The 54,038-nt window shown below is 71.6% G+C and carries 42 protein-coding genes and 4 pseudogenes (1 of these 46 running past the window's edge); 24 read left to right on the top strand and 22 right to left on the bottom strand.

Annotated features, from left to right (window positions below; translation table 11 throughout):
- Window positions 1-1,522, bottom strand: a 1,522-nt coding sequence (locus HPT28_RS10230; RefSeq protein WP_219090687.1) for an ATP-binding protein, incomplete at its 3' end; no start/stop codon positions are given.
- Between the two features lie 221 nt (window positions 1,523-1,743).
- On the opposite strand from HPT28_RS10230, the gene HPT28_RS10225 reads away from it, so the two are divergent.
- Complete coding sequence (locus tag HPT28_RS10225; RefSeq protein WP_219090686.1) at window positions 1,744-2,001, top strand: hypothetical protein; 258 nt, start codon at window positions 1,744-1,746, stop codon at window positions 1,999-2,001.
- Between the two features lie 73 nt (window positions 2,002-2,074).
- Here the strand turns inward: HPT28_RS10225 and HPT28_RS10220 are convergent.
- From HPT28_RS10220 to HPT28_RS10205, 4 genes and pseudogenes are all read right to left on the bottom strand, one after another.
- A pseudogene (locus tag HPT28_RS10220) lies at window positions 2,075-4,143 on the bottom strand (thioredoxin domain-containing protein).
- Between the two features lie 94 nt (window positions 4,144-4,237).
- The gene (locus tag HPT28_RS10215) at window positions 4,238-9,169 is read right to left on the bottom strand and encodes a DUF3320 domain-containing protein (RefSeq protein WP_219090685.1); all 4,932 of its coding nucleotides are present in this window, start codon (window positions 9,167-9,169) and stop codon (window positions 4,238-4,240) included.
- Between the two features lie 366 nt (window positions 9,170-9,535).
- A complete protein-coding gene (locus HPT28_RS10210) occupies window positions 9,536-9,853 on the bottom strand; it encodes a helix-turn-helix domain-containing protein (RefSeq protein WP_219090684.1) in 318 nt (105 codons plus the stop codon).
- The gene (locus tag HPT28_RS10205) at window positions 9,850-10,212 is read right to left on the bottom strand and encodes a type II toxin-antitoxin system RelE/ParE family toxin (protein WP_219090683.1); all 363 of its coding nucleotides are present in this window, start codon (window positions 10,210-10,212) and stop codon (window positions 9,850-9,852) included. The genes HPT28_RS10210 and HPT28_RS10205 overlap by 4 nt, the downstream gene beginning before the upstream one ends.
- A gap of 419 nt (window positions 10,213-10,631) precedes the next feature.
- On the opposite strand from HPT28_RS10205, the gene HPT28_RS26755 reads away from it, so the two are divergent.
- From HPT28_RS26755 to HPT28_RS10190, 4 genes and pseudogenes are all read left to right on the top strand, one after another.
- Window positions 10,632-11,498, top strand: a complete 867-nt coding sequence (locus HPT28_RS26755; RefSeq protein ID WP_257578355.1) for a hypothetical protein — start codon at window positions 10,632-10,634, stop codon at window positions 11,496-11,498.
- Window positions 11,461-12,087 carry a hypothetical protein gene (locus HPT28_RS26750; RefSeq protein WP_257578353.1) on the top strand — a complete coding sequence of 209 codons (627 nt, stop codon included), beginning with the start codon at window positions 11,461-11,463 and terminating at the stop codon, window positions 12,085-12,087. Before HPT28_RS26755 ends, HPT28_RS26750 begins: the two co-directional genes overlap by 38 nt.
- Window positions 12,088-12,360: 273 nt before the next feature.
- Window positions 12,361-13,169 (top strand): annotated as a pseudogene (locus HPT28_RS10195) (transposase); the annotation flags it as partial.
- Window positions 13,170-13,340: 171 nt separating this feature from the next.
- Window positions 13,341-13,553, top strand: a complete 213-nt coding sequence (locus tag HPT28_RS10190) for a hypothetical protein (protein WP_219090682.1) — start codon at window positions 13,341-13,343, stop codon at window positions 13,551-13,553.
- Window positions 13,554-13,634: 81 nt separating this feature from the next.
- Here HPT28_RS10190 and HPT28_RS10185 read toward each other — a convergent pair whose 3' ends face one another.
- Both HPT28_RS10185 and HPT28_RS10180 read right to left on the bottom strand, forming a co-directional pair.
- Window positions 13,635-14,765 carry a hypothetical protein gene (locus HPT28_RS10185; RefSeq protein WP_219090681.1) on the bottom strand — a complete coding sequence of 377 codons (1,131 nt, stop codon included), beginning with the start codon at window positions 14,763-14,765 and terminating at the stop codon, window positions 13,635-13,637.
- Between the two features lie 152 nt (window positions 14,766-14,917).
- Window positions 14,918-16,405, bottom strand: coding sequence for a hypothetical protein (locus tag HPT28_RS10180; RefSeq protein WP_219090680.1), 1,488 nt, complete (start codon window positions 16,403-16,405; stop codon window positions 14,918-14,920).
- A gap of 942 nt (window positions 16,406-17,347) precedes the next feature.
- On the opposite strand from HPT28_RS10180, the gene HPT28_RS10170 reads away from it, so the two are divergent.
- Both HPT28_RS10170 and HPT28_RS10165 read left to right on the top strand, forming a co-directional pair.
- A complete protein-coding gene (locus tag HPT28_RS10170; protein ID WP_219090679.1) occupies window positions 17,348-17,620 on the top strand; it encodes a hypothetical protein in 273 nt (90 codons plus the stop codon).
- A complete protein-coding gene (locus tag HPT28_RS10165) occupies window positions 17,617-18,024 on the top strand; it encodes a type II toxin-antitoxin system VapC family toxin (protein WP_219090678.1) in 408 nt (135 codons plus the stop codon). Before HPT28_RS10170 ends, HPT28_RS10165 begins: the two co-directional genes overlap by 4 nt.
- Before the next feature lie 33 nt (window positions 18,025-18,057).
- Here the strand turns inward: HPT28_RS10165 and HPT28_RS27395 are convergent.
- Window positions 18,058-18,213 (bottom strand): annotated as a pseudogene (locus HPT28_RS27395) (DUF255 domain-containing protein); the annotation flags it as partial.
- 193 nt (window positions 18,214-18,406) lie between these two features.
- On the opposite strand from HPT28_RS27395, the pseudogene HPT28_RS26745 reads away from it, so the two are divergent.
- Window positions 18,407-18,487: pseudogene (locus HPT28_RS26745) on the top strand (Uma2 family endonuclease); the annotation flags it as partial.
- Window positions 18,488-18,749: 262 nt separating this feature from the next.
- Here HPT28_RS26745 and HPT28_RS10155 read toward each other — a convergent pair.
- Window positions 18,750-19,202, bottom strand: coding sequence for a Pycsar system effector family protein (locus HPT28_RS10155; protein WP_219090676.1), 453 nt, complete (start codon window positions 19,200-19,202; stop codon window positions 18,750-18,752).
- A gap of 285 nt (window positions 19,203-19,487) precedes the next feature.
- Between HPT28_RS10155 and HPT28_RS10150 the strand changes: the two genes are divergently transcribed.
- The 3 genes from HPT28_RS10150 to HPT28_RS10140 all read left to right on the top strand — a co-directional run bounded on the left by HPT28_RS10150 (window position 19,488) and on the right by HPT28_RS10140 (window position 21,984).
- Entirely contained in the window at window positions 19,488-20,102 is a 615-nt protein-coding gene (locus HPT28_RS10150) for an RNA polymerase sigma factor (RefSeq protein ID WP_219090675.1), read from the top strand.
- Window positions 20,103-20,138: 36 nt separating this feature from the next.
- On the top strand, window positions 20,139-20,888 hold the full coding sequence (locus HPT28_RS10145; protein WP_308119149.1) for a Crp/Fnr family transcriptional regulator: 750 nt from the start codon (window positions 20,139-20,141) through the stop codon (window positions 20,886-20,888).
- 64 nt (window positions 20,889-20,952) lie between these two features.
- Window positions 20,953-21,984, top strand: coding sequence for a hypothetical protein (locus HPT28_RS10140; RefSeq protein WP_219090673.1), 1,032 nt, complete (start codon window positions 20,953-20,955; stop codon window positions 21,982-21,984).
- 98 nt (window positions 21,985-22,082) lie between these two features.
- Here the strand turns inward: HPT28_RS10140 and HPT28_RS10135 are convergent, their stop codons facing one another.
- The 6 genes from HPT28_RS10135 to HPT28_RS10110 form a co-directional block, all read right to left on the bottom strand.
- Window positions 22,083-23,522: a dynamin family protein gene (locus HPT28_RS10135; protein ID WP_219090672.1), complete on the bottom strand. Its 1,440-nt coding sequence runs from the start codon at window positions 23,520-23,522 to the stop codon at window positions 22,083-22,085.
- Window positions 23,523-23,611: 89 nt separating this feature from the next.
- Complete coding sequence (locus tag HPT28_RS10130; RefSeq protein WP_219090671.1) at window positions 23,612-25,531, bottom strand: dynamin family protein; 1,920 nt, start codon at window positions 25,529-25,531, stop codon at window positions 23,612-23,614.
- Window positions 25,528-26,685 carry a hypothetical protein gene (locus tag HPT28_RS10125; protein WP_219090670.1) on the bottom strand — a complete coding sequence of 386 codons (1,158 nt, stop codon included), beginning with the start codon at window positions 26,683-26,685 and terminating at the stop codon, window positions 25,528-25,530. Before HPT28_RS10125 ends, HPT28_RS10130 begins: the two co-directional genes overlap by 4 nt.
- Window positions 26,682-27,749 (bottom strand): hypothetical protein, encoded by a 1,068-nt coding sequence (locus HPT28_RS10120; protein ID WP_219090669.1) that lies wholly within the window; start codon window positions 27,747-27,749, stop codon window positions 26,682-26,684. Before HPT28_RS10120 ends, HPT28_RS10125 begins: the two co-directional genes overlap by 4 nt.
- A gap of 62 nt (window positions 27,750-27,811) precedes the next feature.
- Complete coding sequence (locus HPT28_RS10115; protein ID WP_219090668.1) at window positions 27,812-28,708, bottom strand: GTPase domain-containing protein; 897 nt, start codon at window positions 28,706-28,708, stop codon at window positions 27,812-27,814.
- Between the two features lie 17 nt (window positions 28,709-28,725).
- Window positions 28,726-29,805 carry an Hsp70 family protein gene (locus tag HPT28_RS10110; protein WP_219090667.1) on the bottom strand — a complete coding sequence of 360 codons (1,080 nt, stop codon included), beginning with the start codon at window positions 29,803-29,805 and terminating at the stop codon, window positions 28,726-28,728.
- Between the two features lie 568 nt (window positions 29,806-30,373).
- Here HPT28_RS10110 and HPT28_RS10105 point away from each other — a divergent pair.
- Window positions 30,374-30,946 (top strand): DsbA family protein, encoded by a 573-nt coding sequence (locus tag HPT28_RS10105; protein ID WP_219090666.1) that lies wholly within the window; start codon window positions 30,374-30,376, stop codon window positions 30,944-30,946.
- A gap of 30 nt (window positions 30,947-30,976) precedes the next feature.
- Here HPT28_RS10105 and HPT28_RS10100 read toward each other — a convergent pair whose 3' ends face one another.
- Window positions 30,977-31,459 carry a MarR family winged helix-turn-helix transcriptional regulator gene (locus tag HPT28_RS10100; protein ID WP_219090665.1) on the bottom strand — a complete coding sequence of 161 codons (483 nt, stop codon included), beginning with the start codon at window positions 31,457-31,459 and terminating at the stop codon, window positions 30,977-30,979.
- A gap of 412 nt (window positions 31,460-31,871) precedes the next feature.
- On the opposite strand from HPT28_RS10100, the gene HPT28_RS10095 reads away from it, so the two are divergent.
- On the top strand, window positions 31,872-32,918 hold the full coding sequence (locus HPT28_RS10095) for a transcriptional regulator (protein WP_219090664.1): 1,047 nt from the start codon (window positions 31,872-31,874) through the stop codon (window positions 32,916-32,918).
- Here the strand turns inward: HPT28_RS10095 and HPT28_RS10090 are convergent.
- The 3 genes from HPT28_RS10090 to HPT28_RS10080 all read right to left on the bottom strand — a co-directional run bounded on the left by HPT28_RS10090 (window position 32,912) and on the right by HPT28_RS10080 (window position 35,272).
- Complete coding sequence (locus HPT28_RS10090; RefSeq protein ID WP_219090663.1) at window positions 32,912-34,057, bottom strand: FAD-dependent monooxygenase; 1,146 nt, start codon at window positions 34,055-34,057, stop codon at window positions 32,912-32,914. The two genes, HPT28_RS10095 and HPT28_RS10090, sit on opposite strands and share 7 nt — an antisense overlap.
- Entirely contained in the window at window positions 34,054-34,674 is a 621-nt protein-coding gene (locus HPT28_RS10085; protein WP_219090662.1) for a hypothetical protein, read from the bottom strand. The genes HPT28_RS10090 and HPT28_RS10085 overlap by 4 nt, the downstream gene beginning before the upstream one ends.
- A 118-nt stretch (window positions 34,675-34,792) precedes the next feature.
- Entirely contained in the window at window positions 34,793-35,272 is a 480-nt protein-coding gene (locus tag HPT28_RS10080; protein WP_219090661.1) for a carboxymuconolactone decarboxylase family protein, read from the bottom strand.
- Between the two features lie 411 nt (window positions 35,273-35,683).
- Here HPT28_RS10080 and HPT28_RS10075 point away from each other — a divergent pair, with 411 nt between their 5' ends.
- The 10 genes from HPT28_RS10075 to HPT28_RS10030 all read left to right on the top strand — a co-directional run bounded on the left by HPT28_RS10075 (window position 35,684) and on the right by HPT28_RS10030 (window position 50,232).
- Window positions 35,684-36,769 (top strand): AMP-binding protein, encoded by a 1,086-nt coding sequence (locus HPT28_RS10075; protein WP_219090660.1) that lies wholly within the window; start codon window positions 35,684-35,686, stop codon window positions 36,767-36,769.
- Window positions 36,769-38,142 (top strand): aldehyde dehydrogenase family protein, encoded by a 1,374-nt coding sequence (locus HPT28_RS10070; RefSeq protein ID WP_219090659.1) that lies wholly within the window; start codon window positions 36,769-36,771, stop codon window positions 38,140-38,142. The genes HPT28_RS10075 and HPT28_RS10070 overlap by 1 nt, the downstream gene beginning before the upstream one ends.
- Window positions 38,143-38,193: 51 nt before the next feature.
- Window positions 38,194-39,588 (top strand): 3-deoxy-7-phosphoheptulonate synthase, encoded by a 1,395-nt coding sequence (locus HPT28_RS10065; RefSeq protein WP_219090658.1) that lies wholly within the window; start codon window positions 38,194-38,196, stop codon window positions 39,586-39,588.
- Between the two features lie 53 nt (window positions 39,589-39,641).
- Complete coding sequence (pabB, locus tag HPT28_RS10060; RefSeq protein WP_219090657.1) at window positions 39,642-41,816, top strand: aminodeoxychorismate synthase component I; 2,175 nt, start codon at window positions 39,642-39,644, stop codon at window positions 41,814-41,816.
- A gap of 50 nt (window positions 41,817-41,866) precedes the next feature.
- The gene (locus HPT28_RS10055; RefSeq protein ID WP_219090656.1) at window positions 41,867-43,357 is read left to right on the top strand and encodes an AMP-binding protein; all 1,491 of its coding nucleotides are present in this window, start codon (window positions 41,867-41,869) and stop codon (window positions 43,355-43,357) included.
- Between the two features lie 85 nt (window positions 43,358-43,442).
- Window positions 43,443-45,035: a class I adenylate-forming enzyme family protein gene (locus tag HPT28_RS10050; RefSeq protein WP_219090655.1), complete on the top strand. Its 1,593-nt coding sequence runs from the start codon at window positions 43,443-43,445 to the stop codon at window positions 45,033-45,035.
- Between the two features lie 32 nt (window positions 45,036-45,067).
- Entirely contained in the window at window positions 45,068-46,300 is a 1,233-nt protein-coding gene (locus HPT28_RS10045; protein WP_219090654.1) for an FAD-dependent monooxygenase, read from the top strand.
- Between the two features lie 3 nt (window positions 46,301-46,303).
- The gene (locus tag HPT28_RS10040) at window positions 46,304-47,113 is read left to right on the top strand and encodes an aminotransferase class IV (RefSeq protein ID WP_219090653.1); all 810 of its coding nucleotides are present in this window, start codon (window positions 46,304-46,306) and stop codon (window positions 47,111-47,113) included.
- A 170-nt stretch (window positions 47,114-47,283) separates the two neighbouring features.
- On the top strand, window positions 47,284-48,813 hold the full coding sequence (locus tag HPT28_RS10035) for an FAD-binding oxidoreductase (RefSeq protein WP_219090652.1): 1,530 nt from the start codon (window positions 47,284-47,286) through the stop codon (window positions 48,811-48,813).
- 207 nt (window positions 48,814-49,020) lie between these two features.
- Window positions 49,021-50,232 carry a pyridoxal phosphate-dependent aminotransferase gene (locus tag HPT28_RS10030; protein ID WP_219090651.1) on the top strand — a complete coding sequence of 404 codons (1,212 nt, stop codon included), beginning with the start codon at window positions 49,021-49,023 and terminating at the stop codon, window positions 50,230-50,232.
- 88 nt (window positions 50,233-50,320) lie between these two features.
- Here HPT28_RS10030 and HPT28_RS10025 read toward each other — a convergent pair whose 3' ends face one another.
- Both HPT28_RS10025 and HPT28_RS10020 read right to left on the bottom strand, forming a co-directional pair.
- Entirely contained in the window at window positions 50,321-50,740 is a 420-nt protein-coding gene (locus HPT28_RS10025) for a hypothetical protein (RefSeq protein WP_219090650.1), read from the bottom strand.
- A 233-nt stretch (window positions 50,741-50,973) separates the two neighbouring features.
- Window positions 50,974-52,800: a phosphoenolpyruvate carboxykinase (GTP) gene (locus HPT28_RS10020; protein ID WP_219090649.1), complete on the bottom strand. Its 1,827-nt coding sequence runs from the start codon at window positions 52,798-52,800 to the stop codon at window positions 50,974-50,976.
- Window positions 52,801-53,280: 480 nt separating this feature from the next.
- On the opposite strand from HPT28_RS10020, the gene HPT28_RS10015 reads away from it, so the two are divergent.
- Window positions 53,281-53,919 carry a hemolysin III family protein gene (locus HPT28_RS10015; protein WP_219090689.1) on the top strand — a complete coding sequence of 213 codons (639 nt, stop codon included), beginning with the start codon at window positions 53,281-53,283 and terminating at the stop codon, window positions 53,917-53,919.
- 64 nt (window positions 53,920-53,983) lie between these two features.
- Here the strand turns inward: HPT28_RS10015 and HPT28_RS10010 are convergent, their stop codons facing one another.
- Window positions 53,984-54,038, bottom strand: partial view of an alanine racemase gene (locus HPT28_RS10010; protein ID WP_219090648.1) — the final stretch only. It continues 1,226 nt past the right edge of the window; the window shows 55 of its 1,281 coding nt (coding positions 1,227-1,281); its start codon lies off the right edge, out of view; it ends in the stop codon at window positions 53,984-53,986.

The following is a 54,038-nucleotide window of genomic DNA, read 5'->3' as shown; positions in this document are numbered from 1 at the left end:
CGGCCGCGGCGCCGAGGCTGGCCCGCCCGGCGAGGGCGAGGCGGCGCAGCAGCCGGCGGGCGGCCTCGGACTGGTCGGCGTAGCGCAGCGTCAGCGCCCGCTGCACCGGGTCCGGTGCGCCGGCCGGACCGTGGACGGCGAGCTGCTCGGCGAGGGTGCCCGCGGCCCGTTCCCCGGCGAGCGCGGAACCGGTGAGCCGCAGGGCGAGGGGCAGCCCGCCGCACAGGGCGGCCAGCTCGTCGTAGCCGGTGGCGTCGTAGGGCGCCGGAGCCTCGGTCTCACCGCCGGCGGCCGCGCGCAGCAGTTCCTCGGCCCCGGCGGCGTCCAGCGGGCCCAGCTCCAGGTGGTGCACCCACGCGCCCAGCCCTTCCGGCAGCTCCAGCGGCGCGGTGGCGGTGACGAGGACCAGGCTGTCGGAGCGCTCGGGCACCAGCGTGGCGACCTGGTCCGCGTCCGTCGCGTCGTCCAGCACGACGGCGACGGGCTGCCCGGCCAGGTGCTGGTGGTACAGCTCGGTGAGCCGCCGCAGCTGTTGGTCCTGCGCCGGGTGCTCGCGCCCCGACGCCCCGCGGAACAGGAGCTGCTCGCGGGGCGCGCCGAGCCGGTTGAGCAGGTGCAGCAGTGCGTCCCGGGTGCCCAGCGGCGTCTCCCCGGCCCCGTCGCCGCGCAGGTCGACCAGGCAGGCCCCGCGGAACTGGTCGTTCAGCTCGTGGGCGGCCCGCAGTGCGAGCGCGGTGCGCCCCGACCCGGGCGGCCCGTGCAGGACGACGACGGTGGGGCGCGTCTCGGTGGCCGCCCGCGCCTGGCGCACCCACTGGGCGACGCGCTCCAGCTCGGCCTTCCGCCCGGCGAACGGCCGCACCGGGTCGGGGAGCTGGGTGAAGGACTGCGCCAGGACGGTGCGCCGCCGGGCCGCCGCGCTGCGGTCGCTGCCGCGCAGCCGCGGCTGACCCTCGCCGGTGCGCCGCGCGGACCGGGCCGCCCGGGCCCGCGGGACGCTGACCCGCTGCTGCTCCAGGTACGGCCGGATGCCCCGCACCTCCAGCGCCGTCAGCCAGGCCAGCCGCAACTGCTCGACGCCGCCGGGCTGGTGCCGCGCGCCCGCCCCGGACTGGGCTGCCCACAGATGGGCGGTGAGGATCTGGGCGAGCGCGCCGCCGAACCCGGCGATCCCCACCACCAGGGCGGCGCCCATCGCTTCCCCCGAGCCGTACTCCCGGTCCCACAGCATGATGGCCACCGCCGCGACCAGGACCGCCCCGAGGACGGGACCGAGCGCCCGGCCGGAGAAGCGCTCGGCGAGCCGCCCCGGCCCGGCGGTGTCGAGCGCGCGGGCGAAGGCGGCGTACTCCTCGCTCGCCCGCCCGGCGATGTCGTCCAGCGCCGCGCGCGCCCGTGCCAGCAGCACGTCGCCGTCGGCCGTGCCGCCGGTGCGGCGTACCTCCTCCTCGACGGCACGGGCCAGCACGCGCTCCGCCTCGGCGCGGTGACCCGCGCTCAGTTCCGTCACTGCCCCCGACATGTGTGCCTCTCTGTTGCGGTCTTCTGACCAAGTCTCCCCGCTCGGTGGCTGATTCGACACCCCGGACGCCGCGCGGGGGCGGGCGGAAGGCGTCCGGCGGCGGCTCGGCACGTACCGCTCGGACGCCGTCAAAGGGCCTCTGGCCAGGGAGGATTGTCGGTGGGCGCGACTAGAATGGATACCAGTTCGACAGGGTCCGTTCCCGCGCCAGGAGGGTGCCGATGGCCGCTGCCACGCTGACGAGGAAGTCCCCGAGCCCCTACCGGAAGAAGCCGCTGCCGGCCGGGCAGCCGCGCGAGTGGTACATCGCGCACAACCGACGGCTGAAGGCCATGCGCCTGGCCATCGCCCTGCTCGACACGGGCGTCTACCACCCGGCCGCGGCCGACAACCGCCGCATACGAGCGCTCGCCGCGCGCATCGGCGTGCACGCCCCGTCCACCACCACCTGCCGGATGGTCCGCGCCCTCATCTCCTGAGGTCCGTGCACCGGTTGACGGGTGCGGCCCGCGTCCGGACGGTCGGCGTCCGGGCGCGGGCCGCCCCGCTCGCTCAGGCGCGGAGCTGCTCGCCGAGCACCTCCGGGTCCGTGGCGGGCAGGCCGCACACGAAGTGACGGCACACGTACGCCGCGGGCCGCCCCTCCACCAGGCCGCGCCCGCCCAGCAGGGCCGGGCTCCCGGCGTCCGGCGGGCCGAAGGCCACGGCCGCTCCCGGCGCCGGGGCGACGAGGGCGGCCCGGTGCAGGGCGCGGGCCGCCGGGTCGTCCTCCTCGCCCACGACCGCGACCTCCCGGGGGCCGTCGAGCGCCGCCTCCGCCACGGCCAGGCCCCAGCCGATGAAGCGTGGCGCCCGGCTGCCCAGCGCCTTCACCACGCCGAGCGCCCGCTCCGCGGCCTCCCGGTACCGGGAGGCGCCGGTGTAGGCCGCGTGCGTCAGCAAGGCGCCGGCCGCGGCCGTCCAGCCCGAGGGCGTGGCGCCGTCCGTCGGGTCCTGGGGGCGGCGGATGAGGGCCTCGGCGTCGTCCGCGGTGTCGAACATGGCCCCGTCCTCGGCGGTGAACCGCGTCAGCACGGTGTCCAGCAGCAGCCCGGCCAGTTCCAGCCAGGAGCCGTCGCCCGTCACCGCGTACAGCGCGTGCAGGCCCTCGGCGCAGCACGCGTAGTCCTCCAGCACGCCCTCGCTGGCGCCCACCGTCCCGTCGATCGAGGTGCGGGCGAGGCGCAGCTCGCCGCCGCGCTGCGTGGTGTGGACGCTGACGAGCAGGTCCGCGGCCGCCGCCGCGGCCTCGACGAGGTCCGGCCGCTCGAAGTACGCCCCGGCCTCCGCCAGCGCGGCGACGGCCAGCCCGTTCCAGGCCGCCACCACCTTGTCGTCCCGCCCCGGGCGGGGCCGTTCCGCGCGCGCCGCGAGCAGGCGCTCCCGCAGGGAGGCCACCCGCCCGGCGTCCACGGGCTCTCCGGTGTCGGGGAGCTGGAGGACGGAGGCGCCCTCCTCGAACGTCCCCTCCTCGGTGACGCCGTAGTACCGCGCGGCCAGGGCGGCGTCCTCTTCGCCGAGCACGGTGCGCAGCTCCTCCGGCGTCCAGACGTAGTAGGCGCCCTCGCGGTGCGGGCCGTCCGGATCGGCGGGATCGGCGCTGTCGGCGTCCAGGGCGGAGGCGAACCCGCCCTGCCGGGTGCCCAGTTCGCGGACCATGAAGTCCGCCGTCTCCAACGCCACCCGGCGGGCCCGCTCCGAGCCGGTGGACCGCCACAGGTGCGCGTAGACGCGGCACAGGAGCGCGTTGTCGTAGAGCATCTTCTCGAAGTGGGGCACCACCCACTCCGCGTCCACGCTGTAGCGCGCGAACCCGCCGCCGAGCTGGTCGTAGATACCGCCGCGGGCCATCGCCTCGCAGGTGGTCGACACCATCTCCAGCGCGCCCTCGGCGCCGGTGCGGGCGTGGTGCCGCAGCAGGAATTCCAGCACCATCGACGGCGGGAACTTCGGCGCCCCGCCGAAACCGCCCTGCCGGGCGTCGAAGTCCCGGGTCAGCCCGAGGAGCGCGTCCGCCAGGTCGGCCGCGCCGGGCCGCTCGGGCGCCTTCTCGCCGTAGCCGATCGTGCGTCCGGCGAGCTGGGACGTGATGCGCCCGGCCACCTCCGCGACCTCGCCGCGCCGCCCGGACCAGGCGTCCTTCACACCCTCCAGCACCTGGCCGAAGGAGGGCATCCCGCCGCGGGGGCTGGGCGGGAAGTAGGTGCCGAAGTAGAAGGGCTCGGCGTCCGGGGTGAGGAACACCGTCATCGGCCAGCCGCCCTGGCCCGTGGCCGCCTGCACCGCCTCCATGTAGACGGCGTCCACGTCGGGCCGCTCCTCACGGTCCACCTTGACGCTCACGAAGTGCTCGTTGAGGTAGGCGGCGGTGGCCTCGTCCTCGAACGACTCGTGCGCCATGACGTGACACCAGTGGATTCACAGAAACATAAGTGGCAGGACGAATACCCCACGCTCAAGAGGATGGGTACGTCCCGCCGCTTTGCTTCCGCCATCGCCTCCTCTCCCCATGGCCACCAATCCACCGGATTGGAGGCGTGCTGGAGTAGGTAGGGCGACTGGGAGTCAGCCAGTCGATTCATACCGCCATCGTCGCACGGCACGGACCCCCGCCCAAGTCCAGCAGGGCCGGGACACACGAGCACGACCTACGTACCTACCCCTTGCCCCACAGACTCAGGCTGCCCCTCCAGGCCGCTCCCCTGCATCGGTCGGCACTGCACTGATGCGGGGCGGTCCGCCGCGTAGCGCGCCTCGCAGGTGCAGCTCGGCGATATCCGCCTTCAGGCAGTCGCGTATGTCCCGGCCCGTCCTCTTCCATCCGAAAAATTCGCTGGTCTGCTTGATCAGCTCGTCTTCCGACATGCCGGGGCATTCCGCTGCCAGCTCGTACAGTGCCAGTCGCCGCTCCGCAGGGGCGATCTGGATCACCGTGCGTGGCTTTTCGTCGACCTTCGGGCGGCGGGCCCGCAGCTCGGCCCGATCGACTACGTCGTAGAACGTGCCGTCGAGGGCGATCGTGCCCGACCGGGCGAGGGCGGCGGCCACGGCCCGGACGTTGTCCCGGATGCGGCTGCCTGCCCGCGCCACGCCCCAGGCCTCGCGGGCTCTCTGGACCAGCAGATCCTCGTGGATCGGGCCCTCCGACTCGATGATCTGCTGCAACGCTTTCCGCAAGGCCGGTCGAGCTTCCACCGTGTGCAGCTCGTATGTCGCTCGCACATCGACCGCACGCGAGCGGTAAGGGGCTGCCCAGTCCCGCTCCGTCGCCGTATCGACGGGTACGCGCTCGTACTCGACCTCCGTCGACGTCCCGGTGGCGAGGGCCGGGACCGTCTGCGTAGGCCCCGGTGATTCCGGCACTCCCTGCCCCCGCATCTTCACCCGCCTTGCCGATAGCGGACCCAGCGCGACGGCCTGCTCAACCGCCTCCTTCAGTCGCAGTTCCGCCGCTGCCCGACCTCGGTACCAGTCTGTGCCCCAGATGCGGTACAGGCGCCAGCCCAGCCCATTCAGAACCTGTTCCCGCAGCCTGTCCCGGTCGCGAGCGGCCTTGGAGGAGTGGTACATCGCGCCGTCGCACTCGATGCCCAGGGCGTACGCGCCGGGCAGCTCGGGGTGGCGTATGCCGAGGTCGATGCGGTAGCCCGCGACGCCGACCTGGGGCTGAACCCTATAGCCCCAGTCCCGGAGCACCGCGAGAACCGACTCCTCGAAGGGGCTGTCGGGCTCGGCATCGGCTTGTATGACGTCGCGCGTGAGGGCAGCCGGACCGTTCTCCGCGTACTCCAGGTACCGCTTGAGATACTGGACACTCTCGTTGGGGCTGTCCTTCAGCTGCGTGCCGTGGAAGGAGGCCACGACCTCCATACGGTGGCGGGCGCGGGTGACCGCGACGTTGAGGCGACGCCAGCCGCCCGGCTTGTTGATCGGGCCGAAATTGAGGCCGAGAGTGCCGCGCTCGTCGGGGCCGTACCCGGCGGACATGATCATGACGTCTCGTTCGTCGCCCTGCACCGATTCGAGGTTCTTCACGAAGAAGCCGTCGAGCCGGTCCTCCGTGAAGCGGTGGTCCAAGTCCGGCCGCTGGATCCGCGCCTGCTGCACGGCCAGGTCAATCGTCGACGCCTGCGACTGGGAGAGAGCCACCACACCGAGGGTGAGCTCGGGTCGGGTGTCAAAGTGGTGGATGACGCGCTGGGCGACATACTCCGCCTCCCGTTGGTTATCACGGCGGCCGCCCCTGTCATACACGCCGTCGACGGGGAAGAAGGCGACGCCGACGTCGTTGCCAGCCTCGAGGGCTCCGGGAAAGACAACCATCGAGTTGTCGTAGAACTCCCGGTTGCTGAAGGTGATCAGGTTCTCGTGGCGGCTGCGGTAGTGCCAGCGCAGCGGCAACTCCCGCATGGCGCCAGCCTTGCAGGCGTGCAGCAGCGACTCGAAGGAGTCCGGGACGTCCTCCGCGTACTCGTCGGAGTCGTCCTCGACCGTGGCGTCGAAGAACGAGGTAGGCGGCAGCTGCTTGTCGTCTCCTGCGACGACGAGACTGCGGCCCCGGTAAACGCAGTTGACTGCGTCACTGGGCCGGACCTGGGACGCCTCGTCGAAGATGACGACATCGAAGTGAAAGTCAGCCGGGAGGAACTGGCTGACCGTGAGCGGACTCATCATGAAGCAGGGCTTGATGGCCCGCACTACGTCCCGGGCCTCGTGGAGAAGGACGCGTACCGGCTTGTGGCGGATCTTCTTCTCCGCCTCCTTCTTGATGACGGCTCCGGCTCCGGCGGTGTGATTGCGCGGGCGCCGCTTGTTGCAGGCTTCGATCACCGTACGGCCCGCCGCCTCGATCAGCTTTCGGTCGGCCTCCTTGAACTCGGCCACGCGTGCGTCGAGGTCCTCTGAGCGGGTGGTTCGGAGCCTGGTATCGGTGGCGAGAACGCTGTCGACCCAGGAGCGCAGGAGCGCCTGTTCGACCACGTCAGGAAGCCGCTGCGGATCGAGGCCCCGCTCGGCAGCTCCTGCCACGAGCATCTCTGCTCCATGGCGGGCCAGGGTCGAGAGGCAGTCGTGGTACGCCTGCCACTCCTCTGGCCCGTGCGGGTCACCGAGCAGGGCGTCGAGTACCTGCTGGGCCTGGTCGAAATCACCCAGCAGGGAGGGTGATAGCTGAGCACTCCGTGTCGCGTCGAACAGGTCGAGCAGGGCGGTCGCAGAGGCGGCCCAGCGATCTGCACGGCGTTCGGTGATGGCACACCAGTCGCTGAGCGCGCGGCGTACGTTCGCGGCCAGCCGGGCGGGCAGCGGGTCCGGGTCCGCGCCGTCGGCCAGCTGGTCAGCCAACAGGTCGAGATCCTTGGCGCCAGGGGTCAGCCGGGCGACGCTGTCGGCCGTGCACAGAGCTCCGTCGAGTGCCGCCAGATCCTCCTCGGTACGCGGGGTGTACTGGGCCAGCAGGTCGGTATGTGTCTCGACCAGGTGCCTCACCGCGGCAGCCGCCTGCTGCCAGGCGAGAGCCTGGTGGAGGCGGTCCGGAACCTTCTTGTCCCAGGTCCCGGAGCGTGTGAGGGCCGTCACGGCCTCACGGTCTGCCTTGTACTGGGCCGAGAACCGGACGAACAGGCCGCTGTACTCTTCAAATCGGTCCACCAGTTCGGGCAGTTCCTCTGAGACCAGGACCTGTTCGCCGAAGAATTCCTCGGCGGCTGCCCGGGCCTCCGCCTCCACCTCCAGAGCCTCGCGCAGGTCCTCCGCCGCGTCGTGCGCTCTGCGGAGTACATGGGCCGCGAACCAGGTGCGGGGCGGACGGTGCGTGGCCTGCGTCAGGTCGGCGAGCTCACACCCCGCGAACGCGGCCTCTGAGGATTCCCCGTACGGGAGGCCGAAGAGGCTGGCGAGCTGGGTCGCAGGCCGGGAGACATCCTCCGGCTCCGGTAGTGCGGCGCCCTGCGGCGCTTCCAGTTCGGGGAGGCGGGACCGGATAGAGCGTACAGCCAGCTGGAGCATCCGGGCGGATTCCGGCTCCTGCTCCGTAAGGGCGAAGGGGCGACGTGTGCACGCGCTCCGCAGGGCATCCAGCGCGTCAGCGGCCTCGGACAGCACCTGCTGCGGCGAGGTCCCGGTCAGCCCCCGCCAGGCGAAGGACTCCCCGTCGGCCACGGGGCGCCATGCACGGCTGATCCCCCGAGCGGCCGTGACTGCTTCCTGCAGTGCACTGGCGCTCAGGTCACGGACGGTCTTCGCGTTCCGCGCGGGCAGCGGCAGTCCCGGCGTATGCGCCTGCTCCAGCTGGACCAGGCGACCCATGACGTCGTGCACCGTGCGAAGCAGGGGTTCCCGGGCCTCATTCATGGCAGCGGCGTAGGCTGACAGCTCCTCGCGCAACCTGCGTGCCTGCTCCAATTCGTGCTCGGCGGCTCCGGTGACCTGGGCCTCAGTGGTGAGGACCCGGTTCAGTTCCGCGGCGACAGCCTTCTTGCTCGTGTCTCCGCTGTGGAGGGCCATGACGAAGTCGCCTAGTCCGACACCACGGAGCCGGTTCCGTACGACGTCGAGCGCCGCAGCCTTCTCGCTGACGAACAGCACCGTGCGCCCCGCGTGCATCAGAGAGGCGATCATGTTGGTGATCGTCTGGCTCTTGCCTGTACCGGGCGGCCCACTCATCACGAAGGACCGTTTAGCGAGGGCTGCCGCGACGCACTGGCGCTGTGAAGCGTCAGCGTCCAGGACGAGCGGCGTCTGTTCTGGTGACTGGATGTCGTCGATGCGGTCCTGGTCCGAGGGTTCGAAGCCGATAACGTCGTCCGGCAGTCCAGAGTCCGGGCCGAGGGCGATGGCCCTGATCAGCTCATTTCGGAGGATGCGGTCCTCGTTCTGCCGGAGGTCCTGGTACATGGCTTCATGGTGGGAGGCGAACAAACCGAGGACCGCCCGATCCTCGACGGCCCAGCCCCTCTGCCTAGCCGCCACCGATCGTGCCGCGGCGATGACCCCTGCCACGTCGGAGACGTCCACGTTCGCGACGGGACTCCAGTCGACGCCGAGCCGTTCGAGCTTCACGGCCAGGGCGGGGTTGTGCATGGCGTCCTGGTTGTCGGCCGGACGCAGTCGGTAGCGCCGGTCGCTGTCTCTGCGCAATTCGACCGGTACGAGAAGCAGCGGTGCCGAGCTAGTCTCATACGCGTCCTCCTCCCGCCAGTCGAGCATGCCGACGCCCAGCCACAGAATCCATAGGCCGTAGTCGTTGAACATCTGAGCGGACTTCTGGCGAAGCCGGTACAAGGAGGAATCGAGTGCCCGCTGCGTAGCCTTCTGCGTCACCAAGCCAGGTGCTGTGGGCCCTTCGGAGAGGAGCACCCCGCCCTGGCTCTCCGTGTCCTCGGCGACCGGGGCGAAACCCCATCCCCGCGCGAGGCCCCTCAGCAGTTCCGTGACCGCAGGGGATGTCAGCTCAAGCGTTGCCATCTTGGTGTGGCGAAAATTGAGAAGTCGATTACGGCCGCCCATGTCGATCAGCGAGGTGCGCCAGCCGTCGAGAACAGCCTCCAGCCGGTCGCGCCCAGGATCGCCCCTTGAAGCGGACGAGACGGTCTGATGCTGATGGGGCATGCGCGAGGACCTCCTCATCAGAATAGAGAGGGGAACCCGTGCGATGAGCTCCCTGAGCCCATCTACTTACCAGGCTACACTTCGCTGTACGCTCAAGATCGACAAGAAGTTGCTCACTTGTTGTGCTCGGGTCGACACTCATGAGAGCCAAGCGGCGCAACGCCTCACCAGGGCCCCCGAGGACGGGAGGTGAACCGCCGCCTTTTGGCGTCCTCGGCTTCGATGGGAGTAGCAGCCCCTTCGCTGACTGCGTCACCCGAACCGATCCGTTTTCGCCCCATCGCCACTCTGGGGATCGGCCTCGTGACCCCGAGCGTTGTCGGCGGGGGCACTGACTCCGGTGCCGTCCAAGCACCGAGGCATGGCTCAAGCGATGGCGGCGATGTCACCATCATCGAAGTAGATGGCCTGGTGCAGACGTCCGCCGAGCGCAGCGGCGAACCGCGCAAGAACGTCCTGTCCGGAGATGTGCCCACGCTCGATCTGCGACACACGGCCCTTGGTGACACCCATACGCTCGGCCACATCCTGCTGCGTCAGCCCACGGGCCCGCCGCAGCTCCGCCAGACGGCGCCCGGTCATCTCCGCGAGGAGTTCCTCCTTGCCTTCCCGTACAGCCTCCTCGCCGCCAGCACGGGCGACGTACTCAGCACGGATGTCCTGCCAACGGGCGTAATTGCTCATGGTCGTCCACCTTCTTCCCGAGCTCGTTCCTTCACATACGTCTCGTAGCGCTGCTCGGCCAGAGGGATCGCTTCCCGGTACCACTCGTTCCACCGACCCGACTTGTCTCCTGCGACCAGCAGGATGCTGCAGCGCCACGGATCGAAGGCGAACAGGATCCGAACCGTCCCCGGTCGCAGCTCCTTCAGGTTCGCCATCGACGAGCCGTGAATGGTGTCGACCAGCGGACGTCCCAGCCCGGGCCCCCCTTCGGCCAGTGCGTCCAGCGCCTGCACCACCCGGGAGAACGCGGACCCGTCCAAGCCGTCGATCCACTCACGAACCTCGTCAACGAGGAAGATCTCCCACTCGCCATCCACAGGACGAGTATAGCTATCGCTATACTGAGTGGCGACTGCAGGCCGGGCCAGCCCTGCGGGGCGACCTCCCCGCAGGGCTGGCCCAAGGTCACACGGCTCTGGCCAGCCACTTACCCGGAACGGGCGCAGGCTCCCGCGCCTGTGTGGTCACATGGCACCAGTGATCATCAGGCTAAGTGGCACGACGATTGGCCCACCTGGACACGACAACAGCGAGTTCGGCAACTATCCCACGCCGGTCACTCCCTGTGTGCATTTGTTATACAGATCACTGAGCATCCCCTCGTCACCACACCGGAAGGCCCTCGCACCCCGGACGCTCCAACGAACGAGCAACCCGGAATCCACAGCAGCGCGGGGTGCGCGCCTCTGCGGTGATCAGACCACTGCGAGCGGGATCGAGCCGGAGGAAGACACCTATGACCGATTCCAAGGCGGGCAACGGTGCGGAAGAGCCTCTGGGGCGAGCCTCCTACCTGATCGAGGGACGGCGGGTGCTGGTCTCCGACCTGGTGGACGCCGGGCTGCTGACCGCCGGAACGCAGCTCACATTTCGGCGTAAGCAGTCCGGAGAGGCACACCTCGCGAAGGTGACCGGGGACGGAAGGATCGAGCTGAGCGACGGCCGGCAGTTCAAGTCCCCCTCCACGGCGGCTGCCGCTGCCACGGGGCGGGGACCCTTCGACGGATGGACCGCCTGGGCACTTGCCGACGGCACCCTGCTGGACGTTCTGAGACAGAGCCTCCTGGACACGGTGGCGGAGCAGTCCGCGTCCGGCAGCTCGGCAGTGGACGTCTCCGGCGCACGGCACGCCCGGTTGAAAGACGCCCGGAGGCAAGCGGATGCAGGTTCTCCGATCACCCTCACTGTCCGAGACCTGCTGGGCTGGTGGGGGGCTTCCCGACGCGGCTACCTGATCAGCGAGCAGATAGCCAGTGAACTGACCAACCACGGCCTGTCCACCGTTCCAGACTTCGCAGCCGTAGGCATCGACGACCGCGTCACCTTGACCGGGCCATCAGCGGATTCCGAGGACGCGGAGTCGGAAACGGCCGAACCGGAGGCGACAGCGGGGCAGGCGGGGCCGAGGACGACCGGCGCACCAGCGCCCGCCACCACCTCCGGCGACGAGAAGGAGGACAAGGGCGAGCCGGTCCAGGGGGCAGACGGTCGGCAACCTGCCCTCGGCGCCCAGAGGAGTGGTATCGGTGACCTCCTCGGCGAACTTCGAGGAAGCGTTCACCAAGATGCAGCTCAACGAGTACTCACAGCTGCCGGTGCTTGACGGAACTCGGAACCTCCAGGGGGCTGTCACCTGGGAATCCATTGCCCAGGCTCGTCACAAGGACAGCCAGGCTCCCTTTTCCCAAGCCATCGTCAAAGCGCACGATGTCAGCTATGCCGATCACCTGATCGACGTCCTGCCCTACCTGGAGCAGTACGGCTTCCTCTTGGTGAGGGACCAGACGAAGCAGATCGCTGGAATCATCACCATCGCGGACGTGGCCGCCGAGTACGGCGCCACGGCCCGGCCGTTCCTCCTCATCGGCGACCTCGACCGGCAGCTGCGCCGGGTCATCTCGGAAGGCCTCGACCTTCAGGAGGTGATCACGCTCTGCGATCCGGACAAGCTCCGCAACATCACCTCCTTCGGCCAGCTGTCGTATGGGGACTATCAGCGGGTCCTCAGCAATCCGCAGCAATGGGACAAGCTGGGCTGGCCGCTGGACCGCAAGTCCTTCGTGGCCCGCCTCGACGAGGTGCGCGAGGTCCGCAACGAGTTGATGCACTTCAACGACAAGGACAAGGCCGGCGATGACGCGATACCGAAGCTCCGCAACATGATCGAGCTGCTGCGCCGATACGGAAGCTGAGACGAGGCGCGCGGCCACCCCTGGGCGGTCGCGCGCCTCCGCCGTCCCCCCCGTTACCTTTCTCGTGGCACCGCAATGGGGTGCCTGGCCCCCGGGCCCGGTATGGCTGTTTGCCCCCTGTCGAAGGGATGACCTGGGGGGGCCGCCGGGTCTCGGGGCACCGCTTGACCGCTGATGAGGGGCCTGACGACCGCCCGGCCCGGCACCCGGCGCAACGCCGGACCGCTTCAGGGCGGGATGTCTGCGTAACGTGGTTGCCGGCGTGTGGTGCCGCTCACCGGCTACGACAACGACCTGGCAGGCGAGGTCAACCGCACCACCAACCGGCTGTGCGGCCTGCTCTCCCAGATCCACCCCTCCCTGGAGCGTGTCCTGGGCAAGCGGCTGGCCTACCCCTACGTCCAGGCTCTCCTGGCCAGGCATGGTTCCCCCGCGAAGATCAGGAAGCTGGGGCGTGCCCGCTGCAAGGCCCTGCTCAAGGCGCACAGCTCGCGCAAGGCCGCCCACCTCACCGCCGAGATCTTCGAGGCGCTGGACGAGCAGACCCTCGTGGTCCCGGGCACCGAGACCTCCGCACTGATCGTGCCCGGGCTGGCCGCGCAGCTCGCCGCCGCCCACATCCAGCGAAAGGCCACTGAGCAGGAGATCGCCGCCCTGCTGGAGCCCCTCCCTCTTTTCCACCTCCTAACGTCCCTGCCCGGTATGGGCGTCAGGACCACAGCAGCCGTCATCGTCGCGATCGGCGACGGCACCACTTTCCCCACCGCCGGGTACCTCGCCTCCTACGCTGGCTCGCTCCCGCTACGAAATCCTCGGGCACCTCCATACGCGGCGAGCACGCACCCCACCGCGGCAACCGGCTCCTCAAACGTGCCCTGTTCCAGGCCGCGTTCGCCGCGATCGGCCGCAAGAGTGATCCGTCCTCCCGGACCTACTATGACCGGCAACGCGCACGCGGCAAGACCCACACCCAGGCGATCCTGCGTCTGGCCCGCCAGCGCGTGAACGTCATCCACGCGATGATCCGCACCGGCGCCCTCTACGAACCGCGCACCCCCGACGACGTCGACCTCGCCGCCTGACGACTTCACCGCCCTGTCCTCCAGGCCTCATCCTGCCCTCGCACCGGCACGGCCCCTCCGGCCTGCCGGCCACCGGGCTCCCCATCAGCCACCCGATCCGCCGGGAACATCCCGCTTCGCGGGACGTTCCCGAAAACCATCATCACCCCCCACAAGCCGACCCCACCGGGGTTGACGAAACAGATAGGGGCACCCCTCCTGCTGCGGTCGCTGCTCGGTTGGCGGCGCACGCTCGGTTTCCGCGCTGGGCGGGTCGGGCCGGGGCTGGCCGCCCGTCCCGGCGAGGCTGGCCACGAGGGCGACCGCGAGCACCACGGCCAACGCCGCAACCGCGCCGTAGACCTCGGCGAACAGCACCGCCCCGTGCCCTGGCCAGTTATGTAATAGCCGCCGGGAGCACGGCTCCGACACTTCCCGCCGACGCCCGGCCGGGTGCTGGGGAGACCCAGGACGGGGCCTTTGCTCTCACCGGGTGCGCGTGAACTCCCCGCGTACTACGCGATCGGTGAGTGGAGGTCCTTCGAAGGAGCCGTAGCCGGTGGCTGCCCAGAGGCTCATCCCCGACGGCACCTCGAAGTACGGGATGGTCCGCCCTCGATGCCGGACTGTCAGCACGCTCGGCGCAGTCCCCCGACGCACCAGCTCACCGCATTCCGCACAGGCGGCGACGCGTACCGGCTCGCGGTCCGGCACCGGCTGCCAGGCCACCCGGTCGGTGCCTCGTCCGTGCAGCGGCTGAAAGAAGCACAGCGGCGCGAGCTCCTCGCCGCGCAACGCGGCACGCCCCTCCGCGAGAACGGCCAGGACGCCGATGAGGTCCCCCCGGTCCCGCGCGTCGTCCAGCACTCTGCCGGCCGCTTCGTAGGCGTCGAGCGCGAGGCGCAGCCGTTCTCCGTCGCCGGTCATCCGGCGTCCGCGCAGTTCCCGGCCGTAGGCGAGCAATTCCTTGCGTGCGTCCGCGCGCAAGGCCGCTTCGTTCGCCTCGGCATGGTTGAGCAGCACCTGGCGCGGCGCGACGAACGGCGACTGCCTGGCCAGCCGGTGCCGGGAGCGGCGGAAGACGGCGAGCAAGGCGAGCGATCCGACGAGGGCCGCCAGGCCGCCGGCGATTCCGGCTACCACCATGGCGCCGCCGCCCTGGGCGTCCTGGTCCTCCGTGCCGGTCTCCTCCGCGCGCGCCGCACGCTCCCGCTCCACACCGCGCCGATGGGTGTCCACGGCGTCTCCGGAAGCCAGCAGGTCGATGGCGTAGGCGAGTTGCCGGGCCATCGGTGCTTCGGCGACGGAGTCGTCGTAGCGGATCGCCGACGCCGCCGCGGAGGCGGGTGTCTGTTCCCCGTCCGCGCGGTCGGGGAGTTCGATGCCGCGCAGCGAGCCGAACTCAGGCTGGACGGTGAACAGGGACCACGTACCGCCGAGGTGGTCGTGCAGCACCCCGGCCAGTCGGCCGGGGTCGGCCTGGAAGGGGCCACCGGGTGTGAGGTCCACCAGGACCACACGGATGACCGGGCCGCCCGCGGCGCGGACCGCTTCGACGCGCTGGGCCAGCGCCCGCCGCTCCTTCTCCGGTACGGCGGCGGTGTAGGGCCTCTCCACGTACACCGGGCTCTCGCGGAGCGCAGCCGCGATCTCCGCGCCGCGGCTCTCCGCCGCGGAGACCGGAGTGGCGGGGAGGAACAGGGCCGCCGCGGCGAGCAGGGCCGCTGCCAGGCAGAGGCGGGCGCAACGCTCGGTGGTCGTCGTCGGTTTCAGGACTTCGTTCCTCTCGTCGCATCACCGGCGGCGCCCTCAGCACGGGACCGGCTCCGAACGCCTCGGGCGGTGATGCGTGCGGGCACCAGGAAACAGACTGTGATGGTGGTGATCGCGCCCAGTGCGGCGAAGACGCGGAAGGAGGTCCGGTCGACGAGGTGCCGCTCCAGCGGGGTGAAGCCGTCGGCCGGCTCGGGCACATGCGCCGGGCTGTACGGCCGGGCCTCACCCGTTCCGACCTGCGCCAGGTGCTCCACGAGCCATTCGGCACGCTGCGGCAGCGTGGCGACCTGCTCGGTACCGCCGGAGCGGACAGGACGTGGTTCCTTGATGTGGGGAGGGGGGTACGCGGCCTTGTTGGCGGCACCCGAGTCGAGGTCGTATACGCGCAGGTACTGGGTGTGGGGGTCCAGGTGCACGTACAGTACTCCGTCGCCGCGGGCACCGTCCCGCTCCAGCGCGGCGGCCACGCGTTCCACGAAGAGTTGTTCGTTCCCCATGGTCTCGTCCTCGGAAACCGAGGGCACGGCTATCAGCTTGGCCGGGTAGGGGAGTTCGGCCAACTGCTCGCCCAGTTGCCGGGCGTGGGCGGGGGTGGATGCCGGGTACTCCGGATGCTGGTAAACCGGCGACTCGCGCAGTCCGTCGGCCACCCGTTCTACACGGCGTGCCAGGTCGTCCTCGTTCGGCGGGGGACGCAGGAGGGCGACGTGCTGATCGTAGGCGGTGCGGGCGGTGAGATAGCTCTCGCGGACTTCGCTGTAGAGGGCCTGAGCGGGCAGCAGCACGGCCACGGCCGTACCGGCGGCCGCCACGACTGGCAGAAGCCGCCGGCCGTGGCGGTGGCCGGCCAGCGGAAACCGGCCGCGACGGCCCAGGACCAGGACCAGCAGCGGCAAACCGCCCGCCAGCAGGCCCAGGGCTGTGACGGGGCCGTCCGACCGCTCCGGTTCCTTCCGCGGATCGGGCAGTACGCGTTCGTCGGCGCCTGAAGCGGCCAGTCCGGGGAAGTGGCCGCGGAACGCCTCGATGCTCACGTCCAGCGCCAGGAGCGGACCGGAACCGCGCGGCACGTCAGCACGGAAAGCCTTCTCCACCAGACGGGGCGGCAGGTCCAGGTCGAAGGCGGCGGCGGCACGCACCCCGCCCTCGTCCAGGAGCACGTACAGTCCCTCAGCGCCGCCACGGTCGTACACGGAGGCCAGAAGCTGGTCGGGAGGGCCGACCGCGGAGGAGTACAGCACTTCCCGGGGCAGCACAGCAACGTACACCGGAACCGTCACTCGTCTGGTGATCTCCGCCAGCCGGGGTGCTGCCGATCCGGGCAGGACGTGGGGCACGCTGTCACTGACGTGGACCGGATCGGCCGCGAACCGCTCGGCCAGGTGGGACGCAAGCGCCACACGGTGCTCGGGCACCGCGTCAGCGGTCCCCCCGTTCCCGAAGGCGGCCGGAGCGGCGCCGAACAGCAGCACACAGATCACGCCCGACACCGTCGCCAGACGCCGCCGACGGCGGACAGCTTCGGGGGTACGCGGGAAAAGCACCCGGTAAGGCTAACGAACAGGCCGCGCAGCAGAGGTGACTCGGGGGTGCGGGCAGCCCGGCAAGGGTCCCGGCGTTCCAGGAGGACGCCGGGAGCCGAGGGCGCTGACGCCCGTGAAGCGGCCTCCCTCAAGGGACCCGTTGGCCTCGGAGCTGGAGCTGGGTGAGCGGCCCGGCGGCGATCCGGCCACGGTGGGCCGGAACCTGACGTGGGCCGCCGCCCCCGGCGCCGTCGGCCACCCGGGGCCGGACACCACGGACCGGCTGCCGGACGTCACCGGGCTCGGCTGAGCCAGTCCCCCGAGACGATCGGCGTCCCCTCCTGNTGCCGCCCCCGGCCCGCTCCGCCTCCGCCGTCACCCGCTCGTAGACGTTCGCCGCGCCGCCGGGCACGAAGTCCGTCCAGCTCGTCCAGGACGTGGAGGTCTCGCCGTACCGCTCAGGGTCCGGTTCCACCAGGGTGCCGGTGACGGCGCCGTCACCGGCCACGGCGTACGGGTAGCCGGGGCCCGCGTAGAGCACGAGGCCGCGCACGGTGGCGGGCTCCTCGCACCCGGTACGCCCGGCGAGGCCCACGCTGGTTGTGCGGCACCCTCTACGAACCGCGCACCCCCGACGACGTCGACTCCACCGCCCTGTCCTCCAGGCCTCATCCTGCCCTCGCACCGGCACGGCCCCTCCGGCCTGGCGGCCACCGGGCTCCCCATCAGCCACCCGATCCGCCGGGAACATCCTGCTTCGCGGGACGTTCCCGAAAACCATCATCAACCCCCACAAGCCGACCCCACCGGGGTTGACGAAACAGATAGGGCACCTCTCCTCGTCAGTGCCGATACCTCAAACCTTCTCATTGTAATAGATGCCGTCTTACACTTCGGGGTGTGAAGCAGACTCGAGCCGGGACCACTGAGAACATCTCCGTGTCCATGCCCGCCGAGCTGGTCAGCGAGCTCCGCTCGCGGACCGGTCGTCGCGGGCTGTCCAGCTACATCACCGAAGCCGTCAGGCACCAGCTCGCCATGGACGGACTCGCCGAGATCGTGGCGTCCCACGAGGAGGAGCACGGCGCGCTCACGGAGCAGGAGATCGAAGCCGCTCGTCGCGAGCTGTTCGGAGACGTGACCGCCGAGGATGTCGAGCGGGGCGCCGCGTGAAGGAGCAGCCGGCCCGCTCGCTGGTGCTCGACTCCGAGGCGCTCTCTCTGCTCCTGCGCAACGACCGCGGTATGGCGGCACGCATCGAGGCGTCGCGGCAGACCGGGGTTCCCGTCCTCGTGTCCGCGCTGACCATTGTTGAAGCCGTGCACGGGAAGACCGATCTGGCCCGCTTGAAGTGGGTGCTCTCCCGGCTGCGGGTGGAACCGGTCAACCAGGAGGACTCCCTGACCGCGGTGGGGCTGCTTCAGGACGCAGGCGGGCTGCACGGTCACAAGTACGCCATCGACGCCCTCGTCGCCGCGCTCGCGCTACGCGTCCCGGCCCCCGTGATCGTCCTGACCTCCGACCGAGACGACTGGTCGAAACTCTGCGGGAAGCGCGTGATCATCAGAGAGGTGTGAGCACCGCCGGCTACTGGGTTCGCGAGTCCACTGGCACCAGTGGCACGCGAAGTAGTCAACTGACAGCAGAGCGGGTGCGTCGCGCCGTTCTGCCTCCTCGAACGCCTCCGGCGTCCAGGGCCACCAGTCGACCGGATTGTCAGCGCGCTGAAGCAGATACGGCGAGGTCACGCCAGCCAGCCGGTTCATACGACGCAGTCTCTCACAGCACCTGCCGTGACCAGCGGAACCCTCACGGCCCCACCTCCTTTGGTCGAACGCACGTGTGAGCCATCACGTGGTGGGCGGCTCCGCCCTCCGGGTCGGGGGACCCGGCATCGCGGAACAGGAGGCTGGGAACAGCAGAGCTGGACCTGCCGAGCCTCCTCGAAGGAGGTCCACCATGGCCGCCGAGATGGTGGCGCCCGCGTGGATGCATGCGCAGGCCAGCGCGGAGCAGTGCGACTCCCGGTCCGAGAAGCAGCGCGTCGTCCGGCTCTGTGTACGCGCGGCCGAACCGGTTGCCGAGTGGCGGCACCGCGCCACCACCACAGCCCCGGTCACAGGCGGGCGGGGAGAATCAGAAGGGCGCCCTGCACTGCGCACAACGGCAATGCGTTCTCCAGGCCCGCAGGGCATTCCGTTGCGCGGATCTGCTCCCAGCTGATCACGCTGTACATGGATCTGGTCCGGCGGACGGGTCAGGCCCCACACCGGTTTCGACCAGCGGGGCGAGCCTGTCCGGCTCAGCTCGTGAAAAGGAGGGCGAGAAGGAGGAGAATTCCGCCGGCCATCGCGAGAGCGATCGACACTCGGAGCAGCCAGTGTTTGCGCCAGGCGATTCCACTGTTGACCACAATGGACCGCGTGAGCACGTTCAGCACGTCGTGCTTCATGGCCTCGGCCAGTCGCACGGGATCCCACAGGCGCAGGTGCCCGAAGTAGACGAAATCCCGCGAGGCTTCCGCCCGAACGCTCCGTGCCCTCATCCGGGGCATCAGCACCATCACCGAGCTCACCACACTGGCCACGAGGAGGCAGGTTCCTGCCCAAAGCAGGACGAGGCGGGCGCCCCGCACGGCCATGTCACCCTCGGTGGACACGGTCACCAGGCCGGCGAGTATGGCGATCTCCAAGGTCAGCACAACCGAGGCCTTGACGTCCACCCGGCCGGTCCATTCGGCCACGGACGTGTGCACGCGCCAGGCGGTGTCCAGGGCTGACGAACCGTCCGGCGCGTCGGCTGACCTGTTCGAAGGCGACTGCGGGGCGGATCCCGGGAAAGGCCCCCGGGCGGACCCAGATGGCACCTGAGGGGGTATGGGCATGTTGGACATGTCGGCAGTTCCCTTCTCGCCGCAAGGCTGCCGACCCTACGGAGGAATCGAGCGCACGAATACATCAGGAGAGGTAATGCGGCCACCATCTCCTGGCTAGGTTGAGTCAAGTCCCACTCGCACCGCACAGTTCAGGGAAGCGCCACCGTGACGACCGAGCCCTGCTCCACGCTCTCACCCTCGCCGACCGATGGAGAACTGGCGAAAGGCGCCGCCGACGGCGATCACCGGGCCTTCGCTGAACTCGTCGCCCGCCATCAGCCCCGCATGCTGGCCCTCTGCAGGCGGATCACCCACGACGATCACGACGCACACGACGCGCTGCAGAACGCCCTGCTCGCCGCCTGGCAGCGGATGGGCAGTCACCAGGGCCGGTCCTCGGTGGGCACCTGGCTCTGCCGGGTGGCCATCAACGCGTCCCTCGACGAGTTGCGCCGCCGCAGGCGACGTCCCGACCCGACCTCGGAGATCGCCTTGGCCGCCGCGCCGACGCATCTCGACGACACGATGACGACGAGGGTGGCGCTCCTGTGGGCCATGGAACAGCTTCCGCCGTCTACCCGGGCCGTCGTGCTGCTGCGAGACCATTACGGGCTGTCCTATCGGGAGATAGCCGAACGTCACGGCACCTCCACCGACGCCGTACGCGCCCGGCTCGCCCGGGGGCGCCGTGCCCTGGCCGGCCTGTTGGAGTCGCGCCGTCAGCAACGGTCGGTCCGGATCGTTCCGGAAACGCCGCCCCTGTGTGAACATGGCAGCTAAACTCGCCCACCGTGATGCTCTGACCGCATCCTGGAGGTGGAGACAACGGCAGACGCCTTCGGCGCAGGGGACGCTCCGGTCCGGGCCCGTGCCACCGATGCGGACTGGCCAGCACGCAGCTTCGTGGCGGACCTCGCACCGGCTCCTCGGCAGACGTTGCTCCGTCTCGGCACAGTGCGCCGGTACGGACCGCATGAAGCCATCATGCTCCAGGGCCATCTGGACAACGAGGTGTACCTGCTGGCCGCCGGTTACGTCCGCGTGGTCGGAGACACCGCAAGCGGCCGGACGGTTTTGCTGGCCCTGCGTACCCGGGGCGACCTCGTGGGGGAACTCGCCGCCCTGGACGGAGGCCCCCGCAGCGCCTCGGTGCTGGCTGCCACTCCCGTGCTCGCCCACTCCATCAGCCGTTTCGAGTTTCTCCGCTTTCTCCGTGCTCACCCGGAGGCGGCAGAGTCCGTCCAGCGTTCCGTCACACGCAAGTTACGGATGGCCACCCGCCACCGGATGGAAACCGGTTCGGCTCCGGTTCTGGTGCGGATCTGCGGGGTTCTGGAGGGTCTGGTCGCGACCCACGGCCGTCCCACCGACGAGGGCGTACAGCTTGACGTGCCGCTCAGCCAGCTCGATCTCGCCATGCTTGCGGGGGCCTCCCTGCCAAGCGTCCAGCGCGCGGCGGCCGATCTCCGTCGTCGCGGCATCCTGTCCACCGGGTATCTGCGCCTGGTGGTGCGCGACGTGGAAGCGTTGCGCGCGCTTGCCCAGACGGCAGGCGAGGAGAACTGACGGCCCCGGCTCTTCCCGGCCGGGACCGTACTGCGGGAATCCGATGGCTGAGGAGCGCGGACCTGTGAAGAAGAGGTTCAGTAGAACGGAGCTGGAGTCCGTGCGGCGAGTGAGCACGGTCGTGGACGTCGAGGGGTCCAGCCGCCGCACGCATACGGAACAGATCGATGTCCAGGACCGGCTCGACTGGCTGATGGGTCACGCGTTCCGGGCCGCGGAGCTGGAACCGCGCCGGTGCTTCCGGCAGAACCAGGGGGACGGCCTGCTGTTCGTGCTGCCGGTCGGGATCTCGGAGGGCCATGTGGTGCCCGGGCTTGTCTCCGGGGTCCAGACCGCACTGCACGGGGTCAACGGTGCTCCCGGAGTTGGAGGCAGGCTCCGGATGCGGATGGCCTTGACCGAAGGGATCGTCACCGTGGGACCGACCGGATTCGTGGGCACGGGCGTGAACGAAGCGTGCGCGATGGTGGATTCCACCCATGCCCGCGACGCACTGAAGGCCAGGACCGACTGCGATCTCGTCTTCCTAGTGGACGAACCGTACTTCAGGAATGTTGTGGACGAGGACTTCACGGGGTTGTCCCCGGCGGGCTTCCGGCGGGTCACAGTGCCGGTCAAGTCGGGGAAACCGGATGTGGGAGCCAGGATCAGCGTGATTCCCCCGGCCCGTACCAACGAGAAAGTGCCAGTCTTCACCGAGGAGGCCTTGGCGGAGCACGGCCCGCGTTACCTGGCGGCCGCGAGTCTGTTCGGTGGTGCCGCCGCGGCCATCCTGATCAGTTGCCCTCCCTCGGATCCCGGCGGGAAGCGCACCCCGACCGGCAGTCACGTCATGGCCGGCCGGGCAGGCTTCGACCCGACCCGCATGGGCCCCGACCGCCCCGAACTGCTGGACGTGACGTATGACGATGAGGAGGACGAGCACGACGAGTACGGGAACGAGCAGGCTAACGTCGGAAGCGGCGAGGTCCACGAGGAATACGGCGGGGACGAGACAGGAGCGGACACGGTGGCCGGGCTCGACGATCCCTTCGCGGTGACCGAGGATTCCAGCGGTGACGGTCGCGGGCCGGATACCGACCCCTTCTCCCACTGAAGCCCCAGCCATCGTGATCAGCCCCCTGGGCTGAGAAGCCGGGGTCGATAGGAGCCCGCCGCGCGCGGGCGGTCACGAGGCCGGCCAGGTTCCCCGGGTCACTGCCGCGCGCCGTGGGCGCCAGTGGCGAAGTACAGCGCCTCGCACAACATTCTGGCGGCGCGGGCGTGTTCACGGACGACTCGCTGAGGGGCCGCCTCATACGCGCGCCAACTCCCCGCCTCGGAAGCTGCTCGCGCCGCTGTCTCGGCGGCCGGGGCCCCACCGGAGAGCCCCAGGCACTCCGCGGCCGTACGGCCGCGGGCCAGCGTCATCAGCGCCCGGACCCGGCTCTCGCTGAGGACCAGACGGCCTGAGGCCAGGTCCGCCAGGGCAACGGACAGGGCGGCCTGTCTCACCACCGGGTGTCTGCGGACCAGGGCCAGCTCCGAGCGCAGTTCACGTCCGGGGCCGTCGGGACCGAGCCCGTGCGCCACCGCTGTCAGGGCCCTGAGAGCGGTGGCGGCGCGCAGGTGGTCGGCACGGTCCACGAACTCGCGCCGGAGTCGCTCTTCCAGGGCATCGAGACCGGAGCGCGCGCGCAGTCCAGCCAGCAGAGCACGGGTGGACTCGCCTGCGTGGCAACGGACTGCCTCCAGGATTCCGTACCTTCCGAGCAGGGACAGCAGCCGTCGTCGGTCCTCGCTCCCGAGCGGCCCGTCCGGCCAGGACAGAAAGACGTCCGCCGAGCGGAGGACCTGCTCCAGCCGGGAGTACGGCAGCGCGGCCAGCAGGGCCACGGACTCGGTGTCGTGGTCGGTGAACCGCTCACAGCGGCTCGCCTGGGCCAGCAGGCCCGCGACCGGGACCACGTCGGCGACCAGTCCCGTGAGCCGACGTGCGTACGTGGTGCACAGCCGGTCGGCCTGCCGCCAGGGATCGCCGGTCCCGCGTCCCAGTTCGTCGATCCGGCTCAGCACGCCCAGTGCCCTGGCGGCGGTGACACCCCGGCTGGAGTGGCGCCGCAGCGCTTCCAGCACCTCGACGTCGCTCTCTCCTGGATGCGGCATCACGTAGAGCAGCGCGTCCGACTCGTCCAGCGCGGTCATGGCGAGGTCGTCCAGCCCGCTCAGCGAGTCCATCCCGGGGGTGTCCACAAGGCGGTAGGAACGTTCCAACGCCTGGTTCGGTGTCTCCACGACGAGCTCGGCGATCGCCCCGGCATCCGTGCCGAGCGCGCCGGACTCCTCCGGGACACCGCCTCCCGCCGTCCCGGGTACGTAGTACGACCTCCCGTCTCTGCGCCGGACCAGAACCCTGTTCTGGGGGCCTGACCGGTACCAGGTCACCAGCCGCGTGCACTCGGTGGCCCCGGTCGCCGCGAGGGACTGGCCGAGCAGCGCGTTGACCAGCGTCGACTTCCCCGCGTTCAGGCGCCCTCCGACGGCGATGCGCAGTGTCGGCTCCGCGAGCCGGGCGGCGGTCGCCGCCACGACGGTGGCGGCCGGTTCGGGCAGCCGTGGGCCGAGCGAGGCGCAGAGGGCGGCAAGCCGAACCACGGGAACCTGTTCCGGGCGGCCCTGCGGTCCGAGAAGTGAACCGCTCGTGGGGGAGGCGTCCGGACGGGATCGTGCCGGAGGGGAACCGGTCACCTCGCACCGCTGCCGGACGGGTCCGCTGCGGGCACCAGCGCATCAAGCCGGTCGAGCAGCCCGGTGATCAGCTCACCCCGGGACCGGGCGACGTCGGCGAGCCGTTGGCGTTCCTCCTTCTCACGTGCGAGCACGGAACGCAGTTCCTTGAGCTCGTTGCGCACTTCCCGTTCCCGCTGTTCCAGGGCGAGGGTGATCATCCGGATCAACGCGTCGCGTGTCTCCTCCACCGCTTTTCTGATCAATGGTGGCGTCTCAGTGTTCAGTTCGTTGACCATTCTGTTCACATAGCGCTGCGCGTCGGCACGCTCCCGGATCAGTTCGCCGCGCCGGCGGCGTCGCGTGGTGAGCCACGCGGTGATCCCCACCCCCATGATGAGAGGGGTGAGCAGCCCTCCCGTGGTGGCGGCGGCGACGCCGAAGGTGACGACGCCCGCCCCCCAGGAGGGAATGAGCCGTTCCATGAACGCCCCCGCGCCCCTCTGGTCGTGTGCCGTGGGCGCCGGTCGCGCCAGATCCCGCAGTCGGTCCGGGAGCGGAAGTCCGAAGGGGTTGTGGTCCCGCAGGCTGTCCTGGCCGCCGCGTGCGGGGCCGGCCAGGGCTGTATCGATCTCCTTGTTGGTCTCCCGGACGATGTCCCTGAGCCCCGCGCCGAGCGCCGTCTCCAGGTCCAGCCAGGAGGCACGGGCCGCCTCTTCCAGAGAAGACGGCAGTTCCTCCAGCGCGGCGGCGCTACCCGCGACGGAGATCTGGTCCTCACCGGAGGCTCGCAGATCGTTCACGCTCCGCCGGAACTGGAGGAGGAGATCGGCTTCGAGTCTTGTCGCCCGCCTGCCGAGTGACGTGCGCCAGGCTGCTGCCGCGCTCTTCTCACGGGCGAGAGCGCTCTGCAGGCGTTCCACCTCTGCGGCGGTCGTGGAACGTCCAACAGAGGCGTCCAGCATCCTGGACGCCTGTACGCCCAGGGGGACCAGGGTCCCGCGGATGACGTGGGCCGCGTTCGTCATACGCAGGTCGAGTACCCGATCGGTAATCATCTGGTGCAAGGCCGAACGCAGTTCCTCGCAGCCGCTGTCGGCCCTGCGGCGCCGAGCCGTGTCCGGGTCGCCCGCTCGTTCGGCGTCCAGCGCGTCCTCCTCCAACGCCGCACTGACGGCGAACCACGGCGCCCGGGCCCAGCGTGGGGCGTGTTCGGCGATCAGCGCGCGATCGCGTTCCATGACGTCCCGCCAGCCCGGGTACTTGTCGGTCTTGGCGTGTACGAAGACCACGGTGGCTACGCGACGGGTGGCCTCTTCCAGGAAGGCGAGTTCGGGGCGCGTGAGTTCGCTGGATCCGTCGGTCACGAACAGCAGGGCGTCGGCGCGGCCGAGCGTGGCCAGGGTGAGCTGCGCGTGCCCGGCGACGAGGCCGCCCACTCCCGGTGTGTCGACGAGGACCAGGCCGGGGCGCAGCACCTCGGCGGGCACGACGACATCCAGATGGCTGACATCGTCGTGCCGGGGGAGCTGCGTCTCCGGGTCCAGCGCCGCGAACTCTGCGATCCGGTCCAGAGGTACGGGCGTGGCGGTCGGATCGAGGCCGTGTTCGGTTCCGGAATCCCAGCGGTGGACAACGGCCTGCGGTGGCTGCCCATGGCGCACCAGTACGTGGACGCTGCTCGCGACGTCGATGTCCACCGGCAGTAGTCCGGGGTGCTCGGTCAGCGCGTTGATCAGGGAGCTCTTGCCCCGCTTCTTCTCACCGACGCAGACGGCGACCGCCGCCCCGGTGTCGAGGACGTTGAGCTCGGAGAGGATCCGTGCGGCCGGTCCGCCGGATGTGGATTCTCCGCTCAAGGTCTCCACCGCCTCGGCGGCTTCGTACGCCAGGTCGATCAAGGCGTCGAAGCGGCGGTTGTGGTCGGTGTCGTTCATGTCTCGTCCTCCTCGGTGCCGGACGGGCCGCCCGGCTGTGTCCGGTAGGGGCCGACAGGCGCGTCGGCCTCTACCGGGGCACCTGCGGATGGCTTCGGGGGGCCTTCGGACGGGTGGACGTCCACAGCGGCGAACAACTCGCCGGCCTCGAGTTCCTCCGAATCCACCACCGACCAGTCGGGCAACGGTCCTGGAGGCAGCGGGAGACGGTCCGGCGGCGTACCGGTCTTCGCCGCGGCAGCGATCGGCCCAGCGGTGGTGTCCTCGGCTGTCGTTCCGGCTCGCGAGTTCCTCCACCGGAAGGGGCAACCACCCAAGGTGTTCTTCAGCTTGGCCTTGGCCCGCTCGCGCCGTTTCGGCCGGGAGCCCGGGTGCGGCACTCCGCCACTCCCGAGCCCGTGCCCGCTCCCTCCCGACACCGACTCCGCCCGCGAGGCGAGGCGCTCCCCCGAAGTGAGGTGCTCGCCATCGAGTACCGGGGCAGCGACACCAGCCTGGCACAGATGGGTCAGCCCCGACCGGACGGGGACGTAGGGCTCAACCCCTCCGGTGACCAGGACGCAGGGTCCGTCCGACAGCCGGGCGCTGTCCCAGTAGGCTTCCGCCCGGTCCTCGGGCAGCAGCCAGACCCCTCGGTCCTCCGCTTTCGGCAGCTCGACCGGTTGTCCGCCGGTCCTCGCCACCGCAGTCGCCCCCCAGGGGGCGGGCCTCGGATCGCTGTACCCACGCCACGGGGGTGACGTGGTCGTCTCCCAGTCGGGGCCCACCGCGCGTTCGTAGGTCTCCTTCGCCCAGCGGCGGAAACCGTGGCGCAACATGTCAAGGGACGGGATGCCGTCGGCCCCGGAAGGGCCGAGCCAGCCGACGAAACAGAAGAGCGGACGCCTCCCGCTGTCGGTGTGGTAGACACTGCTGATCAGTTCGGCGTCGCAAGCCACGCCGACCAGGACGGACACGGCCTCGCTGTCTGGTCCGGGCGAGCGGGCCAGCAGCATACGCGGCTCCTTGGACAGACCATGTCCGTTCATCACGGCGGCCGAGACCGCGTCGCCGAGCCAGCCGTCCACCGGTGCGCCCTCGGGTATGTCCCGCCACCATTCGTCGACATGGTGCAGCCGAGCGACAACTACCGGACTCCACACGGCGGTCGTCATGATGACATGTCCGACGCGACGTGGAGCTTGCCGTCCTTGATGAGCGGCAGACGGTCGAACTCCCGCATCAGCCGGTTGGCCTGGTCCTGTGTGGTGGAGATCTCGGCCTCCCAGCGGGCCTTCTCCAACCCCTGGGCCTGTTGGTCGGCCCGAGCCGCCTCGATCTTCTTGAGCCGGAAGGAACGGAACGGCTTCGACTGGAGTTCGGAGAGTGCGGTGTCACCGTCGGTGATTTTCCGCTGGATCTTGGTCAGTTGTTCTTGTTGTGCCGTCAAAGCCTCTGTCAGGTAGTGCCACAGAGTGAAGCAGACAGGGCGATGTACGTTTTGCGGACGGATGAGCGAGGGGTCCACGTTCCGACCGGACGAGCCCTCCGTCTTGAAGTCTCCGATCTGCACCGGGCAGACGAGGGCCGTCACCCCGGGTGCGTAGAGCTCCCTGACCAGCCCGCCCAGGTTCTTGACCGCAGCCGTCAGCGCCTGGCCGACTGGCATTCCGGCATTCTCGGGAAGCATGTCCATCTTGGTGATCAGCACCACGAAGGACGGTGGCGGCTCCCCCTGGGCTTTCCGGTTCTCCTTCGCCTCCCGGATCGCCCAGTTGTACGCCTGCGCGTCCATACCACCGCTTGCGAAGTTCGAGATGGCCGGGGTGCCGCTCTTGATCCATCTGCCGAGCTCGGCGCCGTCCATGACCAGGTAGACGCTGTCGGACCGGCCAAGTTGTTGCCGCCATGCGATGAGGTCCTTCTGGGCGGCCGGGGTGGCGGCTTCTGTGACGACGCCCCCACGATAGTCGGTCCAGTTCACCTGGACGAGCGGAGTGAAGTCCACGGTGAACTGGAAGTGGTATTCCTCGGGTTCCATGCCGGCCCGCGGCATCTGCCCCGTCTTCTGCAGCGTTTTCCATGCACTGAGCAGGCCGATCTCCTTGTCCCGGTCGACGCTGTAGAGGGAGAAACTGCTCACGCCTGCCGACAGCCGGTGATACATACTGTGTATGAACGCGGTCTTGGCCGTGTTGCTTCCGCCGGCCATGGTGAGGGTGATCTGCGGGTTCGCCACCGGTATTCCTCCAGATGGACGAGAGTGCGGCGGGCTAGCCGGTTCCGTGGCCAGCCTCGTGGTCAGAAGGAGTCGACGCTTCTCAGTAGTGGGTTCAGGCGGGCGGCCGACGCCAGCAGCGGGAGGAGGCGGGTGCGCTCGGCCTCGTGGTCGGCGAACGCCCTCTCGCTGATGGCCCGCCAGCTCGGCTCGAAGAAGATCCTGCTCAAGACTCTGTCCCACACCGTGTCCTTGTCCGCTGCCTGTCGGCCGCGTGCCAGGGCCGTGTCCGCGGACTCCTGGAGACGGTGCGCCAAGCCGACGAGTCCGCTGTGCAGGACCCACAGGGCCGGGACCCCGGCGTTGACCGGCCGCCGACCGCAGACCAGGGGTACGACTGCACCCTTGATGTGGGGCTCCGCCGAGGCCGAGCGGATGAGATGACCGAAGGGTTCTCTGAGTCGGTGGATCACCGCGGGCCCCTCCTGTTCGATGAGATCGAACTTGGTGAGGACGATCACCAGCGGGGTGGGCCTCTTGTCCCGCTCGGCAAGGGCCCGCAGGACGGATGTGATCATGTGGTGGAGCTCAAAGTCCTGTCCCCGCCCGTGCAGCAGGCGCCATGCGTCGGCGAACAGCAAAATACCGTCGGCCGCGTTCAGATCGCGGTGCAACTCCCGCGCGGCGGCACTGGTGGCCCCTGGCTGGGTGACCACCCCACCCCGGTAGTCCCGCCACCGGAACGGCAGAACGTCCGATCCCTGGTACCGAAGGATCAGATCGTGCACCTCGCGCTGCTGGGTGTTGCGTGGGTAGATGCCGGACAGCACGTTGTCCCCGGCGGTCCGCAGCGCGGCGTGTACACGCGGGTCGGCGGTGCCGCAGGAGAAGCCCCCGACCCCATCGTTGAGCCACCGGTACATCAACGACACGTATGTCGTCTTGCCCGCGTCGCTGCCGCCGAGCATCACCACGTCCATCGCACGCGCTCCTCGGTTCAGCGGAACAGGTCTTCGTCTTCGGGGAAGGCGTAGGGCGCCTCGCCTCCGCCGGTGGCCACGAGTGCCTTGTGGGTCCTGGCAGCTCCGAGGACGGCCGCGTTGACAGGGTCGGGCAGGACCTCGGGCAGCAGGCCGCCCGCGGATCGCGACAGCAGCTCCGCAAGCTTCGGCGTCCGAGCCGCGCCGCCCGCCAGCAGCACCGCCGACGGGCAGGCGCCGCTGGCCATGAGATCCGCCAGGGCCGTACCCGCACGAGCCAGCGGCTGTGCCGCGGCCTCCTCGAACTCGTTTCTGCGCACGAGCAGCTCCTCGCGGTGTCCCGGCACCGTGAGCGGGACGGTCGTCGTAGCCGAGAGAGCCTCGCGCACACCAGTGACGTCCTCGCGCAGCTGCGACCTGGCCCGCAGATCCTCTGGTCCGGAGCAGTCCAGCAACCGTTTCCATGCCTCCGGCCTGGCCGTCCTGGTACGAGCCTCCACCAGTCCGAAGAGCGCTTCGTCCAAGTCCGCACCGCCGCACGCTATGTTGTCACCTGGCTGGTACTCTGCGTGACCCACGCTGGCCAGGGCGAACCGCAGACCAGTGGCGCCCGCGTCGCAGACGGCCACCAGCGTGCCCGCGTGTGCCTCCCGGCGTGCGGCCCAGCCGGCCGCGATGGCCACCGGGGCCGGCACCCAGACGGGCTCCGGCAGACCGGCGGCGGCGATGGCACGGCCTAGCACGGCGCGATCAGTCCCGCCCAAGTCGCTCGGCACCACCATCGTCAGCGCGTCCGGTCGCGTCCGGTCGAAACCCGGCCAACTATCGCGGAGAACCCGTGTGAGCAGGGCCGCCACCAGCTCAACAGGATGCGTCGCATCGCCACCCAGCAGCATTTCGTCCTGCTCGGCAAGGCTGCGGGCGGGCATCGCCTCGGCTCGCTCTGGGGCGGTCCGGGCGAGCCGGACGGCCTCCGAGCCGGTCAGCAACCGTCCGTCCAGATCGCGGTACACCGTCGTCGGCAGCAGGGGCAATGGCCCGAAACCACCCTCTCCGTCCCAGTACGCAGCCTTGACGAAGGCGCCGCCGATGTCCACGGCCAGCCCCCATCCGTCCCCAAGCGGCATCGGCCCGCCCTCTCGCTCCGAGGTCCGTTGCGGGTGTCGTTCTCGGGCACCCGCATCTCCTTGGACGACGCCGGCCGTGCGTTCGTGTCGGCCGGATTTCCGCGCACCGCATGAACGCGGAAAACGATCTGGAGGGAGCCCCTCAAGGGCGGAGGGCGGGCAAAGGCTGCCGGGGGCGGGACGTTCGGCGTGCTGGGGCAAAGGAGGCGAAGCCCGTATCGGCGGACGGCCGCCCGCGTCGGCGGGCGGTGGCGGCGTCCGGGCGGTTCGGGCCGGATCCCCTGGGGTGCGCGGTCGATGGGGGCTGGAACTGGCCGGCTCGGGACGGAGGCGCGCGGGGGGCGCACGGGAGCGCTGGTCGCCGGGCGGCGGGCGTGTCCGGGGCCGGTCGGCGCCGTCGCGCAGGGGTAGTGTCCAAGTTCGTGGGGTAATGACGCGCGTATATTCCTAGGGGCCCGCCGCTACCGAAGGTGCGATCGGGGTTCGGTCCGGAATCCCGGTGCGGGGGCTCGGCGAAGTGGGAGGTGTGGGCCGGTCCATGGTCATCCGCATATGGTTCAACTACGTGTCCGCGTTCAGCATGTTGACCCGGCGCCTGCTCGAGAGCGCGTTGGCCGATCCGGCCGTCGAGGTGCGCTGGTTACCCCATGAGGGCGGAGATCAGCGGCTCGGTGCCCCGCTGCCCTCTGCCCTCGTCTGGGAGTTCGGGGTGCGGCGGCTCGCGTGGCGGTTGGGGCTGGAGATCGGCCGGTCCGCGCCGCCGCCGACGGGTGGGCGGCTCGCCCTGCGCGGCTACCAGTACGCCTGTGACCAGGGCCTGGGGGAGGAGTACAGCGAGCACGTCTACGCGGCCTACTTCCTGGAGAAGCACGACATAGGCCAGCTGGGTCCGCTCGCGAGGGCCGCCGGACGGGCGGGGCTGGAACCCGAGGCGTTCCGAAGAGCCGTCACCTCGCAGCACTACGCGCAGCGCCACCGGGCGGCACTCCGGGAGGGCCGGAACATCACCGTGGTGCCGACGCTGGCCTGTGGGGGGCACTGGATCGAGGGTGTTCCCACGGTGGCCCAGATCGAGCGGCTGACGGCGGGTGCGGCGCCGCTGCGGGCCTGAGCGGCGGGCGGGATATCCGGTTGGAGCGCCTCAGTGGCCGCGCCCGGCCGCCGTGCGCGCTCCCGTCTCGTCGATGTGTTCCAGCGTCGTGTTCAGCGTCTCCAGCAGGCAGGCCGCGGTGTCGCCGGGCAGCGGGGCCAGGAGGCGGGTGTGGCGGTCCGTGACGGCCTCCGCGACGACGCGGGTCAACTCCGCTCCCTCGGGCGTCAGCTGGACCCAGTTGCTGCGCCCGTCGCGGTCGTTCGCCTCACGGTTGACGAAGCCCGAGCGTGCGAGGCGCTGGATGATGTTGCTGGTGCCGCCGGAGGAGAGCCCGCACGCGGTGGCCAGTGCCGTCGGCCGCAGCCGGTGGTCCGAGGCGCTCAGGAGCGCTCTCAGGACGTCGGCCTCGGCCCGGGTCAGTCCCACGCGGGCCGCGGCCGAGGCGGTGGCGGAGTCGAGGAGCCGGCCGAGGCGGTAGACCTGTTGGGCCAGCACGTTGGAATCGACCCTGAACTCGTCGGAAGGCGCCATCCCCAACGTTCTCCTTCTGCTTCTGTAGCTCCTGCTCCCCGGGCCGGTCCGCGCAGCGGTAGCGAAGGCTTCCTGACGGGGGTGCAAAGCCGCAGAGGGGGCTGTTCGTGCTCCCACTCCATGGCGAAGACGGCCCCCGGCGCCTTGCTGAAGCAAGTGTAGAAGGCAACCTTCGCCGACGGAGTGTCCTGGCGATATTGCCGGTTGATTCCGTGGGGCGGGGGATACTAACATAGGAATATACCTTTCTGGAAAGCTTTGAAGTAGGGTTTGGCCGGGGTGTTTCGCGGCTCGGCGGAATCCCGAAATCCCCTCACCGGTCGTCAAGCCCCCGTGGTGGCCAACCGCGTGAATCACCCGGTTGGCCACCCGGCGCCGACGCACACAAGCCGACGCACACAAAGGGTCATCCATGACGAGCCACGGCGAAGTCGCGCGACGCACCGTCTCCTTACCCACGCCCTCCGACGCCCCCGGTCCCGAACACCTCTCGGCCACGGTGAGCGTGGCGGTGGCCGACCTCCGTCCGGCCGACTCGCCACGGGTGCCGGTCGGGGACCCGGAGCATCTCCGCGCGTTGGCCGCATGGCCCGGGGAACTGCCGCCGATCATCGTCCACCGGCCCTCCATGCGCGTGATCGACGGGACCTACCGCCTCCGCGTGGCCGTGTTGCGCGGCGCCACCCGGGTCGCGGCCCGCTTCTTCGACGGCAGTCCCGAGGACGCCTTCGTGCTCGCCGTCACCGCCAACGCCGGCCACGGCCTGCCGCTCACCCCCGCCGAGCGCTCTGCGGCCGCCGAGCGCATCGTCGCCTCGCACCCGCACTGGTCCGACCGGTCCATCGGCGCCGTCACCGGCCTCTCGTCCCACGCGGTGGCCGCGCTGCGGCGCCGCACCGCCATCCCCGCGGCGGACGCCCGGGTCGGCCGGGACGGCCGGGTCAGGCCGCTGAGCACGGCGGCCGAACGCCAGGAGGCGCGCCGCCTGTTGGCCGAAGCCCCGGAGCTCTCACTGCGGCAGATCGCCCGGCTCACCGGGCTCTCACCCGCCACCGTGCGGGACGTCCGGGACCGGGTCAGCCGGGGGGAGGACCCGGTCCCCGAGCGGCTGCGCCGCCCCGCCACGGCCCCGGCGCCGCCGCGCTCGGGCCCCCGCCGGCAGCCCGAGCGGCCCGCGGGCGGCCGGCGCGGCGGCGGCACCGTCAAGGAGTTCGGGGAGCTGTACGGCAGCCTGTGCGGCGACCCCGCCCTGCGGCACAGCGAGTCCGGCCGCGCGCTGCTGCGGCTGCTGGGGCAGTGGAAGATCACGGCGGAGGAGTGGGGTGCCATGGCCGACGCCGTGCCGGGCCACCGTCGGGAGGACGTGGCCGAAATGGCCCTGGCCTGCGGACGGTTGTGGGAGTCGCTGGCCGAGTCGATGGGTGCCGCCGGGCGCTCGCCCCGGACGCGCGGTCAGTAGCGGACGGCGCGCAGCCGGGGGCCGTACGGCGCGGCGTCGAGCCAGCGTCCGGCGGCGGGCCACAGGGGAGCGGCGAGGGCCGCGGTCCGCTGCGAGACCCGCTGCCGGAGGCGGGGTGCGAGGAGGTGGCCCAGCGCGCTCGCGGCCGCCGCCACGTTGCGGTGCGCGGCCCGGCGCCGCTCGTGCGCGTACCGGAGGACCGTGTCGTCCCGGACGGCGTGGGCCGCGGCCACGGCGTCGGCGATCCCGGAGTTCATGCCCCGGGCGCCGAACGGGGGCAGCAGATGGGCCGCTTCGCCCGCGAGCAGGACGCGGCCGTACGGGTCGGCGAAGGCGCTCGCGACGCGCTGGTGGAACCGGTAGGCGGAGGTCCAGGTGACGCGGGGGGACCGCAGGTGGGGGACGGCCAGGGGGAGCCAGTCGCCGATGCGCCCGGTGAGGCGGTCGGCCTCCTCGTCCGGGCGGCACTGCACGTCGATCCGCCAGCCCCCGCGGAAGGGCACGAGGAGGACGTTGCGCCGCAGCGCCGGGTGCCGGTAGTGGAACACCCGCTCCGGCTCGGCGGGGACGGCACCTTCGTCGACGTCGACCACGAGGAACTCCGCGCAGGTGGTGACTCCTTCCATCGCCACGCCCAGCCCCGCCCGGACCGCGGAGCGGGGGCCGTCGCAGGCGATGACGTGTCCGGCCCGGTGCTCGGCGCCCGAGGCGGTGCGCACCAGCGCCCCGTCGGGCCGGCCGGCCGCACGTACGACGGCCTCGCCCCACAGCACGGGGATGCCCGCGCTCTCGCAGGCCTCGCGCAGGAGGTCCTCCAGGGCGGTCTGGGGCAGGCTGGTGAAGGGCGGCCGCCCCGCGCCCGGGGGGAAGGAGCGGCGGTGCACCTCGCGTCCCGCCCACAGGGTGCGGTGGGTGGCCCAGGTGAGACCGTCGCGCGCGACCCGCGCGCCGAGCCCGGCACTGACGGCGTCCAGGTGCCGCAGCGTGGCGCGGTGCACGAACAGGGCGCGGCTGCCGGGGCGCTCGTCGTCGCGGCGCCGGGCCTCCAGCACCACCGGCGCGAGGCCGAGGGAGGCCGCGGCGAGCGCGGCGCTGAGTCCCACCGGGCCCGCGCCGACGACGATGACGGACGCCCTCACGCGCGCACCGGCCACGGGCGCGCGGGGTTCCCGGGGCGCGTCCCGCTGGGCACGACGGCCGGGTTGAACCGCTCGACGACGCGCAGGGGCGGCTCGTCGGCCAGGTACAGCAGGTAGGAGCGGCGTACCGCGGGCGGCCCGGCGGGAGCCTGCGGCCAGGGGGTCAGGCCGACGCTGAGCAGGGTGCGGCGCTGGTGGACGCCGGCGAGGGCGAGCGCCGGGCCGAGCGGGGTGTCGGCGCGGGTGACGGCGTCGGCGATGGCCGGGGTCGCGGGCAGGGGCCCCGTCACGAGGTTGCGGGAGACGGTGATGCCGTCCGGGGTGAGGAGTTCGGTGACCCGCACGAGGTGGGGCGTGTCCGCGGGACGGCGCACCGTACGGGATGCCGGGCGCGGGGCGTCGCCGTCGGCCGGGGACGCCGTGTGCTGGCTGACGAGCCGCAGGCGCAGCGGAGCCCCGGTGCGCTTGCGGAGCTGCTCCGTGGTGGAGCCCGTGTGGCCGGTCAGGTGCCGGGTGAACGGGTCGGCGAAGCGTTCTCCGCGCGCGGCGGGCGGTGGCGCTCCGCTCGCCGTGGGTGGTGGCGGTGTTCCGGTACGGGCGGTCCCAAGCGTCCGCATGGCGGCACCTTCCCGGCTCGACGGGTGGAGACGTGCTGGAGGGGGTGCTGAAGGGGTGTGCTGGAGGGTGTGCGGAGCCGCTGTGGCCGGGTCGCGGCCACAGCGGCCGGCGCGGGGGTCAGGCGCCGGGGTTGTAGTTCCCGGGCGCCAGCCGGGCGGTGATGGCCAGGCGGTTGTAGCTGTTGATGGCGACGATGACCCACACGAGCTGGGCGAGCTGCTCCTCGCCGAAGGCCTCGCGGCCCAGCTCGAAGACCTCGTCCGGGAGCTGCCCGTCGTGGATGAGGGTGACGGCCTCGGTGACCTCCAGGGCCGCCCGCTCGCGGTCACTGTAGAACGGGGTCTCCCGCCAGGCGTTGAGCGCGAAGATGCGCTGCTCGGCCAGGTTCGCCCGGCGGGCGTCGATGGTGTGCATGTCGATGCAGAAGGCGCAGCCGTTGATCTGGGAGGCGCGGATGCGCACGAGGTGGAGCAGCTCGCTCTCCAGGCCGGCTTCCGCGGCCGCCGTGTCGGCCTGGCCGGCCAGGCGGTTCATCACCGCGTAGGTGGAGGAGGACAGTTCGCGGAGGTTGAGGCGCTCGTTCTTTCCGGTAGCCATGCGCTGACCATATGTGACCCGCAATTGCCCCAACACCCGTTACAAACAGCGCAGTTGAACACCCCAGACGCCCGCTCGCCAGGGAAGTCGCCTGGTGGCCGGCGGTTCACTCGGACGTCGCTCGGCTCTTCCTTGACAGGGGAACTAGCTCGCGAGAAAGATAACTGTGCTCGCCGGAGTAATGACCCCCTGCTCCGGTTCGACGCAACGACCGCCCCCTCCTTCTCAGACCGATCCGCACCACAGCACCGTTGTGCTCAACGCTGCGGGTGGCGCCGCGCCGGACGTCCCCGCGCGTTCGTGCGTCCTGCACCCGTCATGTTCCGCAGTTCGCCATGTTCCAACGCCCGGAGACCCGTCCCGCGCGCTCCGACGGTCATCCGGGACCGACCGATGAACGGCTGGAAAGATATGTCTGAGCTGACCCACGGCACGCCACGGCCCGAGGGCGAGGCCGCCCTCACCCAACACCTGAGCGAGATGCTGCGCTGGCACTTCGAGCCCGCCACCGGCTCCCCGTTCTGGCTGAGCAGGGTGGGGGACCTGGACTTCGACCCGCTGACCGACATCAAGGAGCTGGCCGACCTGCGCCGGTTCCCGGACGTCAGCGACGAACTGCGCACCGTCCCGGTCGAGGAGCTCTTCCCCAAGGGAGCGGCGTCCAGCGCCTTCGACGTCTTCGAGTCCGGCGGCACGGTCGGCGCGCCCAAACGCATCGTCGACAGCACGGCCCGGACCCGGAACGTGGACTGGGTGAGCGAGGTGCTGGCACAGCACGGCTTCCCCTCCAGCGGGCACTGGCTGCACGTCGGCCCCACGGGCCCGCACGTCGTCGGGCGGACGGTGCGCCACCTCGCCCAGTCGCGCGGAGGCGTGTGCTTCACCCTCGACTTCGACCCGCGCTGGGTGAAGCGGCTCATCGGCTCCGGCCGGACCGAACTGGCCGCTGAGTACCGCGAGTACCTGCTCGACCAGATGGAGCTCATCGCCCGTACCCAGGAGGTGCGGGTGCTGTTCATCACGCCTCCCGTGCTGGAGGCGGTCTGCGCGCGCGGCGCACTCCACGAGCGGCTCGCCTCCACCGTGGAGGGCATCCTCTGGGCCGGCACGAGCATGAGCCCGGAATCGCTGCGGCAGGTCGAGGAGTTCTTCTTCCCCCGGGCGAAGGTGGCCGCCATCTACGGCAACACCATCATGGGCATCGCCCCGCAGCGTCCGCGTGAGGAGGGCGACGAGCACCCCTGCGTGTTCCGGCCCTACTTCCCGCAGTCCGTGGTCGAGGTCCTCGACCCCGAGACCGGCGAGGAAGTGGAGTACGGGCAGCGCGGCCAGGTGCTCATGCACCAGATGAGCCACGACATGTTCCTGCCGAACGTCCTGGAGCGGGACACCGCGATCCGGGTCCGGCCCGCCGCCGGGGACACCGTCGACGGGCTGGCCGACATCGCCCCGCTGCGCGCCAAGGACGCACCGGCCGTCGTCGAGGGGGTCTACTGATGAGCGCGCTGCCCGTGGTGAACCCGGTCATCTCCGGGCGGGAGGTGGACAGCCGCGACCGCTCCACCCTCACGGCCGTCGACGGCTCCCCCCTGGCATCGGTCGGCCTCGCCCCTCGTCTCATGGCCCAGGCCGCCCTCAACCGGCTCCGCTCCGCCGACACCGGGCCCGCCCCCGACGCCGCGCTCTTCGCCAAGGCCGGCGAGCTCTTCGCCACCGCCGAGCTGGACGGCGAGAGCCCGCAGGAGTACTGCCGCCGCGTCGCCCTGGCCACCGGCACCCCGCTGGGCGCCGTCACCGGCGCCCGCGAGGGCATCCGCAACCAGCTCTCCCTGGTCGAGCGGCTCAACCAGGCCGAGCTGCCCGCCCCGTTCGCCGCCCCCGGCTTCGCCACGCACTGGGTGCCGCGCGGCCGCCTGTTGGCGGCCGTCGTCCCCAACAACCACCCCGAGCCCAACGTCACCTGGGTGCGCGCCCTGGCGATGGGCGTCTCCGTGCTCGTGCGCCCCGGCAGCAAGGACCCCTTCACCCCGCGCCGGCTTCTCGCGGCCCTCTCGGCCGCCGGGCTCGACCCGGACCGCGCGGCCCTGCTGCCCGGCGGTCACGAGGTGGGCGAGCACCTGCTCGCCGAGGCGGACCTCGGCCTGGTGTACGGCGGTCCGGCCGCCGCCGAGCGGTTCGGCTCCCGCCGCGACGTGCTCGTGCGCGGCCCCGGCCGCAGCAAGGCGCTGGTCGGCGCGGGCGCCGCCAGGGACGAGGGGCTGCTCGACGACCTCGTCGAGTGGATCGCCGACGACGGCGGAGTGCGCTGCAACAACGTCTCCCTCGTCCTCACCAGCGGCCCCGTCGCGCCCCTGGCCGACGCGCTGGCCGCCCGGCTCGCGACGCTGCCGGTGCGTCCCGTGACCGACCCGGACGCGGCGCTGCCCGCCATGACCGGGGAGGCGGGTGCCGTGCTGGCCGAGCACCTCGCCGGGATGACCGCGCACGCCGTCGACCACAGCACCCACCGGTACCCGGACGGGCTCTGCGCCGACCCCGGCGACGGCAGCGCGGTGCTGCGGCCCCTCGTCGTCTCGGTGCCGACCGCCACCGACCAGCTCGTCGGTACCGAACTCGGCTTCCCCTTCGTCGTCGTGGCGCCCTGGCGGCCCCAGGACGGCACCGCCCCGCTGCGCGAGTCCCTCGTGGTCAGCCTGCCCGACGAGCACGCGGGGCTGGCCGAGCGCGTCCTGCGCGAGCCCACCGTGCGCAAGGTGGTGACCGGACGGGTGCGGCCCTGGGCCTCGGTGCCCGAGATCCCGCACGACGGCAGCCTCGCCCAGTTCCTGCTGGAGCCCAAGGGGCTGGTCTCCGCGCCGACGGAGAGCTGAACCGCCACCAGTACGTGTAGTCCCCTGCCACGTCTACGGAAGTGATGAGCGGTGACGACGACTGAATCCCCCTCCCAGGCCCCCTCCACGGCCTCCTCCCCGACCCCCTCCGCGGCTGCGGCGGCCCACCCGTTCCCCAGCCCGCACTGGCGGCACCTGCCCGCCGAGCAGCAGCCCGAGTGGCCCGACAGTTCCTCGGCCGCCCGGGTGCAGGACCGGCTCGCCCTGTGGCCCGCGCTGACGGCACCGGCCGACGTCCGGCGGCTCGGCTCCGCCCTCGCCCAGGTCCGGGCCGGAGAAGCGTTCCTCCTCCAGGCCGGTGACTGTGCCGAACCCGTCGGCCCCGCCGCCCTCCCGGCGGCCCGCGCCAAGCACGAGGCCATCGGCACCATGGCCGAGCTCGTCAGCGACCGCCTCGACCTGCCGACGGTCACCGTCGGGCGCCTCGCCGGCCAGCACGCCAAGCCCCGCTCCAAGCACGCCGAATGGGTCGAGGGCAGGTCGCTGCCCGTGTACCGCGGGGACATGGTGAACGGCCACACCCCCGACGAGGCGTCCCGGACCCCCGACCCGTGGCGCATGCACCGCGCCTACGCCACCGCCCGCGCGGTGATGAACGAACTCCAGCTGCTGGCCCACGAGACGGCCGGCGAGCGGGCGCTGCGCGAGCTGAGCGGAACCGAGACCACCACGGACTTCCCGGTGCGCCCCTGGGACGGGAGCCTGCGCTCCGTGCTGCGCGGCTACGGCCAGACGGTCCGCGGCCGGCAGGGCTGGACCAGGACCGGGCTGTGGACCAGCCACGAAGCCCTCCTCCTCGACTACGAACAGGCGCTCGTCCGGCGGGACTCGCACACCGGGCAGCCGTACCTGCTCTCCACCCACTTCCCGTGGATCGGCGACCGGACGCGCCAGGTGGGCGGCGCCCACGTGGCGTTCCTCGCCGGGATCGCCAACCCCGTCGCGTGCAAGGTCGGCCCCGGCATGCGGGAGGACGACCTCGTCGAGATCTGCGGCCGGATCGACCCCCACCGCACCCCGGGCCGGCTCACCCTCATCAGCCGCCTCGGCGTCGGGCACGTCCGCGAGCGGCTGCCCGAGCTCGTCCGGGCGGTCCGCCGGGCCGGGCACGACGTGGTGTGGATGTGCGATCCCATGCACGGCAACACCATCACCCTCGGCAACGGCCTCAAGACGCGCATGATCAGCGACGTCCTCGCCGAACTCACCGGTTTCTTCGAGGTACTGGGACGGGCGGGCGTGTGGCCCGGCGGCGTCCACCTCGAGATCGCCGGCGAGGAGGTGACCGAGTGCCTCGGGGCCGGCGGCTGCTCCTCCGAGGAGGGGCTGACCCGCGCCTACCGAACCCTGTGCGACCCGCGGCTCAGCAACGCCCAGGCCTACCTCGTCACCGACGCCGTGGCCGATCTGCTGAGCGGTCTGTGAGCCCCTCTCCTTCCGAAGCCGGAGGCACGCGACTTCGGCAGAAAGCGACGACCATGCGCACTCTGCTGATCGACAACTACGACTCGTACACCTACAACCTCTTCCAGCTGATCGCCGAGGTCAACGGTGTCGAGCCCGAGGTCATCACGAACGACGCCCCGACCGCCGCGGCCCTGGACCTGTCCGGGTACGACAACGTGGTCATCTCGCCCGGCCCCGGACACCCCGGCCGGGAACGCGACTTCGGCATCGTCACCGACGTGCTCAGGCGCGCCGACCTCCCCGTGCTCGGCGTCTGCCTGGGCCACCAGGGCATCGGGCTGAGCGAGGGCGCCGAGGTCGGGCCCGCGCCCGCACCGCGGCACGGCTTCCTCAGCACCGTCGAGCACCACGGCGAGGACCTGTTCGCGGGGCTGCCGCAGGGCTTCACCGCCGTGCGCTACCACTCCCTCAGCGTGGCCGAGCCGGTGCCCGAGGCCCTGGAGGCCACGGCCTGGTCGGAGGACGGCGTCATCATGGGCCTCCGGCACCGTCACCGCCCGCTGTGGGGCGTGCAGTTCCACCCCGAGTCGGTGTGCACCGAGTACGGCCGGCAGCTCCTGGCCAACTTCCGCGACCTCACCGTCCGGCACGGGCTCCGCCCCCGCGCGGCAGCCCCGTCGGCCGACGCCTCCGAGCGGGCCGCCCACGCCGCCCCGGCCGGGCCGTCCACCGGTACCTCCGACGCCCCGCCGCCCCGGGCGGACACCGGTCCCGTCCACCCCGAGGAACCGTCCGCCGGGCTGCGCGTGCACCTGCGCACCATCGAGACGGCCGTGGACGCCGAGGCCGCCTTCACCCACCTGTACAGCGACTCCCCGGCCCCGGCGTTCTGGCTGGACAGCGCCCATGTGGAGCCGGGCCGCGCCCGGTTCTCCTTCCTGGGTGACGCCTCCGGACCCCTGGCCGAGCTGGTCCGCTACCGCACGGGTGAGGACGGCGTCGTCGTCGAGCGGACCGGGCACCCCGCCCGCCGGGTCCCCGGCGACGTCTTCGACTACCTCCAGCGGCAGCTGCGCAGGCGCCGCACCGACCTCACGGACGTCCCGTTCGACTTCTCCGGCGGCTACGTCGGCTACTTCGGCTACGAGCTCAAGGGCGACCTCGGATCGGTCAACCGGCACACGTCCCCGGTCCCCGACGCGACGTGGCTCTTCGTGGACCGCTTCGTCGTCGTCGACCACTTCGCGGAGTGCACCTACGTCGTCGCGCTGTCCGACCCCGACACCGAGGTGGCGGCCGCCCGCTGGATCGACACCGCCGTCGCCTCCCTGCTCTCCCTGCCCCCGGCCCCGCCCGTGCCGGTGGCCGCCGGCGCCGACGCCGAGTCCTGGCTGCTGCACGACCGCGAGCAGTACCGCGCCCGGATCGAGGAGATCCAGCGCGCCCTGCACGCGGGGGAGAGCTACGAGGTGTGCCTGACCACCTCGGCCTGGCTGCCCGCGACCGAGGGCGACGGCTACCCCTACTACCGGGCGCTGCGGCGTCTCAACCCCGCCCCCTACGCGGCCTACCTGCGGCTGGGCGACGTCGAGGTGGCCAGCTCCTCGCCCGAGCGGTTCCTGACCATCGACCGGTCGGGGACGGTGGAGACGAAGCCGATCAAGGGCACCGTCCACCGCGGCACCGACCCCGAGGAGGACGCCCGGCTGCGCGACTCGCTCGCCGCCGACCCCAAGACCCGGGCCGAGAACCTGATGATCGTGGACCTGCTGCGCAACGACCTCGGGCGCGTGTGCGAGATCGGCAGCGTCCACGTGCCGCGCCTGATGGCCGCCGAGACCTACACGACGGTCCATCAGCTCGTCTCCACCGTGCGCGGGCGGATGCGCCCGGAGCACGACGTGATCGACGTCGTCCGGGCCTGCTTCCCGGGCGGTTCGATGACCGGCGCCCCCAAGCTGCGGACGATGGAGATCATCGACTCCCTGGAGGACGAGGCCCGCGGCGTCTACTCGGGCACCATCGGCTTCCTGTCGACCAACGGCACGGCCGACCTGAACATCGTCATCCGCACCGCGGTGCGCAGCGGCGGACGCTGGCGGGTCGGCGCGGGCGGGGCCATCGTCCTCGACTCCGACGCCGACGCCGAGTTCGACGAGGTGCTGCTCAAGGCCGCGGCCCCGCTGCGCGCCCACGCCGCCCGGCAACCGTCCGACGCCGAGACCCAGGTGCCGATGCCGGGCTGACGAGTGCCCCCACCCCGAGCCGCGAGCCGACACGAGACAGGAGCCCGAGCATGGACGCGAAGACGGCGGGGAACGCCGCCGCTGCGCTGGCCGACACCTGCGCCCACCGCGGATGGACCACCCGCCCCGCCTTCCACGAGAACGACACGACCGTCACCCACGGGGAGATCCACGCCCTGGCGGCCCGGGTGGCCTCCGTCCTCGCGGACCGGGGTGTCACCGAGGGCGACCGCGTCTGCCTCGCCCTCCCCGACGGGATCGCCTGGGTGGCCACGTTCCTGGCCACCGCCCGGCTCGGGGCCGTCGCCGTCGTCACCAACCCGGCGCTCACGGCGGCCGACCACGCCCGGCTGGTGGCGGACAGCGGGCCCGTCCTCGCCGTTACCGGCGAGGAGACCGCCGGCCACTTCCCCGGCCTGCCGTGCCCGACGCCCGAGGAGCTGCTCGGGGACGCGACGGACCGTTCCCCCGCTCCGGCGGCGCCGGTGTCCGGCGACCATCCCCTCTATCTCCAGTACACCTCCGGGACGACCGGCGCGCCCAAGGGCGTCGTGCACCGGCACCGGGACCTGGAGCGGTACCACAGCGGCGCCGGCGCCCAGGTGCTGGAGATCGGGCCCGACGACGTCCTGCTGTCGGTGTCCAAGCTCTTCTTCGCCTACGGGCTCGGCAACGCCCTCGCCTTCCCGCTGTGCTCGGGCGGCGCGGCCGTCCTGGAGCCGGGCCCGCCCAAGCCCGCGCGGATCGCCGAACTGGTCGCCCGGCACCGGGTCACCTACCTCTTCGCGGTGCCCTCCGCGTACGCCAACCTCCTCGCCGAGACGGCGCCCGACGCGTTCCACAGCGTCCGCGCCGCCGTCTCGGCGGGGGAGCGGCTCACCCCCGAACTGGGCGAGCGGGTGACCGCCTTCCTCGGCGCCCCCGTCTACGACCAGCTCGGCTCCACCGAGGCCGGCCACGCGATCGCCACGGGCGGGCCCGCGCACCACGTCCCCGGCACGATCGGCAGGCCCGTCCCCGGCTTCGAGGCCGAGATCCGCGACAAGCACGGCACCCCGCTCCCCGACGGCGAGCCCGGTGAGCTGTGGGTGCGTGGACCGACCGTCACCCCCGGCTACCACCGGCGGCCTGACGCCACCGCGCGGACGATCGTCGACGGCTGGCTCAACACCCGGGACCGGGCGGTACGCAACCCCGACGGCACCCTCGTCCACCACGGCCGCACCGACGACCTGGAGATGGTCGGCGGCATCACCGTCTCGCCGGTGGAGATCGAACGCCTCCTGGCCCGGCACCCCGCCGTCCTGGACGTGGCGGTGGCCGGCGTCCCCGACGACCGGGGCGCCACCAAGCTGCGCGCCTTCGTCGTCCTGCGGCCGGCGTCCGCCGGGGCCGACGCGGTGAGCGCGGAACTGCTCGCCACCGCCCGCGCCGGCCTGGCGCCGTTCAAGGTGCCCCGGAGCGTGGAGGTCGTCGACGCCCTTCCCCGCACCGCGACCGGGAAGATCCAGCGCTACCTGCTGCGCCGCGGCGCCTGGTGACGACCCGCAGCGCGCCCTGACCCGGCCGTCCCCCAGGAGTCTCCGCCCGCCCCTGTTCGTCCGTCAGAAGAGAAAGCAGCCTGAGATGTTCCTTGATCGCCTGCCGGAAAGCGCCTTCTACGTCGGCCTCATGTGGGAGAAGGCGGCACGGAAGTTCCCCGCCACGCCCGTGACTCTGGATGAGCCGCTGGCGACCCTGCCCGGTCTTGGCACCCGCTTCACCTACGCCTCCGTCGCCGACGTCGTGGCCGACCTCGCCTCGCGGCTGTGGCATCTGGGCATCCGGCCGAGCGAGCACGTGGCGGTCCACAAGAACGACAACTTCGACATATCCCTGCTGGCCAGTGCCGTCTCCCGGATCGGCGCCGTCCCGGTGATGGTCTCGGCCGCGCTCCCCGGCGAGATCGTCGGCAAGCTGCTCCAGCGGCTGGACCGGCCGTGGCTGATCACCGACGCCGCGAAGCTGGCCGGCCCGCTCGACGGTGTCCCGGTGCGGGAGCTGACGCACGAGACCGTGCTCGCGGGCACCACCGGGTTCGACGGGCTGCGGATGATCGCCGACCTCGACGACGTCCCGCGCCGCCCGGCGGTGAAGCTGCACCCCACCCACCCGACGCTGATCACCCACACCTCCGGGACGACCGGCGTCTCCAAGCTCATGGTGCACAACGCCCGGGGGCTGTTCCACCGGCTGCTGCCGCAGCAGCTCATCGCCTGGCCCGTCCGCGGGAAGGAGACCGTCGCGCTGTGCATGTCCTTCGTGCACTCGCGCTTCTTCCACTCGCTCGGCGTCTTCCTCGGCTACGGCAACCCGCTCGTCGTCCTCCACGACCCCGACCCGGACAAGATCGGGCCCACGTTCGTCCGCCACCGGCCCGGACTCGTCGAGACCCATCCCAACAACTTCATCCAGTGGGAGGAACTGGCCGACGCCGAGGGCGCCCCGCTCTCCAGCGTGCGCTACTACAGCAGCACCTTCGACGCCATCCACCCGCGCACCATCCAGCGGCTGCTGGCCGCCTCCACCCGGCGCCGCCCGATGCTCGTCCAGCTCTACGGGCAGAGCGAGACGGGGCCGATCTCCGGCGCCGTCTACACGGAGAAGGGCGCGGCCGCGATGGACGGCCGGGACGTCGGCTACGTGCTGCCCGGCTTCATCCGCCTGAGGGTCGTGGACGACGCGGGCCGCCCGGTGCCCAAGGGGCGCCCCGGCCACCTCGAACTGCGCGGGCGCAGCACGGTCATGACCTACCTCGGCGAGCACGAGCGCTACCTGCGGAACAAGAACCAGGGCTGGTGGCGGCTGGGCGACATGGGTTACCTCGGCCGCTTCGGAAAGCTGCACCTCATCGACCGCGAGATCGACCAGATCGACGACATCGACAGCAACCTGGAGGTCGAGGACATCCTGATGTCCCGGCTGCCCGAGCTGCTCGAAGCCATCATCGTGATCGGCGCCGACGGCGAGCCCGTCCCCATCGTCTGCACCCGCCGCGACGCCCCGCTGGACCCGGAGCGCTGGGCGCGGGCCACCGCCGGGCTGCCCCCGCTCGCCCCGCCGCTCCACTGGCCCTTCGGCGAGGTGCCCCGCACCTCCACCTGGAAGGTGCGCCGCGTGGAGATCACCCAGATGCTGCGCGAGAACCGCGTGCCCGCCCTCAACGCCGACTCCGACTGACCCGAACGCGCTGAAGGAGACCGAGGAAACCCATGTCCGAAACCGAGGCACCCCAGGACGTGCTGCCGGTGCTGGTCGTCGGCGCTGGACCGGTGGGGCTGACGGCGGCGCTGGCCCTGCGCAGCCACGGACTGCCCGTCGTGCTGCTGGAGGCCGAGCCCGAGGACCGGGTGCGGCCCGGCAGCCGGGCGCTGTTCGTGCACCGGGAGTCGCTGCAGCTCCTGGGCCGGATCAGCCCAGGGCTGGACCGCACCCTGGTCGACCACGGCGTCGTGTGGCCGACCCGCCGGACCGTCTACCGGGGCCGCGAGGTGTTCGCGCGGACCTACCCGCCGCGCACCCCCTCCGCGGACTTCGTCCCGCCCTTCACCAGCCTGCGCCAGGTGGAGACGGAGCGGCACCTGCTCGCCGCGTGCCTCCGGGCCGGTGTCCGCTTCCGGTGGGGGACCCCGGTGCGGGGCGTGCGGGCCTTCGAGGACGCCGTGGAGGTCGACACCGAGCGCGGACCGCTGCGCGCCCGGTACGTGATCGGGGCCGACGGGGCGCGCTCCAGCGTCCGGCGCTCCCAGGAGATCACCATGGAGGGCGACCGTTCCGAGGCCTTCCACGTCGTCGTCGACATCCAGGAGGACGCCGACGACCCCATGCCGCTGGAGCGCGTCTTCACCTACGAGCACCCCGGGCTCGGCGGACGCAGCGTCATGCGGGTGCCGTTCGCCGGCGGCTTCCAGCTCGACGTCCAGTGCAAGGACGACGACACCCCGGAGGACTGGGCGGACGAGGCGGCGGTGCGGCGCTGGGTGCCCCGCGTCGTCCCCGCCAAGTACGCCGAGCGCGTCCTGTGGGTCTCCCGCTACCACTTCCTGCACCTGGTGGCCGACCGCTTCGCCGACGCCCACCGCCGCGTCCTGCTCGTGGGCGAGGCCTCCCACCTCTTCCCGCCCTTCGGGGCCCGCGGCATGAACAGCGGTATCGCCGACTCGGTGGCCGCCGCCGACTCCGTGGCCGAGGCCCTGAACACCCCGGGGCGGCGGCTGCGCGCGGTCGACGAGTTCGCCCTGCTCCGCCGGGAGGCCGCCCTCTTCAACAGCGACGCCGCCCGCACCGCCCTCGACCACCTCCGGCCGAAGCGGCGGCTCACCCGGCTCAGGCAGGCGGCCGGGGCCGCCCTCGCACCCGTCCTGCCCTCCTGCGGGGAGTGGTTGGAGCGGGCCCCCTACGGGCCACGGAACGGCGCCCGCACCAACCCGCGCGGGCGGTACTGAACCGTGCGGCGCCACGACGCGGAACCGCGGTGGTGGATCTGGGACGACTCCGCGGGCTTGGTCCCCGGCCCGCGGGAGCCGGGGACGCCCAAGACGGCGGGCCCCGGACCCGAGCTCCTCGCGGCGGACTCCTGGCTGGTGCGGGACGGCCGGATGCGGGGCCGGTGCCGGCACCGCGCCCGGTTCATGACCGCCTGCCGGGAGGAGGGCCTGAGGGAGGAGCGCGTCGCGCGGTTCTGGGACGCCGCCCTGGCCGCCCTGCCCCGGCGCGGCTCCTGGTTCCCCCGCGCGGAGCTGCACGCCGACGGGGTGCTCGGGCTGCGCGTCCGCCCCTCCCCGCCGCTCCGGCCCGACATCCGGGTGCTCCTGCCGCCACGGCCCGACCCCCGGCTGGCCCCGGCCAGGAAGGGGCCCGACCTGCCGGTGCTGGCCGAGCTGAGGCGGGCGGCGCAGCGGGAGGGGGCCGACGACGTCCTGCTCGCCCTCCCGTCCGGCGCCGTCAGCGAGTCCACCACCGCCAGCCTGTTGTGGTGGGACGGCGCGACCCTGTGCGCTGCCGACGCGGGGAAACGGCAACTGGACGGCGTCACGCAGGCGTTGATCACCGAGCTGGCGGCCGGGCGGGGGGTGCCGGTACGCACCGTCCCCGTCGGACCCGAGGACCTGGCCGGACGCGAGGTCTGGCTCGTCAACGCGCTGCACGGCATCCGGCCGGTGAGCGCGTGGGTCGGCACCGGCCGCGGCACGAACCCCACCGAACGGGCGCGGCACTGGCGGGGGCTCCTCGACGCCCTGGAGGAGCCCCTCCCGTGACCGCTGCCCCAGGCCCCCGCCCCTGTGACCGCTGCCCGGATCCGACCCGGCCCCGACCGCTGGGCCCGGCTGGCGGGCCCTGACCCGGCCCGCCTCCAAGACCACCACCGAACGAACGTCGAAACACCGGTTCCGACCGACCGCGGAACCCCGGAAAGGTAGGAGAACGCATGATCAGCCGTAGGGCGCTCCTGGGCGCAGGTGCCGGGCTCGCCGCCGTCACGGGCACGCTGGGGGCCGTCCAGAGCGCCGCCGCCCGCCCCCGCCACTCCTCCGTCCCCTGGGACCGGCTCGACCGGTGGCTCACGGGCGACGTCGTGCTGCCGGACGACGCCGCCTATGATCAGGCGCGCCGACTCGCGACCGCCATGTTCGACGACATACGCCCCCAGGCCGTCGTCCTCGTGGAGAACCCCTGGGACGTCAGCCTCACCCTGCGCTTCGCCCAGGACCACGGGCTGCACACCGCGGTGCGCAGCGGCGGCCACAACTACGGCGGCTGGTCCACCACCGAGGGGCTCGTCGTCAACATGACCCGCATGAACGGCGTCCACGCCTGCGGCCGCACGGCCCGGATGGGCTCGGGCGTGCAGTCGGTGGACGCCGTCGAGCGGCTCGCGCCGCACGGGGTCGCCGTGGCCGGCGGCTTCTGTCCCTCGGTGAGCCCCGGCGGCTTCATCAGCGGCGGCGGCACGGGCTGGCAGTACCGCAAGTACGGCCCGGCCAGCGACCAGCTCGTCTCGGCCCGCGTGGTGCTGGCCGACGGGCGGATCGTCACCGCCTCGCGGCACTCCCACCCGGACCTGTACTGGGCGCTGCGCGGCGGTGGCGGGGGCAACTTCGGCGTCGTCACCGAGTTCGAGGTCGTCGCCAACCCGATCACCCACGTCGGCCACTACGCCCTGACCTGGACGTGGGACGACGCGCCCGCGGCCGTGCACGCCTATCTGCGCTGGGCGTCCCGGGCCTCCGGCGACCTGGCCTGCGGTGCCCTCCTGCGACTGCCGGACGCCCGGGAGGGGAACCCTCCCACGGTGATCGTCACCGGCGTCCACTTCGGCGGGGTCGCGGAGCTGGAGCGGGAGCTCTCCGACCTGGTCTCGGCGGTGGGCGCGCCCCCGGCGACCCGCGCGGTGGAGGAGCTGTCGTACCAGCGGGCGATGATGCGGGTCTTCGGCTGCGAGGACCGCACGGTCGACGCCTGCCACCTGACCGGCAGCAACCCGGAGGCGGCGCTGCCGCGCCAGGCGTACGTGAAGAACCGCGGCCGGATGTTCGACGCGAACCTCTCCCACCAGGGCGTGGAGGACCTGCTCACCGCCTTCGACGCCGAGCGCCGCGCGGGCCAGACCCGGATCGTCAGCGTCCTCGGGCTCGGCGCCAACGCCAACCAGCCCGCGACCGGGGACACCGCCTGGGTGCATCGCGACGCGCTCTACAGCGTCACCTGCACCGTCTCCCTCGCCGATGCCTCGCCGCCCGCCGAGGAGCGGGAGGCGGCGCAGCACTGGCTCGACGGGATCTTCGGGGCGATCGACCCGCACTCCAACGGGCGGTCCTACGTGAACTTCCCCGACACCGCGCTGACCGACTGGGCCTCGGCCTACTACGGCTCCAACCTGCCGCGACTGCGCGAGGTCAAGCGCTCCTACGACCCGCACGGGTTCTTCCGCTTCCCCCAGTCCGTCCCGCTGCCCTGACGGCGGCGTTTTGGGCCGGGTGACGGCCGGACCTCGGGGCCCGGGTGACCGCCGGTCCCCCGGGCCCGGGGCGGCCGCGCCCGCGTCCGCCGGTGCGCCGCCGCCCCGGGCGCTCGGCCGGGCGATGTCGCAGGTGGGAGGGGGCGACTGGGCCAGGGTGGTGAAAAACATAACGCGGCGGAGCGCCGTCCCCCGTATCGTGACCGCATGCAGGTGATCCAGTCCACGAAGCTCGCCAACGTCTGCTACGAGATCCGGGGCCCGGTGCTCGAGGAGGCGATGCGGCTTGAGGCTGCAGGTCACCGCATCCTCAAGCTGAACACCGGGAACCCCGCGGCCTTCGGTTTCGAGTGCCCGCCGGAGATCCTGGAGGACATGCTCCGCAACGTGGGCAGCGCCCACGGATACGGGGACGCCAAGGGGCTCCTCGCCGCCCGGCGCGCGGTGATGCAGCACTACCAGACCAAGGGCGTCCAGCTCTCCGTCGAGGACGTGTACCTGGGCAACGGCGTCTCGGAGCTCATCCAGATGGCGATGCAGGCGCTGCTGGACGACGGGGACGAGGTCCTCGTCCCGGCGCCGGACTACCCGCTGTGGACGGCCGCCGTCTCGCTCTCGGGCGGAACGGCCGTGCACTACCGCTGCGACGAGCAGTCGGAGTGGATGCCGGACCTCGCGGACATCGAGCGCAAGATCACCGATCGCACCAAGGCGCTCGTCATCATCAACCCGAACAACCCGACCGGCGCGGTCTACAGCGAGGAGATGCTGCGGTCGCTGACCGAGATCGCCCGCCGCCACCGCCTGGTCGTCTGCTCGGACGAGATCTACGACAAGATCCTCTACGACGGGGCCGTGCACACCTCGACGGCGACCGTCGCCCCCGACCTGCTGACGCTCACCTTCAACGGGCTGTCGAAGTCGTACCGGGTGGCCGGTTACCGCAGCGGCTGGCTGGCGGTGTGCGGGCCCAAGGCGCACGCGTCGAACTACATCGAGGGTCTGACGATCCTCGCCAACATGCGGCTGTGCGCCAACATGCCCGCCCAGCACGCGGTGGCCACGGCGCTCGGCGGGCATCAGTCGATCAACGACCTGGTGCTGCCCGGAGGGCGGCTGCGCGAGCAGCGGGACGTCGCCTACGAGATGCTGACCTCGATCCCCGGCGTCACCTGCGTCAAGCCGAAGGGCGCGCTGTACGCGTTCCCGCGGCTCGACCCGAAGGTCTACCCGATCAAGGACGACCGGCAGATGGTGCTCGACCTGCTGCGCGCGGAGAAGATCATGATCGTGCACGGCACCGGCTTCAACTGGCCCGAGCCCGACCACTTCCGCGTCGTGACGCTGCCCCCGGCCCGCCAGCTGGCGGACGCGGTGCAGCGCATCGGGTCCTTCCTGGACGGCTACGGCCAGCCGTAACCCTCCCCGCGTTCCGGTCCCGGGACGCCGCCGGGGCCGCCCGGGAGGGGCCGGGGCCGCCTGGGAGGGGCCGGGGCCGCCCGGGGGCTCAGAGGCCCAGGGCCTCGGCGTGGGCCTCCATCCGGGCGGCGGCGAGGGCCTCACCGGGCACGTCCTCCCGCGCGGTGGCGACGACGAGCGCGTTCCCGGCCAGGGTGTGCGCCCGCCGGTGCAGCGCCTCGACATGCTCGGCCACCGCGCGCCTCGACGTCGGCTCGGCCCGCTGCGGGGGAGCGCCGCGGAGCCGGTCCACCTGCGTGGCCAGCCGGTGCGCCGCGGTGTCCAGATCCGGGCTCGGGGCCAGGACGCGCAGCTCGTCCGTGACCGTGAGCAGGGCGGTGAGGTGGCCGGCCAGCCGGATGTCCAGCTCCTCCTCGCGAGAGCGGTGGGGGTAGCCGTCGGCGGCCGCGTCCTGCTCGGCGACGGAGTGGACGGACGTTCCGCGGTGCGCTCGACTCGGTTCGTACATGGAGGCCTCCTGCGTGCTTCGGGAGACCATCCTAGCTTGGACCTTGTCTAAAGTTATAGTCGATGCATTGCGCATGCACCGGCTGACGCTGCGCACAGACGTTCCCCGCGCCCCCGAGGGGACGCGGGGAACGGCGCGCTCGGCCCGAGCGTGCCCACGGGCGCGACGTGCGGGCGGGGGCGGCCCGCTGTGCGGGGGTCCGCCGGTCGTGACCGGCGGACCCCCGGGTGCGGCTAGCCCAGGCGCTCGACCAGCGCCCGGTACTCGTCCCACAGCTCCTTGGGCGTGTGGTCGCCGAAGGTGTTCAGGTGCTCCGGCACGAGCGCGGCCTCCTCGCGCCAGACCTCCTTGTCCACCGTCAGCAGGAAGTCGAGGTCGGCCTCGGAGAGGTCGAGCCCGGCGGTGTCGATCGAGCCCTTCGCCGGCACCGTGCCGATCGGTGTCTCGACGCCCTCGGCCTCGCCGTTCAGCCGGCCCACGATCCACTTCAGGACGCGGCTGTTCTCGCCGAAGCCCGGCCAGACGAACTGGCCCTCGTCGTTCTTGCGGAACCAGTTGACGTAGTAGATCCTCGGCAGCTTCGCCGGGTCGGCGGCGTTCTTGCCGACCTTGATCCAGTGGGCCATGTAGTCGCCCATGTTGTAGCCGCAGAACGGCAGCATCGCGAACGGGTCGCGGCGCAGCTCGCCGACCTTGCCCTCGGCGGCGGCCGTCTTCTCGGAGGCGACGTTCGCGCCCAGGAAGACGCCGTGCTGCCAGTCGCGCGACTCCGTCACCAGCGGGACCGCCGAGGCGCGGCGGCCGCCGAAGAGGATGGCCGAGATCGGCACGCCCTTCGGGTTCTCCCACTCGGGTGCGATCGTCGGGCACTGGGCGGCCGGGACGGCGAACCGGGCGTTGGGGTGCGCGGCCGGGACGCCGGACTCGGGCGTCCAGTCGTTGCCCTTCCAGTCCGTCAGGTGGGCCGGGGCCTCCTCCGTCATGCCCTCCCACCAGACGTCGCCGTCGTCGGTGAGCGCGACGTTGGTGAAGACGGTGTTGCCCCACAGCGTCTTCATCGCGTTGGCGTTGGTGTGCTCACCGGTGCCCGGCGCGACGCCGAAGAAGCCGGCCTCCGGGTTGATCGCGTAGAGGCGGCCGTCCTCGCCGAACCGCATCCAGGCGATGTCGTCGCCGATGGTCTCCACCGTCCAGCCCGGGAGCGTCGGCTCCAGCATGGCCAGGTTCGTCTTGCCGCAGGCGGAGGGGAAGGCGGCGGCGATGTACTTGGCCTCGCCCTTCGGCGGGGTGAGCTTGAGCACGAGCATGTGCTCGGCCAGCCAGCCCTCGTCGCGCGCCATGACGGAGGCGATGCGCAGCGCGTAGCACTTCTTGCCCAGCAGCGCGTTGCCGCCGTAGCCGGAGCCGAAGGACCAGATCTCGCGGTCCTCGGGGAAGTGGGAGATCCACTTGTCGTCGTTGCACGGCCACGGGACGTCCGCCTCGCCCTCGGCGAGCGGGGCGCCGAGGGTGTGGACGGCCTTGACGAAGAAGCCGTCGGTGCCCAGCTCGTCCAGCACGGCCTGGCCCATGCGCGTCATGGTGCGCATCGAGACGGCGACGTAGGCGGAGTCGGTGATCTCCACGCCGATGGCGGACAGCGGGGAGCCGACGGGGCCCATGCAGAACGGGACGATGTACATCGTGCGCCCGCGCATGGAACCGCGGAAGATGCCCTGCTCACCGGCGAAGATCTCGCGCATCTCGCCCGGGGCCATCCAGTTGTTCGTGGGGCCCGCGTCCTCCTCCTTGGCGGAGCAGATGAACGTCCGGGACTCCACGCGGGCGACGTCGCGCGGGTCGGAGGCGGCGTAGTAGGAGTTGGGGCGCTTGACCGGGTCCAGCTTGGTGAACGTGCCCTTCTCGACGAGCTCCTCGCACAGGCGCTCGTACTCGGCCTCCGACCCGTCGCACCACACGACGCGGTCGGGCTGGGTGAGGGCAGCGATCTCGTCGACCCAGGACACCAGTTCGCGGTGCTGGGTGGGGGCTTGGGTGGGAGCCGCAGTACTGCGCGCCACAATCGCTCCAGAGGGTGAGAGGGTTTTTTGACCGCCCAGGGCGGTGTTGTTTCCGGGTTGTGCTTCGGCCCCGTGGGGGCTGCGACCCGGACGCTGCGGCGATGCTCATCCGGTGTCGACCACGCTCATCTGATCATGACTCTCTCCGCTCGTATGTGTCCAGAGGGCCGACAGGTGAGCATCGCCACTCGTTTGAGTAGTGCTGAGTACACCCGCAGTCCAGGGGGTAAACCCCACTCCTTCACCTACGGGGGCGTAGGTACGCTGACGGCCATGACTGTCGCCGCCTCCGAGCCCGGGTCCCAGCCCGCCTCCGAGCCCGGGCTCCAGCCCGCTCCCGAGCACGTGTCCGAGCACCCCGCAACCGCGGGGGAAGCGCCTCCCGGTACGTCCGCCGCGTCCGGTACGTCCGCGTCCGGTACGACCGGGTCCGGTACGGCCGCCGCGTCCGGTACGTCCGCCGGGTACCCCTCGGGGGCCATGCCCCTCAAGCCCCGGCTGCGGGGCTGGCTGCACGCCGGAATGTTTCCCGCGGTCATGGCATCGGGGATATTCCTCACCGCCCTCGCCGACTCCACCCGTGGCCGGGTCGCCTGCGCCGTCTACACCCTGACGGCCTGCCTCCTCTTCGGCGTCAGCGCCCTCTACCACCGGGGCGACTGGAGCCCGCGCACCGGCGCCGTCCTGCGCCGCCTCGACCACGCCAACATCTTCCTGATCATCGCCGGCACCTACACGCCGCTGACGATCCTGCTGCTCGACGGCGCCCGCGGCGATCTCCTGCTGTGGGGCGTCTGGGCGGCCGCAGCCCTCGGTATCGCCTTCCGGGTGCTGTGGGTCGGTGCCCCGCGCTGGCTCTACACCCCCTGCTACATCGCCATGGGGTGGGCCGCCGTCTTCTTCCTCCCCGACTTCCTGCGCGCCGGAGGCATCGCCGTCCTCGTCCTCGTGATCGTCGGCGGGCTCCTCTACAGCGCGGGCGGCATCATCTACGGCATCAAGCGCCCGAACCCCTCACCGCGCTGGTTCGGTTTCCACGAGGTGTTCCACTCCTTCACGCTGGCCGCCTTCGTCGTCCACTACGTCGGCATCTCGATCGTCGCCTACCAGCACGGCTGACCCCCGGCGGGGCGAGCGAGCGCGCTCGCCCCCCTGCCCCGGCGCTCGCGGGGCCCGCGCCCGCTCAGAAGAAGGTGCGCACGTAGTCGGTGACGGTGCCGTCCGCCGTGACGAGCGGG

This window comes from Streptomyces sp. JJ38 (assembly GCF_019303475.1).
Classification (GTDB): domain Bacteria; phylum Actinomycetota; class Actinomycetes; order Streptomycetales; family Streptomycetaceae; genus Streptomyces.
Note: the sequence above shows the minus strand (reverse complement) of the source record. Positions and strands in the feature narration are given on the sequence as shown.

What these genes read in the sequence shown, in the direction of transcription:
- HPT28_RS10225 (WP_219090686.1), top strand. Translation starts at nt 1,744, where the DNA reads ATGGCCGCTGCCACGCTGACGAGGAAGTCCCCGAGCCCCTACCGGAAG.
- HPT28_RS10215 (WP_219090685.1), bottom strand. Translation starts at nt 9,169, where the DNA reads ATGCCCCATCAGCATCAGACCGTCTCGTCCGCTTCAAGGGGCGATCCT.
- HPT28_RS10210 (WP_219090684.1), bottom strand. Translation starts at nt 9,853, where the DNA reads ATGAGCAATTACGCCCGTTGGCAGGACATCCGTGCTGAGTACGTCGCC.
- HPT28_RS26755 (WP_257578355.1), top strand. Translation starts at nt 10,632, where the DNA reads ATGACCGATTCCAAGGCGGGCAACGGTGCGGAAGAGCCTCTGGGGCGA.
- HPT28_RS26750 (WP_257578353.1), top strand. Translation starts at nt 11,461, where the DNA reads ATGCAGCTCAACGAGTACTCACAGCTGCCGGTGCTTGACGGAACTCGG.
- HPT28_RS10130 (WP_219090671.1), bottom strand. Translation starts at nt 25,531, where the DNA reads ATGAACGACACCGACCACAACCGCCGCTTCGACGCCTTGATCGACCTG.
- HPT28_RS10125 (WP_219090670.1), bottom strand. Translation starts at nt 26,685, where the DNA reads ATGACGACCGCCGTGTGGAGTCCGGTAGTTGTCGCTCGGCTGCACCAT.
- HPT28_RS10115 (WP_219090668.1), bottom strand. Translation starts at nt 28,708, where the DNA reads ATGGACGTGGTGATGCTCGGCGGCAGCGACGCGGGCAAGACGACATAC.
- HPT28_RS10105 (WP_219090666.1), top strand. Translation starts at nt 30,374, where the DNA reads ATGGTCATCCGCATATGGTTCAACTACGTGTCCGCGTTCAGCATGTTG.
- HPT28_RS10100 (WP_219090665.1), bottom strand. Translation starts at nt 31,459, where the DNA reads ATGGCGCCTTCCGACGAGTTCAGGGTCGATTCCAACGTGCTGGCCCAA.
- HPT28_RS10095 (WP_219090664.1), top strand. Translation starts at nt 31,872, where the DNA reads ATGACGAGCCACGGCGAAGTCGCGCGACGCACCGTCTCCTTACCCACG.
- HPT28_RS10085 (WP_219090662.1), bottom strand. Translation starts at nt 34,674, where the DNA reads ATGCGGACGCTTGGGACCGCCCGTACCGGAACACCGCCACCACCCACG.
- HPT28_RS10080 (WP_219090661.1), bottom strand. Translation starts at nt 35,272, where the DNA reads ATGGCTACCGGAAAGAACGAGCGCCTCAACCTCCGCGAACTGTCCTCC.
- HPT28_RS10075 (WP_219090660.1), top strand. Translation starts at nt 35,684, where the DNA reads ATGTCTGAGCTGACCCACGGCACGCCACGGCCCGAGGGCGAGGCCGCC.
- HPT28_RS10070 (WP_219090659.1), top strand. Translation starts at nt 36,769, where the DNA reads ATGAGCGCGCTGCCCGTGGTGAACCCGGTCATCTCCGGGCGGGAGGTG.
- pabB (WP_219090657.1), top strand. Translation starts at nt 39,642, where the DNA reads ATGCGCACTCTGCTGATCGACAACTACGACTCGTACACCTACAACCTC.
- HPT28_RS10055 (WP_219090656.1), top strand. Translation starts at nt 41,867, where the DNA reads ATGGACGCGAAGACGGCGGGGAACGCCGCCGCTGCGCTGGCCGACACC.
- HPT28_RS10050 (WP_219090655.1), top strand. Translation starts at nt 43,443, where the DNA reads ATGTTCCTTGATCGCCTGCCGGAAAGCGCCTTCTACGTCGGCCTCATG.
- HPT28_RS10045 (WP_219090654.1), top strand. Translation starts at nt 45,068, where the DNA reads ATGTCCGAAACCGAGGCACCCCAGGACGTGCTGCCGGTGCTGGTCGTC.
- HPT28_RS10035 (WP_219090652.1), top strand. Translation starts at nt 47,284, where the DNA reads ATGATCAGCCGTAGGGCGCTCCTGGGCGCAGGTGCCGGGCTCGCCGCC.
- HPT28_RS10030 (WP_219090651.1), top strand. Translation starts at nt 49,021, where the DNA reads ATGCAGGTGATCCAGTCCACGAAGCTCGCCAACGTCTGCTACGAGATC.
- HPT28_RS10025 (WP_219090650.1), bottom strand. Translation starts at nt 50,740, where the DNA reads ATGTACGAACCGAGTCGAGCGCACCGCGGAACGTCCGTCCACTCCGTC.
- HPT28_RS10015 (WP_219090689.1), top strand. Translation starts at nt 53,281, where the DNA reads ATGCCCCTCAAGCCCCGGCTGCGGGGCTGGCTGCACGCCGGAATGTTT.